40 protein-coding genes, 2 tRNA genes, 1 other RNA gene and 1 pseudogene are annotated in these 51,759 nt (G+C 55.5%); 19 read left to right on the top strand and 25 right to left on the bottom strand.

Annotated features, from left to right (window positions below; genetic code table 11):
* The first annotated feature begins 821 nt into the window (after positions 1–821).
* Positions 822–1,229 (top strand): histone-like nucleoid-structuring protein H-NS, encoded by a 408-nt coding sequence (gene hns, locus V6944_RS19005; RefSeq protein WP_333500090.1) that lies wholly within the window; start codon positions 822–824, stop codon positions 1,227–1,229.
* A 169-nt stretch (positions 1,230–1,398) separates the two neighbouring features.
* On the opposite strand, the gene galU is transcribed toward hns, so the two are convergent.
* The 3 genes from galU to rssA form a co-directional block, all read right to left on the bottom strand.
* Positions 1,399–2,307, bottom strand: a complete 909-nt coding sequence (gene galU, locus V6944_RS19010; protein WP_333500091.1) for a UTP--glucose-1-phosphate uridylyltransferase GalU — start codon at positions 2,305–2,307, stop codon at positions 1,399–1,401.
* A 320-nt stretch (positions 2,308–2,627) separates the two neighbouring features.
* Positions 2,628–3,641 carry a two-component system response regulator RssB gene (gene rssB / locus V6944_RS19015; RefSeq protein ID WP_333500092.1) on the bottom strand — a complete coding sequence of 338 codons (1,014 nt, stop codon included), beginning with the start codon at positions 3,639–3,641 and terminating at the stop codon, positions 2,628–2,630.
* A 91-nt stretch (positions 3,642–3,732) separates the two neighbouring features.
* Positions 3,733–4,644: a patatin-like phospholipase RssA gene (rssA, locus tag V6944_RS19020; protein ID WP_333500093.1), complete on the bottom strand. Its 912-nt coding sequence runs from the start codon at positions 4,642–4,644 to the stop codon at positions 3,733–3,735.
* Positions 4,645–4,755: 111 nt separating this feature from the next.
* Here rssA and V6944_RS19025 point away from each other — a divergent pair, with 111 nt between their 5' ends.
* The 5 genes from V6944_RS19025 to V6944_RS19045 all read left to right on the top strand — a co-directional run bounded on the left by V6944_RS19025 (position 4,756) and on the right by V6944_RS19045 (position 6,747).
* Entirely contained in the window at positions 4,756–5,214 is a 459-nt protein-coding gene (locus V6944_RS19025) for a YchJ family protein (RefSeq protein ID WP_333500094.1), read from the top strand.
* Positions 5,215–5,259: 45 nt separating this feature from the next.
* A complete protein-coding gene (gene purU / locus V6944_RS19030) occupies positions 5,260–6,102 on the top strand; it encodes a formyltetrahydrofolate deformylase (protein WP_185669725.1) in 843 nt (280 codons plus the stop codon).
* Between the two features lie 162 nt (positions 6,103–6,264).
* A tRNA-Tyr gene (locus V6944_RS19035) sits at positions 6,265–6,349 on the top strand.
* 139 nt (positions 6,350–6,488) lie between these two features.
* Positions 6,489–6,573: transfer RNA gene (locus V6944_RS19040), tRNA-Tyr, on the top strand.
* Between the two features lie 46 nt (positions 6,574–6,619).
* Positions 6,620–6,747, top strand: a non-coding RNA gene (locus V6944_RS19045) — RtT sRNA.
* Positions 6,748–6,972: 225 nt separating this feature from the next.
* Here the strand turns inward: V6944_RS19045 and narI are convergent.
* The 5 genes from narI to V6944_RS19070 all read right to left on the bottom strand — a co-directional run bounded on the left by narI (position 6,973) and on the right by V6944_RS19070 (position 15,420).
* Positions 6,973–7,650: a respiratory nitrate reductase subunit gamma gene (gene narI, locus V6944_RS19050; RefSeq protein ID WP_333494859.1), complete on the bottom strand. Its 678-nt coding sequence runs from the start codon at positions 7,648–7,650 to the stop codon at positions 6,973–6,975.
* The gene (gene narJ, locus V6944_RS19055) at positions 7,650–8,360 is read right to left on the bottom strand and encodes a nitrate reductase molybdenum cofactor assembly chaperone (protein WP_333500095.1); all 711 of its coding nucleotides are present in this window, start codon (positions 8,358–8,360) and stop codon (positions 7,650–7,652) included. The genes narI and narJ overlap by 1 nt, the downstream gene beginning before the upstream one ends.
* On the bottom strand, positions 8,357–9,895 hold the full coding sequence (narH, locus tag V6944_RS19060) for a nitrate reductase subunit beta (RefSeq protein ID WP_185669723.1): 1,539 nt from the start codon (positions 9,893–9,895) through the stop codon (positions 8,357–8,359). The genes narJ and narH overlap by 4 nt, the downstream gene beginning before the upstream one ends.
* Positions 9,892–13,635, bottom strand: coding sequence for a nitrate reductase subunit alpha (locus V6944_RS19065; protein WP_333500096.1), 3,744 nt, complete (start codon positions 13,633–13,635; stop codon positions 9,892–9,894). The genes narH and V6944_RS19065 overlap by 4 nt, the downstream gene beginning before the upstream one ends.
* A 393-nt stretch (positions 13,636–14,028) precedes the next feature.
* Positions 14,029–15,420: a NarK family nitrate/nitrite MFS transporter gene (locus V6944_RS19070; RefSeq protein ID WP_333500097.1), complete on the bottom strand. Its 1,392-nt coding sequence runs from the start codon at positions 15,418–15,420 to the stop codon at positions 14,029–14,031.
* 311 nt (positions 15,421–15,731) lie between these two features.
* On the opposite strand from V6944_RS19070, the gene narX reads away from it, so the two are divergent.
* Both narX and narL read left to right on the top strand, forming a co-directional pair.
* The gene (gene narX, locus V6944_RS19075; protein WP_333500098.1) at positions 15,732–17,531 is read left to right on the top strand and encodes a nitrate/nitrite two-component system sensor histidine kinase NarX; all 1,800 of its coding nucleotides are present in this window, start codon (positions 15,732–15,734) and stop codon (positions 17,529–17,531) included.
* A complete protein-coding gene (gene narL, locus V6944_RS19080) occupies positions 17,524–18,174 on the top strand; it encodes a two-component system response regulator NarL (RefSeq protein WP_065356687.1) in 651 nt (216 codons plus the stop codon). Before narX ends, narL begins: the two co-directional genes overlap by 8 nt.
* Positions 18,175–18,183: 9 nt before the next feature.
* Here the strand turns inward: narL and V6944_RS19085 are convergent, their stop codons facing one another.
* The 7 genes from V6944_RS19085 to nasR all read right to left on the bottom strand — a co-directional run bounded on the left by V6944_RS19085 (position 18,184) and on the right by nasR (position 30,735).
* Entirely contained in the window at positions 18,184–19,587 is a 1,404-nt protein-coding gene (locus V6944_RS19085) for a YchO/YchP family invasin (protein WP_333500111.1), read from the bottom strand.
* Positions 19,588–19,701: 114 nt separating this feature from the next.
* Positions 19,702–22,308: a nitrate reductase gene (locus tag V6944_RS19090; protein ID WP_333500099.1), complete on the bottom strand. Its 2,607-nt coding sequence runs from the start codon at positions 22,306–22,308 to the stop codon at positions 19,702–19,704.
* Positions 22,305–26,369, bottom strand: coding sequence for a nitrite reductase large subunit NirB (nirB, locus tag V6944_RS19095; RefSeq protein WP_333500100.1), 4,065 nt, complete (start codon positions 26,367–26,369; stop codon positions 22,305–22,307). Before nirB ends, V6944_RS19090 begins: the two co-directional genes overlap by 4 nt.
* Before the next feature lie 9 nt (positions 26,370–26,378).
* On the bottom strand, positions 26,379–27,167 hold the full coding sequence (locus V6944_RS19100) for an ABC transporter ATP-binding protein (RefSeq protein ID WP_185669716.1): 789 nt from the start codon (positions 27,165–27,167) through the stop codon (positions 26,379–26,381).
* Between the two features lie 9 nt (positions 27,168–27,176).
* A complete protein-coding gene (gene ntrB / locus V6944_RS19105; RefSeq protein ID WP_185669715.1) occupies positions 27,177–28,052 on the bottom strand; it encodes a nitrate ABC transporter permease in 876 nt (291 codons plus the stop codon).
* A 1-nt stretch (position 28,053) separates the two neighbouring features.
* On the bottom strand, positions 28,054–29,310 hold the full coding sequence (locus tag V6944_RS19110; protein ID WP_333500101.1) for a CmpA/NrtA family ABC transporter substrate-binding protein: 1,257 nt from the start codon (positions 29,308–29,310) through the stop codon (positions 28,054–28,056).
* Positions 29,311–29,517: 207 nt separating this feature from the next.
* Entirely contained in the window at positions 29,518–30,735 is a 1,218-nt protein-coding gene (gene nasR, locus V6944_RS19115) for a nitrate regulatory protein NasR (protein ID WP_333500102.1), read from the bottom strand.
* Between the two features lie 70 nt (positions 30,736–30,805).
* Between nasR and V6944_RS19120 the strand changes: the two genes are divergently transcribed.
* Positions 30,806–31,159 carry a DsrE/DsrF/TusD sulfur relay family protein gene (locus tag V6944_RS19120; protein ID WP_185669712.1) on the top strand — a complete coding sequence of 118 codons (354 nt, stop codon included), beginning with the start codon at positions 30,806–30,808 and terminating at the stop codon, positions 31,157–31,159.
* 276 nt (positions 31,160–31,435) lie between these two features.
* Complete coding sequence (locus tag V6944_RS19125; RefSeq protein WP_185669711.1) at positions 31,436–31,681, top strand: DUF1883 domain-containing protein; 246 nt, start codon at positions 31,436–31,438, stop codon at positions 31,679–31,681.
* A 42-nt stretch (positions 31,682–31,723) separates the two neighbouring features.
* On the opposite strand, the gene V6944_RS19130 is transcribed toward V6944_RS19125, so the two are convergent.
* On the bottom strand, positions 31,724–32,386 hold the full coding sequence (locus V6944_RS19130) for a gamma-glutamylcyclotransferase (protein ID WP_333500103.1): 663 nt from the start codon (positions 32,384–32,386) through the stop codon (positions 31,724–31,726).
* A 364-nt stretch (positions 32,387–32,750) separates the two neighbouring features.
* On the opposite strand from V6944_RS19130, the gene chaA reads away from it, so the two are divergent.
* On the top strand, positions 32,751–33,851 hold the full coding sequence (gene chaA / locus V6944_RS19135; protein WP_333500104.1) for a sodium-potassium/proton antiporter ChaA: 1,101 nt from the start codon (positions 32,751–32,753) through the stop codon (positions 33,849–33,851).
* 112 nt (positions 33,852–33,963) lie between these two features.
* Here the strand turns inward: chaA and kdsA are convergent, their stop codons facing one another.
* Genes kdsA through hemA form a run of 6 tightly spaced genes read right to left on the bottom strand, consistent with a single transcriptional unit; the run spans position 33,964 to position 39,298 of the window.
* Positions 33,964–34,818, bottom strand: coding sequence for a 3-deoxy-8-phosphooctulonate synthase (kdsA, locus tag V6944_RS19140; RefSeq protein WP_333494845.1), 855 nt, complete (start codon positions 34,816–34,818; stop codon positions 33,964–33,966).
* Positions 34,819–34,870: 52 nt separating this feature from the next.
* On the bottom strand, positions 34,871–35,680 hold the full coding sequence (gene sirB1 / locus V6944_RS19145) for an invasion regulator SirB1 (RefSeq protein WP_333500105.1): 810 nt from the start codon (positions 35,678–35,680) through the stop codon (positions 34,871–34,873).
* Positions 35,681–35,683: 3 nt separating this feature from the next.
* A complete protein-coding gene (sirB2, locus tag V6944_RS19150; RefSeq protein ID WP_185669707.1) occupies positions 35,684–36,076 on the bottom strand; it encodes an invasion regulator SirB2 in 393 nt (130 codons plus the stop codon).
* Positions 36,073–36,924, bottom strand: a complete 852-nt coding sequence (gene prmC, locus V6944_RS19155) for a peptide chain release factor N(5)-glutamine methyltransferase (protein WP_333500106.1) — start codon at positions 36,922–36,924, stop codon at positions 36,073–36,075. The genes sirB2 and prmC overlap by 4 nt, the downstream gene beginning before the upstream one ends.
* A complete protein-coding gene (gene prfA / locus V6944_RS19160) occupies positions 36,924–38,006 on the bottom strand; it encodes a peptide chain release factor 1 (RefSeq protein WP_185669706.1) in 1,083 nt (360 codons plus the stop codon). The genes prmC and prfA overlap by 1 nt, the downstream gene beginning before the upstream one ends.
* A 35-nt stretch (positions 38,007–38,041) precedes the next feature.
* Positions 38,042–39,298: a glutamyl-tRNA reductase gene (gene hemA, locus V6944_RS19165; RefSeq protein WP_123652483.1), complete on the bottom strand. Its 1,257-nt coding sequence runs from the start codon at positions 39,296–39,298 to the stop codon at positions 38,042–38,044.
* Positions 39,299–39,495: 197 nt separating this feature from the next.
* Between hemA and lolB the strand changes: the two genes are divergently transcribed.
* The 4 genes from lolB (at position 39,496) to dauA (ending at position 43,928) form a co-directional block, all read left to right on the top strand.
* Positions 39,496–40,119 (top strand): lipoprotein insertase outer membrane protein LolB, encoded by a 624-nt coding sequence (lolB, locus tag V6944_RS19170; protein ID WP_333495002.1) that lies wholly within the window; start codon positions 39,496–39,498, stop codon positions 40,117–40,119.
* Positions 40,119–40,967, top strand: coding sequence for a 4-(cytidine 5'-diphospho)-2-C-methyl-D-erythritol kinase (gene ispE, locus V6944_RS19175; protein ID WP_333500112.1), 849 nt, complete (start codon positions 40,119–40,121; stop codon positions 40,965–40,967). Before lolB ends, ispE begins: the two co-directional genes overlap by 1 nt.
* A gap of 206 nt (positions 40,968–41,173) precedes the next feature.
* Positions 41,174–42,121, top strand: a complete 948-nt coding sequence (gene prs, locus V6944_RS19180; RefSeq protein ID WP_003856663.1) for a ribose-phosphate diphosphokinase — start codon at positions 41,174–41,176, stop codon at positions 42,119–42,121.
* A gap of 124 nt (positions 42,122–42,245) precedes the next feature.
* Positions 42,246–43,928 carry a C4-dicarboxylic acid transporter DauA gene (gene dauA / locus V6944_RS19185; RefSeq protein ID WP_333500107.1) on the top strand — a complete coding sequence of 561 codons (1,683 nt, stop codon included), beginning with the start codon at positions 42,246–42,248 and terminating at the stop codon, positions 43,926–43,928.
* 93 nt (positions 43,929–44,021) lie between these two features.
* On the opposite strand, the gene V6944_RS19190 is transcribed toward dauA, so the two are convergent.
* Together V6944_RS19190 and V6944_RS19195 are read right to left on the bottom strand one after the other, a co-directional pair.
* The gene (locus V6944_RS19190) at positions 44,022–45,485 is read right to left on the bottom strand and encodes a pyridoxal phosphate-dependent decarboxylase family protein (protein ID WP_333500108.1); all 1,464 of its coding nucleotides are present in this window, start codon (positions 45,483–45,485) and stop codon (positions 44,022–44,024) included.
* 15 nt (positions 45,486–45,500) lie between these two features.
* Positions 45,501–46,886 carry a diaminobutyrate--2-oxoglutarate transaminase gene (locus tag V6944_RS19195; RefSeq protein WP_072011324.1) on the bottom strand — a complete coding sequence of 462 codons (1,386 nt, stop codon included), beginning with the start codon at positions 46,884–46,886 and terminating at the stop codon, positions 45,501–45,503.
* A 610-nt stretch (positions 46,887–47,496) separates the two neighbouring features.
* Between V6944_RS19195 and lysC the strand changes: the two genes are divergently transcribed.
* Positions 47,497–48,858, top strand: a complete 1,362-nt coding sequence (lysC, locus tag V6944_RS19200; protein WP_333500109.1) for a lysine-sensitive aspartokinase 3 — start codon at positions 47,497–47,499, stop codon at positions 48,856–48,858.
* An 89-nt stretch (positions 48,859–48,947) separates the two neighbouring features.
* On the opposite strand, the gene ychH is transcribed toward lysC, so the two are convergent.
* Positions 48,948–49,232, bottom strand: coding sequence for a stress-induced protein YchH (gene ychH / locus V6944_RS19205; RefSeq protein ID WP_185669702.1), 285 nt, complete (start codon positions 49,230–49,232; stop codon positions 48,948–48,950).
* Positions 49,233–49,511: 279 nt separating this feature from the next.
* Here ychH and pth point away from each other — a divergent pair, with 279 nt between their 5' ends.
* From pth to V6944_RS19220, 3 genes and pseudogenes are all read left to right on the top strand, one after another.
* Positions 49,512–50,096 carry an aminoacyl-tRNA hydrolase gene (gene pth / locus V6944_RS19210; protein WP_106926653.1) on the top strand — a complete coding sequence of 195 codons (585 nt, stop codon included), beginning with the start codon at positions 49,512–49,514 and terminating at the stop codon, positions 50,094–50,096.
* A gap of 160 nt (positions 50,097–50,256) precedes the next feature.
* A complete protein-coding gene (gene ychF / locus V6944_RS19215; RefSeq protein WP_035891582.1) occupies positions 50,257–51,351 on the top strand; it encodes a redox-regulated ATPase YchF in 1,095 nt (364 codons plus the stop codon).
* 181 nt (positions 51,352–51,532) lie between these two features.
* Positions 51,533–51,718: pseudogene (locus V6944_RS19220) on the top strand (Arm DNA-binding domain-containing protein); the annotation flags it as partial.
* Positions 51,719–51,759: the final 41 nt, after the last annotated feature.

The raw sequence follows: 51,759 nt of genomic DNA on the forward strand, positions 1-51,759 counted from the left end.
ATGTATACCTCAACATAGGGATTAACACGGCATGCGGGCACACGCAGAGTCTACAGAAAATATTAAACAATAGCTCAACGACCGTATCCTATAATGACGCAGACTCAGCCCGTAACATCATCATTCGACAGAACTATTTAACGGTTTACCTCACGCGTTCGGGTAGGTTAATCGCCGTGTAGTAAAAATAGCTAGCCGGATTAATAGTTGAAAACATTAATGAGTCCAACAGAGAAAATGTGATCCACCACAATTTGTGTAGCGAAGTCCTTGCCATTGTTATCTGCAAATTAAACGTAACCTTCCTAAAAATAACATCGTCATAACTATGGGCATAAAGACATGCCTCCGGATGCTGCACGCCCTCGTTACCGTTTACCGCTATTGAACTTACTTACCGTGCGTATACAATTTATCGCGGCTTGCTATCAGTCAAATAGATGAAAGAAGGTTAATGGATGTGGCGACAGAAAGCCTGGAGAGCACAAAGCGCCAACGGTATCCCCCCTTTTGCCGCGATAAAACCGTGTTCGGAAAAGGATGCATTCCAGCTAATACATAAGGTTGATATTTATCCATACGGAGTATATTTATGTAGGTAAACCGTCCTCTATCCCGCGTGTTATCGCGTGTTGCCTACTAACAATAAGCGCAGCGCGGAAGTGGGCGTCCGTCAGCAATTTAACTTATACATATTAAATATCGCACCAAATAACAGGTTATTTTGAATTCCTTACATTCTTCCCTATTGCACAACTGATTTTATCGCTCTATTATTACCTCAACAAACCACCCCACAATATAAGTTTGAGATTACTACAATGAGCGAAGCACTTAAAATTTTGAACAACATCCGTACTCTTCGTGCGCAGGCAAGAGAATGCACCCTTGAAACGCTTGAAGAAATGCTGGAAAAATTAGAAGTTGTTGTTAACGAACGTCGTGAAGAAGAAAACGCGGCCGCTGCTGAAGTTGAAGAGCGCACTCGTAAACTGCAACAATATCGCGAAATGCTGATTGCTGACGGTATTGACCCGAACGAACTGCTGAATAGCATGGCTGCTGCTAAAGTTGGCACTAAAGCTAAACGCGCTGCTCGTCCGGCCAAATATAGCTACGTTGACGAAAACGGCGAAACCAAAACCTGGACTGGCCAGGGCCGTACTCCAGCAGTTATCAAAAAAGCAATGGATGAGCAGGGTAAATCCCTGGACGATTTCCTGATCTAAGGTTAATCAATCCTGCTTCGTAAAAATCCCGCTACGGTGGGATTTTTTATGCCTGAAAAACACGGAGGGGTGATAACACGTCAGTGTAACAAAGCTCACTTTTTATCCATTTGTGTTATTTAGCGATAAAAAAAACCGGGTTTCCCCGGCTTTAGCAACATTCGTTAAATTACTTTGCAACGCCCAACGTGTCTTGCAGCCAGGCGGTGAAATCTTCACCCAGCGTATTGTGGCGAATACCATATTCGACAAACGCCTGCATATAACCCAGTTTATTCCCGCAGTCGTGGCTCTTACCTTTCATGTGATACGCTTCAACCGTTTCTTTTTCGATCAGCATATCAATAGCGTCGGTTAACTGAATTTCATCACCGGCACCTGGAGGGGTTTTCGCCAACAGCGGCCAGATTTCAGCGCTCAGGACATAACGGCCCACAACGGCCAGGTTAGATGGTGCAACGTCCGCTTTTGGTTTCTCAACCACGCCAACCATCGGTACGCTGTCGCCTGGGTTCAGGGTAGCCCCTTTACAGTCGACCACACCGTACGCGGTAACGTCAGCTACTGGCTCAACCATGATCTGGCTGGCACCCGTTTCATCGAAACGAGCAATCATATCAGCAAGGTTGTCACGGCTCAGATCGGATTCATATTCATCCAGAATGACGTCTGGCAAGATGACCGCTACAGGCTCATCACCCACGACAGGATGCGCGCACAGTACCGCATGCCCCAGGCCTTTCGCCAAGCCCTGACGCACCTGCATGATAGTCACGTGCGGTGGACAGATGGACTGCACCTCTTCCAGAAGCTGACGTTTTACGCGCTTCTCCAGCATAGCTTCAAGCTCAAAGCTGGTGTCAAAGTGGTTTTCAATAGAATTCTTGGAAGAATGGGTCACCAGTACAATTTCAGTGATACCAGCTGCAATACACTCGTTCACAACATACTGAATTAAAGGCTTATCCACCAACGGCAACATTTCTTTAGGAATTGCTTTCGTTGCTGGCAACATCCTTGTACCTAATCCCGCCACCGGAATTACAGCCTTTCTTACTTTCGAATTTAGGGCAGCCATTCAAATCTCCTGAACTGTTCAAACTTTGAACTTGCTCGTTAATTAATAACGCATTGAGTATATCATCACAGCCACATGAGGCTGCTCCGAAAAGGATGCGTTAACCTCGAATTAAGATAAATACTCGAAGCGTTGAGCTGTAGGAGGGAACGCCGCTCATAAACTCAGGTTACAGATTGAAACACTGTCACAAAAGATAATGAGGCTGACCAACGCACCTGCACGCTGAAGCGTGACGAGTATATCCACATCAATTTGCCAGATAGTATCACTACGGCAGATAAGCTGTTAAAGCTATCCCTGTAAAAAAATGCGTTTGCTCATTCCGCAGACAACATTAAACGTAAACGGCCGCCATTTCCCCAAATCTGGCACTGCCATGAGGTACAGCGCTGACTTATTTGATTGAGATAGGCCGTTCCTAACGTTCCCAGAGGAACGCCGTTGCTTATTTGTATTTGATGCTCACCGGTATTTAAGGTTCCATTCAAACCGGCGGACACGAGGATAAGATTTTTTAATCCGCTATGGTAATAGCCGACCAATAGTGGGAACTGGCCTGGAAGATTTGCCTGGCGCAGAAGTTGATTGACCTGCTTTAACAAACTGCCCAATTCAGGGAGTCGTTGCCCCTGGTGGGAAAGCTGCTCCTGAAGCAGACCATTAAAAAGCACGCGAAGTAATAACGCCGCCAATACGCCATTATCACCTGCCCGGGTGACATCCAGACAATAAAATGCCAAATCGTGTTCCGATAGTGGCGCAATATCCAGAACCAACCCCGGCGCATCCACCGCCATTAATTGGCGATAATTTATACGACACTGCGAAATAACCTGCTGCACTGGCGGCTGAAGCTCCTGTAGGAGCTTCGCGGCAGCCGCAGGATTGTTAACCAGCGCATCCCAGTCTTCAAATAACCGCTCTTCTTCTTCAACCCGGGAATTAAACATATTGGGATAAAGACAGGCCAGTACCGTTTCCCGCAGCCGGTTAAGATCTTTCACCGGCTTTAATAAGACATCCTGCACGCCAAGGCGCAGCGCTTTAGCAATATCAGCCATATTTTCAGTGGCGGAGATAATCAGGATAGGAATCTGTTCTCCGGCGTTGCGTACGTGCTCCACCAGCTGCAGTCCGTTCATGCGGGGCATCGCGAGATCGCAGATCATCAGATCAGGTTTTTGCAGCGCCATCTGTGCCAGAGCGTCGACGCCGTCCTGCGCCACTCGCGTTTTCGCACCCAGTGACGAAAGCCATGAATCCATAAGTGAGCGGAAAACGGGTTCGTCTTCGACTATTAAAATCTGTTTTCCCGCCAACGGCTGCGTCATGATATCTCCCCTGCCCGACGATAATTAAATAGTGGCATGCTATTGTGATAATCGCCTGTCAGAATTTGCTGAAGTAGTCGAAAAAAATGCCTTAAGTCGAACTCTGCACCAAAGGCAAAAGCTCATCTGTCTTTTTTTCAACCGCTTGTTGACCCGCGGCTATTGCAGATGAGGCTCGATGAAAATCCAGTGTCGAGATCTGGGGGCAAAACGGCTGTAATAAAATATCCGGCGGGTCACCTGCCATGCGGTTTCGCTTAAGCCTGTTTTCCAGGACCTGGATTGAGGTCGTCATGATTTCCATCGCCGTCGGCGTTACCACCGAACGACGCGCAGCGGCACGGCCGAGCCGGACACGCAGTCGCTCATGCCATGATAGCTCATCTGCTGATTCATTCATCTCTTCATCGGGCTGAATATTAACGGACAGGAGATCCTGCTGCATAAGGTGTGCGTCATGTTGCAAATCGACCGCTATCACAATATCTGCCCCTAGCGCACGGGTCAGCGAAACAGGAACCGGATTAACCACCGCGCCGTCAACCAGCCAGTAGCCGTTGTGTAGTACTGGTGCCATCAATCCAGGGATACTGCATGAGGCGCGCACCGCCATATGCAGGTCGCCTTCGGTAAACCACAATTCACGCCCGGTACTCAGATTAGTTGCTACCGCCGCAAAGCGCCTCTCACATTGTTCAATCACTTCATTCGGCATAATCTGCCGATACTGATTAAACACCCGTTCGCCACGTAAAAGCCCGCCGCGCCGCCAGGAGAGATCCATCAGACGCAGTACGTCCCAGTAGCTGAATGAACAGACCCACTCTTCCAGTTGAGTCAGCCGGTTGCTGGCATACGCCGCCCCGACCAGTGAACCGATGGAACACCCCGCGACAATATCAATCTCGATGCCCATCTTCTGTAGCGCTTTAATGACCCCAATATGTGACCAGCCTCGCGCAGCTCCTGAGCCTAATGCCAAGCCAATTTTAATTTTTCTCATTGCGAGCGATGAACATCCTCTTGCTGATAGCGTGGCATCAAAGCCAGCGCTCGGTTAACATAGTGCTATCGGGCGTTAAAACGCCGTTAATTATCGATTCAGGAGTTGTCTTTGTCTGAACTGTGCCCTTGTGGCAGCGCTCTCGAGTATAGCTTATGTTGCCAGCGTTATCTGTCCGGTAACGAATGTGCTGCCGAGCCGTCACTGCTGATGCGCTCGCGCTACACTGCCTTTGTTAAGCGGGATGCTGATTACCTGGTGAAAACCTGGCATCCCTCCTGCCAGGCTGGAACCTTCCGCGACGACATCCAGAACGGATTTGGTCAGACCGAATGGTTGGGGCTGACCGTCTTCGCGACCGAGCCAGGCCGTACACCTGATGAAGGTTTTGTCAGCTTCGTGGCCCGTTTTCATGAAAATAACAAGAATGGCGCCATCATTGAGCGTTCACGATTCTTAAAAGAAAACGGCCAGTGGTACTATATTGATGGCACCCGTCCATTAATTGGCAGAAATGATCCCTGCCCTTGTGGTTCAGGTAAAAAATTTAAAAAATGCTGCGGGCAATAAGCCCGGAACAGCTTCGCAAACATCATCAACAGGATTTACCCGGCAATGCATTCCATTCAACGTAAAGTTCTTCGCACCATCTGCCCTGACCAAAAAGGGCTTATCGCGCGCATCACCAACATCTGCTACAAGCACGAGTTGAATATCGTGCAGAACAACGAATTCGTCGATCACCGCACCGGACGCTTCTTTATGCGTACCGAGCTGGAAGGGATCTTCAACGATTCCACCCTGCTGGCAGACTTAGACAGCGCGCTGCCGGAAGGCTCCGTTCGCGAATTAAATCCAGCCGGTCGCCGTCGCATCGTGATTCTGGTGACCAAAGAGGCCCACTGCCTTGGCGATCTGCTGATGAAGGCCAACTATGGCGGCCTGGACGTCGATATCGCCGCCGTGATCGGCAACCACGACACGCTGCGTTCGCTGGTTGAGCGTTTCGGTATTCCCTTCGAGCTGGTCAGCCACGAAGGGCTGGCGCGTGAAGAGCACGATAAACTGATGGCGGATGCCATTGAAGCGCACCAGCCGGACTACGTGGTGCTGGCGAAATATATGCGCGTGCTGACGCCTGAATTCGTTTCTCGCTTCCCAAACAAGATTATCAACATCCACCACTCGTTCCTGCCGGCGTTTATCGGCGCGCGTCCGTACCATCAGGCCTACGAGCGCGGCGTGAAGATTGTTGGTGCTACGGCGCACTACGTGAACGATAATCTGGACGAAGGTCCAATCATTATGCAGGACGTGATTCACGTCGATCACACCTACACGGCGGAAGATATGATGCGTGCCGGTCGCGACGTGGAGAAAAACGTTCTCAGCCGTGCGCTGTACCAGGTATTAGCGCAGCGCGTCTTCGTTTACGGCAACCGAACGATTATTCTTTAATCGCTAGCGAAATGAATTGATTAGCTTTAATCCGTTACGGACAAAAAGCACGCAAACAGTTCATTTTCGGTAAACGAATGCTTTACAGCGGCGCGTCATTTGGTATGATGCGCCCCGCTTCCCCAGAAGGAAGCAGGCCAGTAAAACCAAGCTTTACCCCGTGGTGGGGTTCCCGAGCGGCCAAAGGGAGCAGACTGTAAATCTGCCGTCATCGACTTCGAAGGTTCGAATCCTTCCCCCACCACCATTATTTACTACAGCGATGTAGTTACCTCGGTGAGCAATGCAGATGTTTGCACTTATCGGGGAAGGGTGAGGAGCGAAGCGACGAATAATCCTTCCCCCACCACCATCTTCAAGCTTTACCTACAATTTGAATTGCCCCTGGTGGGGTTCCCGAGCGGCCAAAGGGAGCAGACTGTAAATCTGCCGTCATCGACTTCGAAGGTTCGAATCCTTCCCCCACCACCATCACTTCCTGATAGCATCCCACTAAATCAAAACACTGAAATTCTATATTCTACCCATGCGGGGAAGGATGAGAAGCTTCGACTAAGGTTCGATTCGAGCGCCAGCGAGAAAGCGTTGCCGCAGGCAACGACCCGAAGGGCGAGGTGCAGCCGAGTCATCCTTCCCCCACCACCATCTTCTCTAGTACCTCATCTAATATTAAAATCCCTCTTAGTTATCTCTTCTAATTTTCTGAACCTATTTTTCTCTCTGCCATATATATCCCGGCGGCGCTGCGCTTGGCCGGGCTACAAGAACATCAACGCATTTGTAGCCCGGCCAGCGCAGCGCCGCCGGGGAAACAGGCCGCACAAACAAAAAACCCCGCCGAAGCGGGGTTTAGAGCATCATAGAACCGTATTAATGACGCGCACGAACAATCTGATACTTGCGGGTCAGATACTCGACCGGCACGCTCCAGATGTGTACCAGGCGCGAGAATGGGAACAGCAGGAACAGCGTCATCCCCAGCACCAGGTGCATACGGTAGATAAACGCTACGCCGTCCAGATGGGCGGAAGCGCCACCGTGGAAGGTCACTACGGACTGAGCCCAACCCACCAGTTTCATCATCTCGCTACCGTCCATATGCTGCGCAGAGAACGGAATCGTCAGCAGGCCCAGCGCACACTGGATAACCAGAACGGACAGCACCAGAATATCAGCCCCCGTCGTTGTGGCACGCACGCGTGGGCTGAACAGACGACGTTTAAGCAGCAGCACGCCGCCGACCAGACACATCAAGCCTGCCGCACCACCGCCAAACATCGCCATCTTCTGTTTCACTTCCAGCGGCAGCCACGCTTCATACATCCAGTGCGGAGTCAGCATCCCCAGGAAGTGACCGGCAAATACACCCAAAATCCCGATATGGAACAGGTTCGATGCCAGGTTCATCCCTTTGCGATCCAGCATCTGGCTGGAAGCGGCACGCCAGGTGTACTGACCGTAGTCATAGCGCAGCCAACTGCCAATCAGGAAGACAGAACCCGCGATGTACGGATAAATGTCAAAGAAGAACATATTCAGGAAGTGCATTATTGTTGTCCTCCGTTAGAGATATTCAAATATTGCGGGGCCACGGCTCCGGCAAAACGACGCTGGTGATGGCTAATTTCTGAATCACCGCAGCCCTGGTCGGCAAAGAATTTCACCTGCTCTTCTTCCCACACCGCATCCAGCGCCTGTGGCGTATCATCACGGGCTTCGTCCGCAATTTTTTCCGCCACTTTCGTTTCATCCACCGCGCTGTTAGCCAGCTTCAGCAGTTGTTCAAACAGCACCGCGTAACGGCTCTCACGCTGCTGCAGGCGCGCGCAGAGCAGCGCCATAATCGGCGCAATGTCCTGCAAGCCGCCAATCGCTTCGCTCTCTGGCAGCTGCGCCAGATATTCCAGATACAGCGGCAGGTGGTCCGGCAACTCACGGCTGTCGAGGAGCAGACCATGCTGCTCGTACTGATTCAGCAGATCGACCATCGCCTGCCCACGGTCACGGGATTCGCCGTGAACATGTTCGAACAACAGCAGCGACGTCGCGCGACCACGGTCAAACAGTTCACTGTAGGCAGCCTGAGCATCCAGCAGATCCTGCGCGGTTAAATCGCGCAGGAAGATGCCCAGGGCCTGAGCATCTGCGGGTTCCAGTTTTTCTGATTCAGACAGAACGTCAAAGAGTTCGCCTTGATGCTGCCATAAGGCAGCATCCGGGTACTCAAGGAGACGTGAAATCACCACGAGTTCAATCATGCGTGCGGCTCCGTTTTGCTGCTCACGTCCACAGAATCGATACGGCGGCTGTTGAACAGGTTGAACTTGGTGTCAGAACCGTGACAGCCATCGCCGAAGCTAAAGCCACAACCGTTTTTCTCTGGGAACGCTTCGCGTGCTTGTTCACGGTGACTGCTTGGCACCACAAAGCGATCTTCGTAGTTAGCAATCGCCAGATAGCGGTACATTTCCTGCGCCTGTGCTTCGGTCAGACCCACCTCTTCCAGCGCACGGGTATCGATAACGCCATCGACGGTTTCCGTACGTTTGAAGTGACGCATCGCCAGCATACGTTTCAGCGCCAGCACCACCGGCTGAGTGTCACCTGCGGTCAGCAGGTTCGCCAGGTACTGAACCGGGATACGCAGACTTTCGACGTCCGGCAGGATGCCGTTGCTGCCCAGTTCACCCGCATCGGCTGCGGACTGAATTGGTGACAGCGGCGGCACGTACCAGACCATCGGCAGCGTACGGTATTCAGGGTGCAACGGCAGCGCCAGTTTCCAGTCCATCGCCATTTTATAAACCGGCGATTTCTGGGCTGCGTCAATCACGCTCAGCGGAATACCGTCTTTCTGCGCTTGCTCAATCACTTTCGGATCGTTCGGATCGAGGAACACGTCCAGCTGACGCTGATACAGATCTTTCTCGTTCTCGGTGCTCGCAGCAGTTTCAATCGCATCCGCGTCATACAACAGCACGCCGAGGTAACGAATACGGCCTACACAGGTTTCTGAACACACAGTCGGCTGACCTGCTTCAATACGCGGGTAGCAGAAGATACATTTTTCAGACTTGCCGCTCTTCCAGTTGAAGTAGATTTTTTTGTACGGGCAGCCGGTGATACACATACGCCAGCCGCGGCACTTGTCCTGGTCAATCAGTACGATGCCATCCTCTTCACGCTTGTAAATCGCACCGCTCGGGCAGGTAGCAACACATGCCGGGTTAAGGCAGTGCTCACACAGACGCGGCAGGTACATCATGAAGGTGTTTTCAAACTGGCCGTACATCGCCTTCTGCATGTTGTCGAAGTTTTTGTCTTTCGACAGCTTCTCGAACTCACCGCCGAGGTCGTCTTCCCAGTTCGGACCCTTGGTGATTTTGTCCATGCGTTTGCCGGTAATCAGCGAGCGTGGACGGGCAATCGGCTGCGCCTTGCTATCGGCCGGTGCGTTGTGCAGCGTCTGGTAGTCAAAATCAAACGGCTCGTAGTAATCATCCAGACCCGGCAGATGCGGGTTAGCGAAGATCTTACCCAGCAGCAGCGCTTTGTTACCCATGCGCGGCACTAGCTTGCCGTTGATTTTACGGATCCAACCGCCTTTGTATTTCTCCTGGTCTTCCCAGTCGGTCGGGAAACCGGTACCCGGCTTGGTTTCAACGTTGTTGAACCATGCGTACTCGGTCCCTTCACGGCTGGTCCAGACGTTTTTACAGGTCACTGAGCAGGTATGACAGCCGATGCATTTATCGAGATTCAGCACCATGCCGACTTGTGAACGAATTTTCATTTTACGCTCTCCTGTACCTGGTCATTGCCTTCGCCGTCCAACCAGTCAATGTTCTTCATCTTACGTACCACCACAAACTCATCACGGTTCGAACCCACGGTACCGTAGTAGTTAAAGCTATAAGCCAGGTGCGCATAGCCGCCGATCATATGGGTCGGTTTTGGCGTGATGCGGGTCACTGAGTTATGGATACCACCGCGTTGACCGGTAATTTCAGAACCTGGCAGGTTAACAATACGTTCCTGCGCGTGGTACATCATGGTCATCCCAGCCGGTACACGCTGACTCACAACTGCACGTGCGGTCAGCGCACCGTTGTTGTTGAAGACTTCAATCCAGTCGTTATCTTCGATACCGATCTCTTTGGCATCTTCTTCGCTCATCCACACCACCGGACCACCACGACCTAAGGTCAGCATCAGCAGGTTGTCGCTGTAGGTTGAGTGAATACCCCATTTCTGGTGCGGAGTCAGGAAGTTCAGCGCCTTCTCTGGGTTACCGTTTGATTTCTTACCCATCACCTCTTTCACCGAACGGGTGTCGATAGGTGGGCGGTAAACCAGCAGGCTTTCACCGAAGTCACGCATCCACTGGTGGTCCTGATACAAGGACTGACGACCAGACAGCGTACGCCATGGAATCAGCTCGTGAACGTTGGTATAGCCAGCGTTGTAAGAGACGTGTTCGTCTTCCAGACCGGACCAGGTTGGGCTGGAGATAATCTTGCGCGGCTGCGCCTGAATATCACGGAAGCGAATTTTTTCGTCTTCTTTGTTGAGCGCCAGATGCGTGTGGTCACGACCGGTAAACTCGCTCAGCGCTGCCCAGGCCTTCACCGCCACCTGACCGTTGGTTTCCGGCGCCAGGGTGAGGATCATTTCGGCAGCATCAATCGCCGTATCCAGCATCGGCTGGCCTTTCGCCGGGCCTTCTGCCTTGGTGTAGTTGAGCTTACGCAGCAGATCCATTTCGCTCTGGGTGTTCCAGGCAATCCCTTTACCGCCGTTACCGATTTTTTCCATCAATGGCCCGATGGAGGTAAAGCGCTCGTAGGTTGCCGGATAATCACGTTGAACCGGGATAATGTGCGGTGCGGTTTTACCTGGGATCAGGTCACATTCGCCTTTTTTCCAGTCCTTCACGTCTAACGGCTGTGCGAGTTCGGCCGCAGAGTCGTGCTGGATTGGCAGCGTAACAATGTCCGTTTCCTGGCCGAGGTGACCCACGCAAACTTCAGAGAATTTCTTCGCGATGCCTTTGTAGATTTCCCAGTCGCTTTTCGACTCCCATGCCGGGTCGACAGCAGCAGACAGCGGGTGAATAAACGGATGCATATCCGAGGTATTCATGTCGTCTTTTTCATACCATGTTGCCGTTGGCAGCACGATATCGGAATACAGACAGGTGCTCGACAGACGGAAGTCCAGCGTCACCACCAGATCCAATTTACCGTCGAGACCGTTGTCCTGCCATTCCACTTCTTCAGGTTTCAGACCGCCCTGCTTGCCCAGATCCATCCCCTGAATACCGTGTTCGGTACCCAGCAGGTATTTCAGCATGTATTCATGACCTTTACCGGAAGAGCCCAGCAGGTTAGAACGCCAGATGAACAGGTTACGTGGGTGGTTTTTACCGTTTTCTGGCTGTTCAGCCGCAAAACGAATAGTGCCTTCTTTCAGCGCTTTAACGGTGTAATCAACCGGATCCATCCCGGCTTTCTTCGCATCATCAACAATACGCAGTGGGTTTGTGCCTAACTGCGGTGCAGACGGCAGCCAGCCCATACGTTCTGCGCGGACGTTAAAGTCCAGCAGATGACCGGTGTAGCGAGATTTATCCGCCATCGGTGACAGCAGTTCCTGCGCGGTCACCGACTCATAACGCCATTGGCTGGAGTGATTATAGAAGTAGGAAGTACTGTTCATGTGACGCGCTGGACGCTGCCAGTCAAGGCCGAACGCCAGTGGCTGCCAACCGGTCTGCGGACGCAGTTTTTCCTGGCCGACATAGTGGGCCCAACCGCCGCCGCTCTGACCGATACAACCGCAGAACACCAGCATATTGATAAGACCACGATAGTTCATATCGAGGTGATACCAGTGGTTAAGACCGGCACCGACGATGATCATTGAACGACCGTGCGTTTTATCGGCGTTATCGGCAAACTCACGCGCAATACGAATAATCTGCGCACGTGGAACACCGGTAATTTTCTCAGCCCACGCCGGGGTATATGCCTTGATATCATCGTAGCTGGTTGCACAGTTTTCATCGTTCAGACCACGATCCAGGCCGTAGTTAGCCATGTTCAGGTCGTAAACGGTGGTCACCAGCGCGGTAGTGCCGTCGGCAAGTTGCAGACGTTTCACCGGCAGTTTGTGCAGCAGGATATTTTCAAGCTCGACGCTGGTGAAGTGCTCAGTGCCTTCACCGCCAAAGTACGGGAAGCCCACCTGAGCAATCTCATCGTGGCTACCCAGAAGGCTCAGTTGCAGTTCGGTTTCATCACCGGATTTACCGTCACGTTGCTCAAGGTTCCATTTACCTTTTTCGCCCCAACGGAAACCGATAGAACCATTCGGTGCCACCATCTCGCCATCGGTATTGATGGCAACGGTTTTCCACTCTGGGTTATTTTCCTGGCCCAAAGCGTCAACCAGGTCAGCAGCACGCAGCATACGACCCGCAGCGTAATAACCTTCGCGCTCTTCCAGCATGACCAGCATCGGGAAGTCGGTGTAGCGGCGAACGTAGTCGGTGAAGTATTGGCTCGGTTTGTCGAGGTGGAATTCACGCAGCATCACGTGGCCCATGGCCAGCGCCATGGCTGCATCGGTACCCTGTTTCGGTGCTAACCACAGGTCGCACAGCTTAGCGATTTCAGCGTAGTCCGGGGTGATAGCAACGGTTTTGGTGCCTTTATAGCGAACTTCGGTGAAGAAATGCGCGTCCGGGGTACGGGTCTGCGGAACGTTGGAACCCCAGGCGAGGATGTAGCTGGAGTTATACCAGTCAGCGGATTCCGGTACGTCGGTCTGTTCGCCCCAGGTCTGCGGAGAGGCAGGCGGCAGGTCGCAATACCAGTCGTAGAAGCTCAGGCAGGTACCGCCAATCAGGGAGAGATAACGTGCACCGGACGCGTAGGAGACCATCGACATCGCCGGAATCGGCGAGAAGCCTGCTACACGGTCTGGGCCGTAGGTTTTCACGGTGTAAACGTTGGACGCCGCAATCAGTTCGTTCACTTCCTGCCAGGAGGAGCGAACGAAGCCGCCGCGACCACGCGCTTGTTTGAAGCTTTTTGCTTTGTCGGCATCTTCAATAATGGATGCCCAGGCATTAACCGGATCGCTGTGCAGTTTTTTCGCCTCACGCCACATTTTCATCAGGCGTTTGCGCATCAGCGGATATTTCAGACGGTTGGCGCTATAGAGGTACCAGGAATAGCTCGCCCCGCGCGGACAGCCGCGAGGTTCGTGGTTTGGCAGATCAGGACGGGTGCGCGGATAGTCAGTCTGCTGGGTTTCCCAGGTGACCAGACCGTTTTTGACATAAATTTTCCAGCTGCAGGAGCCAGTGCAGTTTACGCCGTGCGTAGAACGAACAACTTTGTCATGCTGCCAGCGCTGGCGGTATCCATCTTCCCAATCCCGGTTGGTATCTAGAATCTGTCCGTGCCCATCGGCAAATGTTTCACCCTTCTGTTTAAAGTAGCGAAACCGGTCCAGGAATTTACTCATCGGGTCTCTCCTGTTTGGAGCCTCACGGCTCTCTGATAAATCGACATTGCTGAATTTGCAGCGAAGTTAACGCGCTGAAAGATGAAGGGAATTGATAACGATCAAGGCGGCACTGCTTAACAAACGCTGCAAAAAAGCCACATACCACCAAGGTGGTATACATTCTTATTTTTTATAACGTTGATAATTAAAGATTTTTTATAAAAAGTGCATATTTCAATATGTAAAATTTAGCCCTGCCGGTATTAAGGGGTAGAGCCATTCCTGCTGGACGTTTTGCCACCCGAGCACGATGCCAACAGAACGTAAAACAGCAAAAGTATGTTGTAACTAAGTGGCGATAAAATAAAGGCGCGAAACCTCGCGCCTTTATTGCAGAAATAACGTCAGTCGTTATTTTTTCGCTTTACGACCGTATACCACCCAGGTCACCACGACGCAGATGATATAGAACACGAGGAATACTTTCATCGCGCCCGCCGGTGAGCCGGTTAAATCCAGCGAAGTCCCGAACGCTTTCGGAATAAAGAAGCCGCCAATAGCGCCAATCGCTGAGATAAAGCCCAGCGCTGCCGCCGTATCGGTAGCCGCTTCACGCATTGCTTTCTCGTCGGAACCGCCCTCAGCTTTCACGCGATCCATCGTCAGCTTACGGAAGATAACGGAAATCATCTGGAAGGTGGAACCGCTACCCAGCCCGGCCGTCAGGAACAGCGCCAGGAAGACTACGTAGAAGGCAATGAAGCTACCGCCTTCACCGTTGGTTGGCAGGGTCATGAACAGCAGCGCACTGAATACCGCCATCAGGATAAAGTTAATCAGCGTCACGCGCGTCCCGCCCAGACGGTCGGAAATAGCCCCGCCGGCAGAACGTGCCAGCGCGCCGATAAACGGACCGAAGAAGGCATAATGCAGGATCTGAATTTCCGGGAACTGGGTTTTCGACAGCATCGCAAAACCGGCGGAGAAGCCGATAAACGAACCGAAGGTGGCCAGATACAGCAGGCTCATGATCCACAGGTGACCACGTTTCAGTACCGGCAGCTGCTCTTTCAGCGACGCCTTAGACGTAGCCAGTTCGTTCATGCCAAACCAGGCTGCTACGGTGAAGATGGCCAGGAACGGTACCCAGATCCACGCCGCGTTTGCCAGAAACAGCTCGCTGCCGTCCGGCTGCGTGACGCCATGGCTACCAAATACGGCGAAGATGGAGAGAGAAACCGCCAGTGGAGCCACCAGCTGCATCACGCTCACGCCCATATTGCCGAGGCCGCCGTTCAGGCCGAGCGCGCCGCCCTGCTTCGCTTTCGGGAAGAAGAAGCTGATGTTCGCCATGCTGGACGCGAAGTTTGCACCCGCGAAGCCGCACAGCAGAGAAATAATGATGAAGGTGCTAAACGGCGTGGAGGTGTCCTGAACGGCAAAGCCCAGCCATAAGCAAGGAATGATAAGGATCCCGGTGCTGAACGCAGTCCAGCGACGGCCACCCACCAGCGGTACCATAAAGGAATACGGTACGCGCAGCAGTGCGCCAGAAACGGAAGGTAGAGCGGTCAGCATAAACAGCTGATCGGTTGTAAACTGGAAGCCCACTTTTGGTAAATTGACAGCAACTGCGCTGAACAGCATCCATACGCAGAAAGCCAGCAGTAAACATGGAACGGAAATCCACAGGTTCCGGCTTGCAACGCGATGGCCGCGTTCTTGCCAGAACGCCGGATCTTCCGGTCGCCAGTCGGTAATGACAGCGCCGGTTGCCCTTTCCGGGGCAGTGGAGTGACTCATAGACACCTCTGATTATTAATATCAACCCTTGCCACATTAGGGTTTACACCGCGCGGTAAGTTGATATAAATCAAAGGAAAAGTTGACATTATCTTGTTTAAAAAAACATCATCACCCTTTATGGGTAGGTTTTTATCGATAAAAAAACCTGTTTTATCACGTGGCTGTTACGCTTGTACCCCTCTACCCCAGACACCTCAGCTATTATGGAAATAAAGGAGTAACTCTTTAGGGGTATGGGTATACTCCAGGCGATAGTCGAAAATAACGCCACTCGCCGGAGAGTCTTCCGTCAGGAGCCGTATCGCACCATGTTTAGACGTTTTTTTACACCACTCACGCTGGTGAATCAACTGGCCCTCATCGTACTGCTGTCCACCCTCATCGGCGTGGCGAGTATGATGATTTCCGCACGCCTGGTGAACGGCGTCCAGGGTAGCGCGCATGCCATTAACCAGGCGGGTTCGCTGCGTATGCAAAGCTACCGTCTACTGGCCGCGATCCCGGTGGATAAGAACGACGAACCGCTGTTCGCTGAGATGCAAAAAACCGTCTTCAGCCCGGAACTGCAGCTCGCCGCCGAGCGCGATGGTCAGGTAACTCAGCTTCACGAGCTTCAGCAGTACTGGCTGAAACATCTGGCGCCGGATATTAGTCAGGCGAAAAACCCGGACGATATCGCCGCCGATCTCACCGGTTTTGTTAACCGCATTGACCAACTGGTCACCGTCTTTGACCATACCACCGAGCAGCGTATCTCTCACGTGGTGTGGATGCACCGGCTGCTGGCCTTTTTCATGGCGGTACTGCTGATCTTTACCGTCTTCTGGCTGCGCACACGGCTGCTGCACCCGTGGCGACAGCTGCTGCGCATGGCCGAAGCCATCAGCCACCGCGATTTTACCCATCGCGCGCAAATCAACGGCCGCAACGAAATGGCCACCCTCGGCATGTCGCTGAATAATATGTCCGCCGAGCTCGCGGAAAGCTACGCCTCGCTGGAGCGTCGCGTGCAGGAGAAAACCGCCGGGCTGGAGCAGAAAAACGCCATTCTCTCCTTCCTGTGGCAGGCTAATCGCCGCCTGCACTCCAATGCACCGCTGTGCGAGCGTATCTCTCCGGTGCTGAACGGCCTTCAGGAACTCACCCCACTGCGGGAAATTGAAGTCCGGGTTTACGATACCGAAGATGAAGATAACCATCAGGAATTTAGCTGTCATTCCGGCTGGGAGTGCGATGACAGAGGCTGTTACCTCTGCCCACGCGATGTCGATACCGCAGCCCATGACGGCATCACGCTGAAATGGCGGCTGACCGACCCGCGTAACCAGTACGGCATCCTGCTGGCGACGCTACCGCACGGACGTGAACTGAGCCACGATCAGCAACAGCTGGTTGATACCCTGCTCGAGCAAATCACCTCGACGCTGGCGCTGGACAAGCAGTTGGAGCGCCAGCAGCAGCTAATTGTAATGGAAGAACGTTCAACGATTGCCCGTGAGCTTCACGACTCCATCGCCCAGTCGCTCTCCTGTATGAAGATGCAGGTTAGCTGTCTGCAGATGATGCAAAAAGAGCAGTCATCCCCGGAAAGCCGCGAGCTGTTGAGCCAGGTGCGTAATGAACTCAACACCTCATGGGCGCAGCTGCGCGAACTGCTGACCACCTTCCGCCTGAAGCTGACCGAGTCTGGCCTGCGCCCCGCACTGGAAGCCAGCTGTCAGGAGTACAGCAGCCATTTCGGCTTCCCGGTACAGCTCGACTATCAGCTGCCGCCGCGCTACGTACCATCGCATCAGGCAATTCACCTGCTCCAGATTGCCCGCGAAGCCTTAAGCAACGCGCTTAAGCACTCGCAGGCGACAGAAGTGAAAGTCAGCGTTACCCAACAAAACAACCAGGTCAAACTGGTGGTGGCCGACAACGGTTGTGGCGTCCCGCTGCACGCCGAACGCAGCAACCATTATGGCCTTATTATTATGCGTGACCGCGCACAAAGCCTGCGTGGCGATTGCCAGGTTCGTCGTCGTGAAAGCGGCGGCACCGAAGTCGTGGTTACGTTTGTCCCCGAACAATCGCTTTCTACTCCCCAAGGAGATACCCATGAGTAATCAGGAACGGGCTACTATCCTGTTAATTGACGATCATCCTATGCTGCGTACCGGCGTCAAACAGCTGGTCAGTATGGCATCAGATATTCAGGTCGTAGGCGAGGCCAGCAACGGTGAACAAGGTATTGAACTGGCAGAAGCGCTCGATCCCGATCTGATCCTGCTCGATCTCAATATGCCCGGCATGAACGGTCTGGAAACCCTCGACAAGCTGCGTGAGAAATCCCTCTCCGGCCGCGTGGTGGTGTTCAGCGTGTCCAACCACGAAGAAGACGTGGTCACCGCCCTCAAACGCGGCGCCGATGGCTATCTGTTGAAAGATATGGAGCCGGAAGATCTGCTGAAAGCCCTGCAACAGGCAGCCGCCGGTGAGATGGTATTAAGCGAAGCGTTAACGCCGGTGCTGGCTGCCAGCCTGCGCGCCAACCGCGCGACCTCTGACCGCGATATCAACCAGCTAACCCCGCGCGAGCGCGATATTCTCAAGCTGATTGCCCAGGGTCTGCCAAACAAGATGATTGCCCGCCGTCTGGACATCACGGAAAGCACCGTGAAGGTTCACGTGAAGCACATGCTGAAGAAAATGAAGCTGAAATCCCGCGTCGAAGCCGCCGTGTGGGTGCACCAGGAACGTATTTTCTGAGTATCGCCGTTACGGCGCCATGTCCAACCAGCTATTGCCCTGCGGGGCAAAGCTGACGACAGGCTCGGTCAACGCCAGCGTTATCTCATTCGAGGTGACGCGCTGCCCCTTACCATCTTCCACCACCACCGACAGATGCCAGATATTACTGGCCCCCTCCGTCGGATCCCAGGCCGGCATGATAATGCTCCAGCCATCGGTGCTATTGCCCGCGGCTGGCGGCGTCAGGCTTAACGCTTCGGTATCGCCCTGCCAACTGATTGATTTGATCCCATACTCGTCGTGAACCTGAATTTTCAGCGCCACCGTCTCGTAGCCCGTGAGATCCCACGGCGGGGTGGCGAGATAGACGCTCAGGCTTTTGCGCTGACGGAGCGCCATTACCGGCTGGTTGTTACGCTCCGGTGCATCGTAGCGGCTGCCGCGTAGCGTTCGGGTCTGCGCCACTTCATCGGCGGCAAGCTGCTTCTTCAGCGGCACGCCAAAGCGATAGTTGACCTTCATGCCGAGGTTATTCTGATTCACCCCGCTCTCGCCCTGCTTGTGCTGGGCACTGAAGGTGAATAACGGCACCGGGGTGTAATTCAGGCCCAGTGAGACCGCGACCGGGTTACGGTAGCCCGTGCCGCTACGAAACAGATCGACGCTATCGCCGAAATACTGCTCGACGCTGAGGCTGGTGTTGATGTGATTGTAAGCCGGGATCCACGCCTGTGCGGTCAGGTCATAGCCGCGCGCCATGCGCTGTTGCAGCGTGGTGCCGCTGTTTCGCCAACCGTGCAGTGGATAGTAGTAGTTCGCCGAAAAACGCAGGTTCTCGCCCCACGCTTCCGCGCCAAGCCCGCCGCGATTGAGATGGGCATCCAGCAGACTGTCATAAAAAGTGTTGTAGCCAAGTAGCCACTGCCCGGCGACCCAGCGCTGCCCCAGCCCTAGATTGCCCACCAGCCCTTCGTCATGCTGCGTCAGGCCAAGCTGGCTCCAGGTGAGATACTGCACGTTGTCCTGTAGCGGCACAAACCAGCTTCCGTGGCTGCCGGTCATTTTGCCCTGATCGTCCACCAGCAGCTGAATATTGGTATTGCCCCAGGGAGATAGCCAGCTTTCGAGCTGCTGGTTCATCTGGCCGTTAACCTTTTCCTGCAGCTGCGTCATGGCAAATAGCCGCGCCTGCTCGCCGGTATCCAACCCGTTGTCGGTCATGCTGGCTTCGCCGAAGGCCTTCACCATCTCGGCAAAGTGTTTCTCTGCGTCATGATTTTCCGGGGCGATACTCAGATCCGGCAGGCTATCGGCCTGATTATCGAAGGGATGTTCCGCCTCTTCGACAAACGAGGTCAGCGCATGCGCGCTACCGCTGGTCAGTACCAACAACACCAAAAATGACGAGTAAAAACGCAAAGACAAAACCACAACCTCATAGCCAGCTTCAATGGAGGCTGAAAAATTCAGCCCCAAAGTCATTAGTCTAGCGCCTTTGCGGACAGGGTTCAGCCCTGGTGGCCTCTTATAAGAATTGCCTGAAGGTCATAAAATCGTCACCTTCATTGCCGTGCTGGCGAGCAGCGCCTTCAGTTCCGGTATGCAGGATCCGCAGTTGGTGCCGCATTTCAGCCGTTCACCCAGCTCGCCCGCCGTGCGGCAGCCCTGTTTTTCAATCGCTTCGAGGATGGTTTTTTCGCCAACGCTGAAACAGCTGCAAACAATTTTCCCCACCGCCGGGCGCGCCAGATCCTGGCCGCTCAGCAGCGCATGACGTGCCGCCAGCGTCTGCGGCGCCTCGTTAAACGCCCGACATACGAATGCATCGTCCACTTCCGGTAGCGCAGCACCGCTCCAGAAGCCGAGCATCAAGCGTTCATCCTGCCACGCCAGCAGATGCCAGATCTCACCAGCGTTGGCGAGTTGCACCTGCCAGCCCTGCTGCTGGCACCAGGCCAGCATCTCGTGTTGTACCAGACGATCGCCGCAGAGGGTTATGTGGCGCAGTCCCGGCGCGGCTTTACGCCACCAGTGTAGATGCCCCGGCAGCGGCACGTCGCTGCGGGAGTAGAGTTCCCCCTGCCACAACGGCTGCCACGGCGCGATGCGCACGGCGGTCTGCTTACTTTCCGGCTGCCCGGAGTGCGGGTCGACCACCGAGGCCACCAGACTGTTCACCTTCCCCTGGCGGGCAAAGCAGTCATTCCAGTGCATCGGCGTAAACAGCGAGCCACGGCGCTGACTCTCCGTCACCACCACTTTCGCCACCATCACGCCGTGTGGCGAACTGATACGCGCTAAACCGCCGGGCAACAGCGCAAAGTGCGCAGCATCCTGCGGCGAGACTTCCACTATCGGTTGCGCGATATGCTGCATCAGGCGCGGCACGCTACCGGTGCGGGTCATGGTGTGCCACTGGTCGCGGATCCGCCCGCTGTTGAGGATCAGCGGATAGAGCGGCTGCGTCTGCGCCTGCATACCACGCGGCGTGACCGGCACCATCCGCAGCCGCCCGTCGCTACGCCAGCCACGATACAGATCCAACGTGACGTTGTGACGGCTGACCGGCCAGCGCACCGGCGCAAGTTCATCCCATGCCTCACGGCTTAATTCAGCAAGCCCGCTGATATCAAACGCCCGCTGGCCGTTATTTTCAAAGCCGGAGAGCGCGGCGTGTTCACTAAAAACCTCATGCGGATGCTGCCAGGCAAACGCCGCGCCGAATCCCAGACGCTCAGCGACGCGGGCAATTATCCACCAGTCGGCCCGCGCCTCGCCGGGGGCCGACAGAAACGCCCGTTGGCGCGAAATACGCCGCTCAGAGTTGGTCACGGTGCCATTTTTCTCCCCCCAGCCCAGCGCCGGGAAGCGAATATGCGCATAGCGCGAGGTTTCCGTCTGCGCGGCAATTTCAGAGACAATCACCAGCGGACAGCGCTTCAGCGCCTGGCTTACTGCATGGCTGTCCGGCAGTGACACCGCCGGATTGGTGCCCATGATCCACACCGCTTTCACCTCGCCGCGCCCAATCGCCGCAAACAGATCCACCGCCATCAGCCCCGGCGTTTGCGCCAACCGCTCGGTGCCCCAGAAACGGGCCACCCTCGCGAGGTCAGCGGGTTCGAAGTTCATATGCGCCGCTAGCATCGTTGCCAGCCCGCCCACTTCGCGACCGCCCATCGCATTCGGCTGCCCGGTCAGCGAAAAGGGGCCGCAGCCTTCACGGCCAAATTTGCCGCTGGCAAGGTGGACGTTAATGATAGCGTTGCATTTGTCGCTGCCGCTGGAAGATTGGTTAATGCCCATGGTGTAGAGCGTGATGGCCCTCGGGGCGGCAATAAAGTCCTGATAAAACGCAGCGACCTCCGCTGGCGGCAGCCCGCAAAATGCCGCCACACGTTCGATGTCCCAGGATTGCGCCGCCTCCAGCGCGGCGGGCGCATCGGTAAAATCATCCACGCCTCCGCCGCGTTTGACGATGGCGTTCAGCAGCCCGACAAACAGCCCGGCATCCGTGCCGGGGGCAATCGCCAGATGGCGGTCGGCAATATCGCAGGTGGCTGTACGACGTGGGTCGATGACCACCACCTTCATCTGCGGGTTTTGCTGCTTCGCCTGCACCAGTCGCTGATAGAGCACCGGGTGCGCCCAGGCCGCGTTGGAACCGACCAGCACCACCAGGTCGCTGCGCTCTACGTCCTCATAGCTGCACGGCACCACATCAGCACCCCACGCGCGTTTATAGCCAGTGACCGCTGACGACATACACAGCCGCGAGTTGGTATCGATATTCGCCGCGCCGATAAAGCCTTTCATCAGCTTATTGGCGGCGTAATAGTCTTCGGTCAATAGCTGACCGGAGGCATAAAACGCCACCGCCTTCGGGCCGTGCTCGGCGATAATCGCCCGGAGCCGTTCACCGGCCGCATCCAGCGCCTGCTCCCAACTGACCTCATGGCCGTCCACCGACGGTTGCAGCAAGCGCCCCTCCAGACCGGTGGTTTCGCCGAGCGCAGAGCCCTTCACGCACAGGCGACCAAAGTTTGCCGGATGGGCCTCATCGCCCCGCACGCTGACCGCACCGTCAATCACCGTGGCCAGCACCCCGCAGCCAACGCCGCAGTAAGGGCACGTTGTTCGGGTTTCTGTCATGAAGCCTCCGCGCGCATCACCAGTTCCTGGCTACTGACCCACACTTTGCCGTCTTCAACCTTAACCGGCCAGGCGCGCACCACCGGCTCACCGCTGTCAGGATGGCGGCCATCGCGCAGACGAATACGCTGCTTGTAGAGCGGTGAAATGACAATCGGTTCGCCGCTGGCATCACCCAGCAACCCGCGTGACAGGACGTTAGCCTGGCTGCCGGGCTCCTGATTATCCAGCGCATAGACGTGGCCGTTGAGGCGGAACAGCGCAATCTGCATTTCACCCAACCGCGCGCCAATCCCGGCCTGCGCGGGGATCTCTTCCAGCGTACAGACCGCCTGCCACGGGCGACGGCTGCCCGCCAGCACCGGCGTCACGGTGACCGGTGCCAACTGCGGCTGCCCGCGCACGGTTTCGCGCTGTACCGCTTCATCCGGCATATCACTGTTAACAAACGAACGGAACAACGTCAGCCTCTGCGGATCGTTCAGGGTGGTTTGCCATTCGCACTGGTAACTGTCGATAACGCGTGCCATCTCCTGCTCCAGCTCTTCGCCAATGCCCAAAGAATCGTCGAGGATCACACTGCGTAGGTATTCCAGCCCACCTTCCAGATTATCCATCCAGGTGCTGGTGCGCTGCAGACGGTCGGCGGTACGGATATAGAACATCAAAAAACGGTCGATGGTGCGCAGCAGCGTGGCGTCGTCGAGGTCGCTGGCAAACAGATCCGCATGACGCGGCTTCATCCCGCCGTTGCCGCACAGATAGAGGTTCCAGCCCTTGTCGGTAGCAATCACCCCCACGTCTTTGCCCTGCGCTTCCGCGCACTCTCGGGTACAGCCGGAGACCGCCATTTTAATCTTGTGCGGCGCGCGCAGCCCTTTGTAGCGATGCTCCAGGGTTACCGCCAGTCCGGTGGAATCCTGCACCCCGTAACGGCACCAGGTTGACCCCACGCAGGACTTCACCGTGCGCAGCGACTTGCCGTAGGCATGTCCAGTCTCAAAACCGGCCTCCACCAGCGCTTGCCAGATAGCGGGAAGCTGCTCCAGCCGCGCGCCAAACAGGTCGATGCGCTGGCCGCCGGTAATTTTGCTGTAGAGAGCATAACGTTTGGCTATCTGCCCGATGGCAATCAATCCGTCCGGCGTGACTTCACCGGCCGGCATGCGTGGCACCACGGAATAGGTGCCGTCTTTCTGGATATTGGCAAAATAGCGGTCGTTGGTGTCCTGCAGTGGCAAATGTGCGGGCTTCAGCAGGTATTCATTCCAACAGGAAGCCAGCACTGACCCCACCAGCGGTTTGCAGATTTCGCAGCCGTCACCGTGACCGTAGCGGGCAATCAACTGTTCAAAGGTGTGAATGCGGTTCACGCGCACCAGGTGATAGATCTCCTGACGCGAATACGGGAAGTGTTCGCAGATGTCCTTTTTCACCTCCACACCCTGCTGCGCCAGCTGATACTCCATCACCTGTTTGACCAGCGCGCTACAACCGCCGCAGCCGGTAGCCGCTTTGGTGCAGCTTTTTATTGCCCCCATCTCGGTAGCGCCGTTGCTCACCGCGTGGCAGATATCGCCTTTGCTGACGTTGTGACAGGAGCAGATTTGCGCGCTGTCCGGCAGTGCCGCCACGCCGAGCGCTTTTGGCGCGCTGCCTTCCAGCGCAGGCAGGATCAGCGATTCCGGGTGCGGCGGCAGCGCGATATCGTTGAGCATCATTTGCAGCAGCGTGGCGTAGTCGCTGGCATCCCCCACCAGCACGCCGCCGAGCAGCGTTTTGCCGTCGGCGCTGACGACAATCTTCTTATAAATTTGCTCCGGGCCGTGAACCCATTGATAGCTCTGGCTTCCGGCGGTGCGCCCGTGCGCGTCGCCAAAAGAGGCCACATCGACGCCGAGCAGCTTGAGCTTGGTGCTCATATCCGCCCCGGTAAATTCACTCGTTTCACCCGCCAGCGCCCCAGCGGCCACCCGCGCCATCTGATAGCCAGGGGCCACCAGACCATAGATTTTGTTATCCCACAGCGCGCATTCACCAATGGCAAAGATATCGCTATCGGAAGTGCGGCACTGGTTATCAATGGCGATACCGCCGCGCTCACCCAGGCGGATGCCGCTGCTGCGCGCCAACGCATCCTGCGGGCGAATACCCGCCGAGAACACCACCATATCGGTAGTCAGACATTCACCGTCGGCAAACTGCAGCGTAAGCCCTTCGTCCGTCTGGCGAATTTCCGTGGTGGCTTTGCTGGTGTGTACGCTCACGCCCAGTTCAGTAATTTTCTCCCGCAGCATGGCGGCACCGCCGTTATCCAGCTGCACTGCCATCAGATTCGGCGCGAACTCCACCACGTGGGTCTCCAGCCCCAGCTGACGCAGCGCGTTTGCCGCCTCCAGTCCCAGCAGGCCGCCGCCAATCACCACGCCACGGCTCGCCGTTTTGGCACAGGCGGCAATCGCATCGAGATCGTCCAGCGTACGGTAGACAAAGCAGCCGGGCAGCGTGTTGCCGGGGATGGGCGGCACGAACGGGTATGAGCCAGTGGCGAGCACCAGCTTATCCCAGTGCAGTTCATGCCCCTCGGCATCGCGGATAATCCGGGCTTCGCGGTCAATTTCCGCTACCGGCTGCGACAAGCGCAGCTCAATACCGTTATCAGCAAAGAAATCACCTGCCACCATTGACAGCGACTGCGCGCTGCGACCGGCAAAATATTCCGACAGATGCACCCGGTCATAGGCGGCATAGCGCTCTTCGCCCAGTACCACAATCTGATACTGTTCGTGCAACTGGTGGCTGACACACTGCTCAAGAAAATGGTGGCCGACCATCCCGTGCCCGACGACCGCTAATGTTGGTTTTGTCATGGTTTGCGTTCCTGCAGCCGACGGCTGCGTGGTAAAGGGGGCGAAAATCCAGCTCGCCTGTGCGGGCTGGGCGGTATGCAATAAATCGGTAAAGGCGGCGGCGCTGGTGCAGTCGCCAAGCAGCAGCACGCCGGCCAACTGGCCGTTAGCCACCAGCAGCCGCCGATAGTGCCCGGTCTGCGGGTCATAGGAGGACCACTGGCTATCCCCGTCGATGGGCTGAACCCGCCCGGCGCTGAACAGGTCGATGCCGGTCACCTTCAGGCGAGTGCCGCGATCCTGCCAGTGGAAATCGGCCCGCGGGTTGCCGCAAAGCCTTGCTGCCAGCACGTCCGCCTGTTGCATGCAGGGCGCGACAAGGCCGAAGGTTTGTCCGTCAATCTCGCAGCATTCCCCGATGGCGCTGACGCCGGGGATACCCGTTTCCAGCTGGCGGTTAACCACAATGCCGCGCTGGCAGGGAATACCGGCCCGCTGCGCCAGCGCGATATTGGGGCGTACACCGGTTGCCATCACCACGCGGGTTGCCGGAATGGCGCGCCCGGTGTTTAACACCACCGCGTTTGGCGTAATCCGCGCGATACCGGCGCTCAGTTCGCAGTCGATGCCACGTTCGGCTAAGCGCTGGGTCAATAGCTCGCCCGCCATCTCGTCTAGCTGCTGTTCCATCAATCGCCCACTGCGATGGATTAAAGTGACATTGTCACCTCTCAGGCGCAGCGCGGCGGCGGCTTCTACCCCCAGCACCCCACCGCCAATCACCACCGCATCGCCCGGCGTCGCGAGAATGGCTTCCACGTCTGCCAGGGTGCGAAAGGCAAAAACGTGCGGCAGGTCTATGCCCGGCAGCGGCGGCAGGAAGGCCTGCGAACCGCAGGTAAACACCAGTTCATCCCACTCCAGTTCACGCTGGGTGGTGGTCACCCGGCGCGCCTGTACGTCAACCACCTGCACCGTTTCACCGAGGCACTGCGTGATGTGATGGTCGCGGTACCACTGCGCCGGCTGCAGCAGCGTCTGGCTAAAATCCTTTTCCCCACCCAGCACCGGAGAGAGCTGAATGCGGCTGTAGGCCGGAAGCGGCTCGTCGCCGATAAGGGTTATCGCAAACGCTCCCGGCGCGCTCGTGACCAGCATTTCCGCTAGCCGGGTCGCCGCCATCCCGTTGCCGATCATCACCAGTCGCCGCATAGGAGCCCCTTACGCCGCTTTCGGCTGTTTTTCGTAAAGGAAGTGGAGGATCTGCTGACGCAGGTGGTGATAGCGGCTGTCATCCGCCAGCTGGACACGGTTACGCGGGCGCGGCAAATTCACCTCCAGCACTTCACCCACCGTGGCCGCCGGGCCGTTGGTCATCATCATCACCCGGTCAGAGAGCAGTACCGCTTCGTCAACGTCGTGGGTAATCAGCACGATGGTGGTGTTCAGCGACTGTTGAATTTGCATGACTGAGTCCTGCAGATGGGCACGGGTGAGCGCATCCAGCGCGCCAAACGGTTCGTCCATCAGCAGCACCTTTGGTTTCATTGCCAGCGCTCGCGCGATACCCACGCGCTGCTTCATGCCGCCGGAGATTTCACCCGGACGCTTATGCATGGCGTGGCCCATCTGGACGCGGTCGAGGTTGTGCGCAATCCACTCCCGACGCTCTGCTTTGTTCATGGTCTGGCGAAACACCTGGTCGACCGCCAGCGCCACGTTGTCAAAACAGGTCAGCCACGGCAGCAGCGAATGGTTCTGGAACACCACCGCCCGCTCCGGCCCCGGACCGGCAATTTCACGGTTATCACACAGCAGCCCGCCTTCGGTCGGCAGCGTAATGCCAGCAATCAGATTAAGCAGCGTCGATTTGCCGCAGCCCGAGTGCCCAATCAGACTGACGGTCTCCCCTTCGTGAATATCAAAAGAGACGTTCTGCAAGGCCAGAAATTCGCCGCTGGCGGTATGAAAACGCTGGCTCACGGCCTGGACCTGAATTAATGGTTTCATGATGTGCTCCTATTTCTCTTGCCAGCTAAAACGACGCGCAATCAGCATCAGCCCCTGCTCCAGCAGCAGCCCCACCACGCCGATAATGACGATGGCGATAAGGATGTTTTCGACGTTGAGGTTGTTCCACTCGTTCCAGATCCAAAAACCAATGCCCAGCCCACCGGTCAGCATCTCTGCGGCGACAATCACCAGCCAGGCGATACCAATCGACAGCCGCACCCCGGTGAGCACCGACGGCAGCACCGCCGGGAAGAGGATTTTGCGCATCACCGTCCATTCCGAGAGGTTCAGCACCCGCGCCACGTTGAGATAGTCCTGCGGAATGCGTCGCACCCCTTCAGCGGTGTTAATCACCATCGGCCAGATAGAACAGATGAAAATCGTCCAGCTAGAGGCAGGTTCCGCTTTCTGGAACAGCAGCAGGCCAATTGGCAACCAGGCCAGCGGACTGACCGGACGCAGCAGCGCGATCAGCGGGGTGAACATCCGCGAGGCAAAGGTAAAGCGGCCTATCAGGAACCCGAGCGGAATACCCACCAGCGCCGCGAGGCCAAAGCCCACCGCCACACGCTGTAAAGAGGCCAGCACGTTCCAGCCCACGCCGACGTCGTTAGGGCCATTGTTGTAGAACGGGTCAGAAAAGAGGGTTATCGCCGAGTCGAGGGTACTGAGCGGCGTGGGAAAGCCTTTGCTGTTGACGGCAGCCAGCTGCCAGACCAGCACCAACAGACCCAGCCCCAGCACCGCGGGAATCGTGCGCTCTGCAAGTTCACGAAGATGGCGGCGCAGCGCAGGCGGTCTACGGCGAACCTGTACCGGCGGCATGGCGATCACTTCGCCAGCAGGTGCTGGCGCGTCGATAGGTTTAGTTTTGGTATTCATCTCATGCCCCTATACGTTGAATGGCGAAACTGCGGGCGTATCCAGCCGGGTCAGCCCCGGTCCAGACGGAGCCGTCGATTAACTTACTGCTGCGCAGGGTTTGCGTGGGGACGGCAATACCGCCAACCGCCTGCGCCGCCTCTTTCCAGACATCAATACGGTTAATGCGCTGGGCGACGGCCAGGTAGTCCGGATCGCTTTTCAGCAACCCCCAGCGGCGGAACTGGGTTAAGAACCACATGCCGTCCGAGAGCCACGGGTAGCTCACCTCGCCCTGTTCGAAGAAGCGCATCGGGTGCGCATCCTGCCAGCGGCGGCCGATTCCGTTGTCGTACTCCCCCAGCATTCGCCCGGTGAGGTACTGTTCTTTGGTGTTGAGCCAGCCGCGATGAGAGAGGATTTGCGCGGTTTCGCGTTTGTTATCGTCAGAGGCGTCAATCCAGCGGGCGGCATCCATCAGCGCGGCCACCAGCGCACGGCTAGTGTTTGGGTTTTGCTCCACCCAGTCACGGCGCGCACCGAGCACTTTTTCCGGGTGCTCCGGCCAGATATCCTGACTGGTGGCAGCGGTAAAACCGATGCGATCGTTAATGGCGCGGGCGTTCCACGGCTCGCCGACGCAGAAGCCCACCATGTTGCCGATGCGCATGTTCATCACCATCTGCGGTGGCGGCACCACTACCGTGCGCACATCGTCAAATGGGTTGATCCCGCCACTCGCCAGCCAGTAATAGAGCCACATGGCGTGGGTGCCGGTCGGGAAGGTATGGGCGAAGGTATAGGTGCCCGGCGCACTTTGCCCGACCAGCGCTTTCAGCGTGCTCAGGTTGGTGACGCCCTTTTCCTGCAGATCGCTCGACAGCGTGATCCCCTGACCGTTGCGGTTGAGGGTCATCAGGTTCGCCATCGGCTGCGGTTTCGCCGCCACGCCCAGTTCCAGTCCATACAACAGGCCGTAAAGCACATGCGCGGCGTCCAGTTCGCCGTTGACCAACTTATCGCGCACCGCCGCCCAGCTGGCTTCTTTACTCGGTACCAGCGTAATGCCGTACTTTTTGTCGAAGCCCTTCAGTGAGGCAATCGCCAGCGGCGCACAGTCGGTCAGCGGAATAAAGCCCACCTTAACCGTCTGCAGTTCCGGCTTATCGGAACCTGCCGCCCACACCGCCTGACTCATACCGGGCAGCAGCATTGCGCCGCCCAGTACTGCGCCCGCCTGCAACAGACGTCGCCGTGATAGTGAAACCGTCTCTCCCATACTCGCTCCCGAATGCAAAAAAAAAGCGCCCGGCAATGCTTACGCATTGCAGGACGCCTTTATCCTCGTGGTGTGCAGGCCGCCATTGGCCCACCACCGACTATTTACTTTCTGACTACTCTAATGCAATTCAGATGCCAGCTTTTGCAGCGCGAAATCCGGGGAAAATGTGCGCTCGATCGCTGTTTTTGCACCGGCGAAAGGCATTCATGCCCGTTCATTGTGCAACGGCGATGCCGGTTCGTTTTGCCAGAGCGCCTTCACCGCCAGCAGCGCACGGGCAATTTCCACCATGCGCTGGTTCTTATCCATCGCCATTTTGCGCAGGCAGTGCCAGGCCTGTTCCTCGTTCATCTGTCGATGGGTCATCAGCACGCTTTTGGCTTTATCAATCAACCGACGCTCCTCCAGCGTATCCTTGAGCGAGGCCAACTGGCTGGAGAGCTGCTCCAGCTCCCGCGCCTGCTGGCGCACCAGCGGCAGAAGCTGGCGGTCGAGATGCAACATCAGGTTATCGCTGGCCGGATCGTCACCCGCCGGATCCAGCGCCTGCCGCTCTTCATCATCGAGCAGCAGGTCATCCACCGCCGCCATCAGTTCACCAATCAATGCTTCTTCCAGCCCGCGCATCTGCTCCAGACGCTGGGTTTGCAGCTGGAACCAACGCAGCGCGCTGGCGCCGTCGTCCGCCGGGGGCTGACGAGTACAGGCAAGACGCCGTAATTGTTCAATGGCGATACTTGCCTGACATTCGGTATAAAACAGCATCTTGAGCGGGCTGGTCGCCAGCGATAAAAAGCTGTCAAAACAGGGCTGCTGACCGTCGATACGATCCACCAGGCGTTGGCGCAACTCGCTGCTAAAGCAGCCCAGCGCAAACCCCTGCGCCCCCAGCGCGCGCTCCTGCCCCACCAGCTCTTTGCCCTGCATAAAGCTATACAGCGCCACCAGACTCCCGGCGAGCGTCGGGTCATCGATACTGTCGTTAAGCTGCGGGATGATATTCAGCAGATGGCGGATAGTACGGTTGAACTGGCTGGTTGCCGTTTCCGCCGAGACCTGCAGGCTGGCAACGCTCTCTCTCAGCGACGGTAGCTGTTCCAGCGACCAGACGGCGCGGGCGATGCGCTGGCATAGCCCGCTGGCGGAAGGTAAGTACTGGGGCTGGAGATGGGCCAGCAGTAGGCGAATCTGTTCATCCACCAGCGCAGCGCTGGCGCGACGTTCGGCGGCGTACAATCGCCCCTGCGAACATAACCAGATGTTGGATGCCCCGCGTTCACACTGTAACATATGCACCACGTGGCTTAGCTGGCTGACCAGTTGCCCTTGCTGCGCCAGCTGCCGGAGCTGTGCTTTCTGCACCTGACGCGCGTAACGAAACCACTCGATAGCGCCGGGTGTATCATCTTCACGGTTTATCATGCGCTCTCCCGTTAGAGGATTTTCTTACCATCCTAACGTCTAGCAATAACCGTGCCTTAAAGGAGTTCTGATGCAACGTATCGTCATTATCGCCAACGGTGCTGCCTACGGCAGCGAATCCCTGTTCAATAGCCTGCGTTTAGCCATCGCCCTGCGCGAGCAGCAGGACGATCTGCAGCTACAGCTTTTTCTGATGTCTGATGCCGTGACGGCGGGCCTGCGCGGGCAGAAACCGGCCGAGGGCTACAACATTCAGCAGATGCTGGAAATTCTGACCGCTCAGGGCGTGCCGGTGAAACTGTGTAAGACCTGCACCGACGGGCGCGGCATCACTAGCCTGCCACTGATTGACGGCGTCGAGATTGGCACGCTGGTCGAACTGGCCCAGTGGACGCTGGCGGCCGACAAAGTGCTGACCTTCTGATTGGGCATCGCCAACGCCCTCATCAGCGTAGCCCGCTAAAACCATAGCCATTTAAAGGATATTATTTCACCTCTGCGACATTCCTCACCTCTTTGTCACGACAGCTGAATGGATTCAGGGATATTGTCATTTTTGTTGAAGTGTTACGGCATTTTTTGATCAAAATCAGCATCGGTGAGGTCAGGGTTTGGTGTTATGCGATGAGTGATTTGTGAACAACATCACAGGCAGGATTAACGCGTAGGGAGTGCGTAGACTCATTTGCAGCGGGGTATTTTGGCGATGGTAAAAGCAAGTTTGACGTTATTTGGCGGGGATACGGTAGTGGTGCGTTGTTCAGAACGTTGCCATATTCATTTAATGAGCACGCAGAAGAGCACCAGCAGCAGCGGTTCCGATATTTTAAGCGTGCAGAACGAAGAGAAAGCGTATCTGACCGTGCCTTACAGTGGAACCTGGAATGTGCTGATCGACAGCCACAGCCAGTCTCTTGAGCACTCCATCAGCTACGTTGCCGCCTGATGATTCACCCCGGAAGCACGCACTTCCGGGGTTTTTATTGACTTACTTCCCAGCCACCAGATGCCGCACGTTGCTGATCAGCTCGTTCAGGCCATCGTCCGGCATTCCCAGCTTCTGTAACTCCTGCTCCAGCGAGAAGAGATACTGCGCATTGGTTCCCAATGGTCCACTGGCACGGGCAATCAGTGGCGCAATCAACTGCACACTGGTATCCGACTCATACAGCGGGTGGCGCGGGTCCATAATAAACACCAGCGCGTTGACCGTCCGACCATCATCGAGCGCCAGCTTGCACCAGGTTGGCAGGTAGCAGCCGGTGATCATCTCGCGCTTCCACAGCAGCGACAGCTCGTTTTCAATTTCATCATCTGGCAAGCGGTAGGCCACACCGGTGGTGCGCCCGCCCTCTTTCAGCGCCAGCATACGCCCTGGCTGACAGGCGCTGCCGCGTCCCGCCGTCAGGCGCAAACAGAATGCACGATGCCAGCCCACCAGCGTACCGGTTACCGACTCGCTAAAATTCAGCGCCGGGTTCCACATCAGGGAGCCGTAGCCGAAAATCCATACGGGTCCATTATCTGGCCGACAGGCCAGCGTCGCCGCCAGCGACGCTGCACGTTGTTCAGCAGACCAAAGCAGAGATTCCTCAATGGCGCCAAACGCCGTTGTACAATCCGCCTTCATTAAGAAATCACGCGTTAACACTTTAAACCTCCACCGCCACTTCTCTTCCCTGCTTCACATGCGTTCTTACGGGAACGGATGGCGACCTCCGGAGCTGTCTTTGATGAAATATTATCCAGCTTTATGGTTCAGGATGCAATTTGTCTCCCATTGCGCTCCGCTGTTCAAGCCGGTTTTACCGATAAGTAAAATAGGAAAACCAGCGCATTAATACGCTGTTATTTAAAAAATATTTAGTCAGTATTTTATATTATAGCCATCTATTAGAAAAAATGGCGTTATGGGTAAACTTTAGTAAAAGATCGCAATCCAGGTGGAAAAATTTGTTAATTTACGCAGCTGATTTTTTCTATAATTATAAATACCTGCAGATATGGAGACAAACATGACCCACGTACAAGAGGCGGTGAAAACTCGCCATAAGGAGACGTCGCTCATTTTCCCGCTGGTGGCGCTGGCAATTCTGGCCTTCTGGGGAAGCAGCCAGTCATTGCCAGTGGTTATCGCCATCAATGCCCTGGCGCTAGTGGGTATTCTGAGCAGCGCCTTTAGCGTTGTTCGCCACGCGGACGTACTCGCACACCGTTTAGGCGAGCCCTACGGCTCTCTGATTTTAAGCCTTTCGGTGGTTATTCTTGAGGTGAGCTTAATCTCAGCCCTGATGGCGACGGGCGATGCCGCGCCGACGCTGATGCGCGATACGCTCTACTCCATCATTATGATTGTGACCGGCGGTTTAGTCGGCTTCTCGTTATTGCTCGGTGGCCGCAAGTTTGCCACACAATATATGAACCTGTTTGGTATTAAGCAGTATTTAATTGCCCTATTCCCACTGGCTATTATCGTGCTGGTATTCCCGACCTCACTGCCGGGCGCCAACTTTACCATTGGCCAGTCGCTGCTGGTGGCCCTCATTTCTGCCGCCATGTACGGCGTATTTTTGCTTATTCAAACCAAAACGCACCAGAGCCTGTTTGTCTACGAGCATGAAGATGACAGCGACGACGACGACCCGCACCACGGTAAACCGTCGGCGCACAGCAGCCTGTGGCATGCGGTATGGCTGATTGTTCACCTGATTGCGGTGATTGCCGTCACCAAAATGAACGCCAACCCGCTGGAGACGCTGCTGACCAGCATGAATGCGCCGGTCGCCTTTACCGGCTTCCTGGTGGCGCTGCTGATTCTCTCCCCTGAAGGGCTGGGGGCATTGAAGGCGGTGCTGAACAATCAGGTACAGCGTGCGATGAACCTGTTCTTTGGCTCGGTGCTGGCGACTATCTCACTGACCGTGCCGGTGGTGACGCTGATTGCCTATATGACCGGGAATGAGCTGATGTTTGGTCTTGGCGTGCCGGAGATGATTGTGATGGTCGCCTCGCTGGTGCTGTGCCACATTTCGTTCTCAACCGGGCGTACCAACGTGCTGAACGGCGCGGCGCATCTGGCGCTGTTTGCAGCGTATCTGATGACGATTTTTGCCTGAGTGCCTTTCCCCCGGCGGCGCTTCGCTTGGCCGGGCTACAGGCCATTTACCATCAGGCAACCGTAACAAAAAAGCCGACCCTGAGGTCGGCTTTTTTATTCATCAGCCAAACTTATTTGCTGGTATCCAGCTCGTCGAAGCCTTTCACCAGGTCATCGATAGCTTTCATTTGCTTCAGGAATGGTTCCAGCTTGTCCAGCGGCAGCGCGGACGGGCCGTCGCAGCGTGCGTTTTCCGGATCCGGATGCGCTTCAATGAACAGGCCAGCAATACCTACTGCCATACCCGCGCGCGCCAGCTCGGTAACCTGAGCACGACGACCACCGCTTGCTGCGCCAAACGGGTCGCGGCACTGCAGGGAATGGGTCACGTCGAAGATAACCGGGGAGTTGTTGGACGCTTTTTTCATCACACCAAAGCCCAGCATATCCACAACCAGGTTGTCGTAACCGAAGTTAGAGCCACGGTCGCACAGGATAATCTTGTCGTTACCGCCTTCAATAAACTTGTCGACGATGTTACCCATCTGGCCAGGGCTCACGAACTGTGGTTTCTTAACGTTGATGACCGCGCCGGTTTTCGCCATCGCTTCCACCAGATCGGTCTGGCGAGCGAGGAACGCAGGCAGTTGGATCACGTCAACCACGTCAGCAACCGGCTGCGCCTGGCTTGCTTCGTGAACGTCAGTGATGATTTTCACGCCGAAGGTCTGCTTCAGCTCCTGGAAAATCTTCATCCCCTCTTCCAGGCCTGGACCACGGTAAGAGTGAATGGATGAACGGTTGGCTTTATCAAATGAAGCTTTAAATACGTAAGGGATGCCCAGCTTCTGAGTCACGGTCACGTAGTGTTCGCAGATACGCATCGCCAGATCACGAGACTCCAGCACGTTCATGCCGCCGAAGAGAACAAACGGCAGGTCGTTTGCTACCTTGATATCACCAATGCTAACCACTTTTTCTTTCATAAGATCGCCTTGTTAGGGAATTTTGCGCGATTATAACCGCGTTTGCCGCTAATTAGTGAAGAGTAATTTGCTTATGCGAGATGGTATTAATCTGCGCGCGGATCATTTCGCTAATCGGGTCTTCCGGACATTGCTCAACGAAATAATTCAAATCATTCAGCGCGATATGCTCACATTCAAGCTGTGCATAGATGAGCCCGCGATCGCGAATTTCGTACGGGTCTTCCGGATTAAACTGCAGCAGCGTCTGGCTGGCGCCCAGCGCCAGTTCCATCTGCCGCTCTTCCATCAGCGCCGACTTCAGCGTATCGAGCAGTTTGCGGATCACTTCCGCATTATCCGCTTCATCGAGGTCTTCATTGAACAGCTCAGCCATCGGACCGATGTTGCCTTTCAGCCAGACTTCCAGCGTGTGCTCATCCAACGTGTCGCCGTTAAACGGGTTAATCAGCCACATCTCGGCATCGTCAACGTCAGCGCGCAACAACAGCTGGGTTGGGAAGATAACGGGCACGACCGGAATATCGAGGCTATCGGCAATCCACAGCATGATAGCCCCCAGCGCCACCGCGCTGCCGCGACGGTTTTTCAGTACCTGATCCAGCCACAGCGCGTCGGACAGACGGTATTTGCCGGAGGAATCGCTGAAATTCCACTCATGATAGAAGAGCTCGATCAGGCGCTCCATCTGGCGCATCAGCGTCCAGGATGGGCTAATCTCTTCACGCGCGAGCGCCACCAGGCACTCGAGCTGTTCACGCACCACCTGCGACGGGAAATCATCACGAATGAATTCGGAAATCAGGATCATACCGTCGCAGAGCGGCGCTTTATTAAATTCAAAATCAGCCAGTGACTTCATACCCTACCCTAGCAGCGGAACTTTAGTGATGGCGAGTTTAACGATGATGCACAACACCACCAGCGCCAGCAGAAACGCGACAAAACCGCTCTGCTGACTGCGTGGGCGACGACGGCCCAACGCGACAAACCCTAAAATAATGTAAATGATAACGCCAAACAGCTTCTCAGTCAGCCACGTCCCTTCTTCGGTAAACGGGAAATAGCGCGTCATCACCATCAGCGCCACACCACTGAGCAGCAGAACGCTGTCAACGGTGTGCGGCAGTATGCGCACCCAGCGCGCATCAAACAGTGCACTCTTGTGGTGTTTCCACCAGAAACGTAGTGCGAAAAAGCTCACCGAGACGATAGCCGAGGCGATGTGTAAATAGAGCACCCACAAAAACAGGCTCATGCATGTGCCTCCATGTTCCCGGGCCATTGCGCCAGCGTCAGACGATCGTTATCGCCGTAGTCGCGGCAGGTTTGCGCCTGACAGTATCCGGCGTTGTCGAACAGTGCGCGCACGGCGGCACCCTGTTTCCAGCCATGTTCCAGCAGCATGAAGCCGCCGGGCTCCAGCCACTCGCTGCCTTGGGTGATGATATGTGCAAGGTCAGCCAGACCATGGTCACCGGCCACCAGTGCGGTTTTCGGCTCAAAACGCACGTCACCCTGCGCCAGATGTTCATCCTGCTCGTCGATATACGGCGGGTTGCTGACTATCATCGCAAAACGCTGCGCGTCCAGCGCGCTGAACCAGTCGCTTTGCATAATGGTGATATTGGTGATACTCAGGTGCTCGGCGTTACGTTGGGCAAGCGCGACGGCGTCGGCGATATAATCCACGGCGGTGAACTGGCAGTCCGGACGCTCGCTCGCCAGCGCCAGCGCAACCGCGCCAGTACCGGTGCCGAGATCCAGAATATGACAAGGCGTGGACGGCAGACGTGCCAGCGCCTGTTCGACCAGACACTCAGTGTCCGGGCGCGGAATAAGCGTAGCAGGAGAGACAAACAGCGGCAGCGACCAGAATTCGCGCGTTCCCACCAGATGGGCCACCGGCTCGCCGTTCACGCGGCGCGCCAGCAGCAGCGCCAACGTCTCAGCCTGCGCCGCGTCCAGTTCGGTTTCATCAAACGCGAGGATATAGGTACGCGCTTTTCCGGTCACATGCCCCAGCAGGATTTCCGCGTCACGGCGAGGGCTTTCACCACCCTGTAGCGCCGTCACGGCCTGCTGCAGCCATTGTCGATAGGTCATCATTCCTGCTCGGAGAGCGCCGCCAACTGGTCGGCCTGGTATTCCTGAACGATAGGTTCGATCAGCATATCCAGCTTGCCTTCCATGGTTTCATCCAGACGGTAGAGCGTCAGGTTAATACGGTGGTCGGTCACGCGGCCCTGCGGGAAGTTATAGGTACGGTTACGGTCGCTGCGGTCGCCGCTGCCCAGCAGGTTACGACGCTCAGAGGCTTCCGCCTGCTGACGACGGGCAATTTCCGCCGCGCGGATACGCGAACCCAGCACCGACATCGCTTTGGCTTTGTTTTTATGCTGAGAACGTTCGTCCTGACACTCCACCACGATACCGGTTGGCAAGTGGGTAATACGGATAGCGGAGTCGGTGGTGTTAACGTGCTGACCGCCCGCGCCCGAGGAGCGGAAGGTATCAATACGCAGGTCCGCCGGGTTGATATCCGGTAATTCGGCTTCCGGTACCTCTGGCAGCACGGCTACGGTACAGGCGGAGGTGTGGATACGCCCCTGGGATTCGGTGGCCGGCACGCGCTGCACGCGGTGACCGCCAGACTCAAATTTCAGACGGCCATAAACGCCTTCGCCGCTGATTTTGGCAATCACTTCTTTAAAGCCACCATGCTCGCCTTCGTTGGCGCTCATGATCTCCACGCGCCAGCGGCGTGATTCGGCGTAGCGGCTGTACATGCGGAACAGATCGCCAGCAAACAGCGCCGCTTCGTCACCGCCGGTACCGGCGCGCACTTCGAGGAAGGCATTACGTTCATCGTCCGGATCGCGAGGCAGCAGAAGCACCTGCAGCTGTTGCTCCAGTTCTTCTTCTTTGGCTTTGGCTTCCTGCAGCTCTTCCTGCGCCATTTCGCGCATTTCCGGGTCGTCGAGCATCATCTGGGCGGTTTCAATATCGTCCTGAACCTGACGCCAGTCGGTATAGCAGCGGGCTACGTCGCCCAGCTGTGCGTATTCGCGGGACAGCGCGCGGAAACGGTCCTGATCGGCAATAGTTGCTGCGTCTCCGAGCAGCGCCTGAACTTCTTCATGGCGCTCGTAGAGAGCTTCCAGTTTAGCAACAATAGAAGGCTTCATTGGCGTAAATGCACCTTGTTATAAATAGAGTTGTGCTACTCCAGCCCGAGGCTGTTGCGCAGAATATGCAGGCGTTCATCATCCCCGTCACGGGCGGCCTGCTGAAGAGATTTGGTTGGCGCGTGGATCAGGCGGTTGGTTAATTTCCGCGCCAGATCCTGCATGATGACCTGCGGGTCGCCGCCCTGTTCAAGAGCCGCGATCGCTTTAGCGGTGAGCTCTTCACGCGCCGTTTCAGCCTGGGAACGATAATCACGGATGATTTCGCTGGCGCTTTGCGCGCGGAGCCAGGCCATAAACTCACTGGTTTCCTGCTCAACGATGGTTTCAGCCTGAACCGCGGCGGCTTTGCGCTGCGCGAGGTTATTCTGAATGATGTTTTGCAGGTCATCGACGCTGTAGAGATAGGCGTTGGCGAGTTTCCCCACCTCCGGCTCAACGTCGCGCGGTACGGCAATATCCACCAGCAGCATCGGCTGGTTACGACGCGCTTTCAGCGCGCGCTCCACCATCCCTTTACCAATAATCGGCAGCGGGCTGGCGGTAGAACTGATAATGATATCGGCCTCTTTCAGCCGCTCATCCACGTCGCTCAACGCGATCACTTCGGCCCCGACCTCATCGGCCAGCACCTGTGCACGTTCGCGAGTACGGTTGGCAATCACCATTTTTTTCACATGATGCTCGCGCAGATGGCGCGCCACCAGTTCGATGGTTTCACCGGCGCCGACCAGCAGCACCGTCACCGAAGAGAGTGATTCGAAAATCTGCCGCGCCAGGGTACAGGCCGCAAACGCCACCGACACCGCGCTGGCGCCGATATCCGTTTCCGTGCGTACACGCTTGGCAACAGAGAAGGATTTCTGGAACATGCGTTCCAGCTCGCTGACGTGCAGATGGCCGCGGCTGGAGTCAGCAAACGCTTTTTTAACCTGCCCTAAGATTTGCGGCTCGCCCAGCACCAGCGAGTCCAGCCCGCTGGCAACGCGCATCAGATGACTGACGGCGTCATTATCCTGGTGCCAATAAAGGCTCTGGCGTAGCTCTTCTTCATTCAGGCCGTGGTAATCGCACAGCCAGCGGATAATCGCTTCATGCTGATTATCCTGCTCCTCTACGCTGAGGTAGAGCTCGGTGCGGTTACAGGTCGACAGTACCACGCCTCCTTGCACCATTGGCTGAGCCAGCAGGCTCTCCAGCGCCTGGTCGAGCGTATCTGGCGAAAACGTTACACGTTCTCGCAGCGCTACCGGGGCTGTTTTGTGATTAATGCCAAGAGCTAAAAGGGTCATTGTGCGGGAGTAGTACCAGCGTTGATAAGGTTAGTCTGAGCGCATCATACAGGATGCGCGAGATCAATAAAAGGGACGCCCCCCTTTTGGAGTAATAGGCAGGCCAGGTTAATTTTATGATTTAAGACAACTTGAGCGTAGACGCTGCCCGCAGGCGACGCTAGCATTAAGCGTTATCACTGCAACGCACTTCAAGGATTGTCATGTCTGATTTCCGCCTGATTCGCCTGCTGCCGCTGGCAGCCCTGGTCCTTACCGCTTGTACCACCACTGCGCCAACCGGCCCGGGTAAAAGCCCAACCGCCCCGCAGTGGAAGCAGCACCAGCAGGACGTTCTTCACTTAAGCCAGTATCAGACCCGCGGTGCGTTTGCGTATCTGTCTGACCAGCAAAAGGTTTATGCCCGCTTCTTCTGGCAGCAAACCGGCCAGGACAACTATCGCCTGCTGCTGACCAACCCGCTTGGCAGCACCGAGCTTGAGCTGATTGGCAAACCGGGTTCCGCCCAGTTGACCGATAACAAAGGCCAGCACTATACCGCCGCTGACGGTGAAGAGATGATTGGCAAGCTGACCGGGATGCCGATTCCGCTCAACAGCCTGCGTCAGTGGATCCTCGGCCTGCCGGGCGACGCCACCGACTATAAACTTGACGACCAATATCGTCTGAGTGAACTCAACTACACCCAGAACGGCAAAACCTGGAAAGTGGTGTACGGTGGTTACGACAACAAAACCCAGCCAGCGCTGCCGTCCAACATGGAGCTGACCGAAGGCTCCCAGCGCATCAAGCTGAAGATGGATAACTGGATCGTTAAATGATGACCCGTTGGCCCTCTCCGGCAAAGTTGAACCTATTTTTATACATCACCGGGCAGCGCGCTGACGGCTATCACACGCTGCAGACGCTGTTTCAGTTTCTCGACTACGGCGACACGCTGACCATTGTGCCGCGCCAGGATGGGCAACTGCGACTGCTCACCCCCGTGGACGGCGTGCCGAACGAAGAGAACCTGATTATTCGCGCCGCGCGCCTGCTGATGAAAACTGCCGCCGACAGCCAGCGGCTGGCGGACGGCTGCGGCGCAGACATCAGCATTGAGAAACGCTTGCCGATGGGCGGTGGACTGGGCGGCGGCTCCTCTAACGCGGCGACCGTGCTGGTCGCGCTTAACCATCTGTGGCAATGCGGGCTCTCGGAAGATGAGCTGGCGACCATTGGATTGACGCTCGGTGCCGATGTGCCGGTGTTCGTTCGTGGTCATGCGGCGTTTGCTGAAGGGGTTGGCGAGGTGCTAACGCCGGTAGAGGTTGCGGAAAAATGGTACCTGGTGGCCCACCCGGGCGTCAGCATTCCGACCCCGGTTATCTTCCGCGATCCGGAGCTGCCACGAAACACCCCTGTCAGGTCAATAGAAACGTTATTAAATTGTGAATTCGGCAATGATTGCGAGGTTATCGCAAGAAAACGTTTTCGCGAGGTTGATGATGTGCTTTCCTGGCTGTTAGAATACGCGCCGTCGCGCCTGACTGGAACAGGAGCCTGTGTCTTTGCTGAATTCGACACGGAACTCGCTGCCCGCCAGGTGCTTGAGCAAGCCCCGGAATGGTTGCAAGGCTTTGTGGCGAAAGGTGTAAACCTCTCTCCATTGAAGCAAGCCCTGCTCTGAATCATTCGGTTTCCGTCAGTCATGCTGACGAAAGAAGAATGGTGATGAGTGACCCTGCCGGGCAAACTGAGCTCTGGTGACAACGTCACCCTGTTCCAGACGTTGCATCGCGCTCTTTAATACACCGCCTGGATGAAATCGCGCCTGGCCCGCACAGTTTTTGGCCCGTTTCATCCACCACTGGACGCATGCCTGAGGTTCTTCTCGTGCCTGATATGAAGCTTTTTGCTGGTAACGCCACCCCGGAACTAGCACAACGTATTGCCAACCGCCTGTACACTTCTCTCGGCGACGCCGCTGTAGGTCGCTTTAGCGACGGCGAAGTCAGCGTACAAATTAACGAAAACGTACGCGGTGGTGATATTTTCATCATCCAGTCCACTTGTGCCCCAACTAACGACAACCTGATGGAATTAGTCGTTATGGTAGATGCCCTGCGCCGTGCTTCCGCAGGCCGTATCACCGCCGTTATCCCTTACTTCGGTTATGCTCGCCAGGACCGTCGCGTTCGTTCTGCTCGTGTACCTATCACCGCTAAAGTTGTCGCTGACTTCCTGTCAAGCGTTGGCGTTGACCGCGTACTGACCGTAGACCTGCACGCTGAACAGATCCAGGGCTTCTTCGATGTTCCGGTTGATAACGTATTTGGTAGCCCAATCCTGCTCGAAGATATGCTGCAGCTGAACCTGGATAACCCAATCGTGGTTTCCCCAGACATCGGTGGCGTAGTCCGCGCTCGTGCTATTGCTAAACTGCTGAACGATACCGACATGGCTATCATTGACAAACGTCGCCCACGTGCGAACGTTTCCCAGGTTATGCACATCATCGGTGACGTTGCCGGTCGTGACTGCGTACTGGTTGATGACATGATCGATACCGGTGGCACGCTGTGCAAAGCAGCTGAAGCGCTGAAAGAACGTGGTGCAAAACGCGTATTTGCTTACGCAACCCACCCGATCTTCTCCGGCAATGCGGTGAACAATCTGCGTAACTCCGTCATCGACGAAGTGGTTGTCTGCGATACCATCCCATTAAGTGATGAGATCAAAGCGCTGCCAAACGTTCGTACCCTGACCCTGTCCGGGATGCTGGCCGAAGCGATTCGTCGTATCAGCAACGAAGAATCCATCTCTGCCATGTTCGAACACTAATCGGATTTGGTAAAAAAACCCGCTGCGGCGGGTTTTTTTGTCTGTGTAGTTAATTTGTATGATTTATGCCAACTTCAGCTATCATTCATATGGTAGATGATGCGCTCATGGATGAAACACGACTGTGAATAAATTACTCTCCCCTCACGTTATGCCTTTCCGCGCGCTGATTGACGCCTGCTGGAAAGAGAAATATACCTCCGCGCGGTTTATGCGCGACCTGATTGCCGGTATCACCGTCGGGATTATCGCGATTCCGCTGGCGATGGCGCTGGCAATTGGCAGCGGCGTGGCACCGCAGTACGGCCTGTACACCTCCGCTGTCGCGGGGATTGTTATCGCCCTGACCGGTGGCTCGCGCTTTAGCGTCTCCGGGCCGACGGCAGCCTTCGTGGTTATTCTCTACCCTGTCTCACAGCAGTTTGGCCTGGCGGGCCTACTGGTGGCGACCCTGATGTCTGGGATATTCCTGATCCTCTTTGGCCTGGCCCGCTTTGGCCGCCTGATCGAATATATTCCACTATCGGTGACGCTGGGCTTCACCTCGGGGATTGGTATTACCATCGGGACCATGCAGATTAAAGACTTCCTTGGTCTGCAGATGACACACGTTCCGGAACACTATTTACAGAAGGTGGGCGCGCTGGTGATGGCGCTGCCGACCATTAACGTTGGCGATGCGGCCATTGGCATCGTCACCCTCGGCACACTGATCCTCTGGCCTCGCCTCGGCCTGCGTCTGCCGGGCCACCTGCCCGCGCTGATTGCCGGCTGCGTGGTGATGCTGATTGTGAACCTGCTCGGCGGCCACGTCGCCACCATCGGTTCCCAGTTCCACTACATCCTGGCTGACGGCTCTCAGGGCAACGGTATCCCGCAACTGCTGCCGCAGTTTGTGCTGCCATGGGACATGCCGGGCTCAACCTTTACCTTAAGCTGGGCCTCCATTCATGCTCTGCTGCCAGCGGCGTTTTCTATGGCGATGCTGGGGGCGATTGAATCCCTGCTGTGCGCGGTGGTACTCGACGGCATGACCGGCACCAAGCACAAAGCGAACAGCGAGCTGGTCGGTCAGGGCCTCGGTAATATCATCGCGCCATTCTTTGGCGGCATTACCGCCACCGCGGCCATTGCGCGCTCGGCGGCGAACGTTCGTGCGGGCGCTACCTCACCGGTTTCAGCGGTGATCCACGCCATTCTGGTGATTCTGGCGCTGCTGATTCTGGCTCCGGTGCTCTCCTGGCTTCCGCTGTCGGCGATGGCCGCCCTGCTGCTGATGGTAGCGTGGAACATGAGCGAAGCGCACAAGGTGGTGTACCTGCTGCGCAAAGCGCCGAAAGACGACATTATCGTGATGCTGATCTGCATGTCGCTGACCGTGCTGTTTGATATGGTTATCGCCATCAGCGTTGGGATAGTGTTGGCCTCGCTGCTGTTTATGCGCCGCATTGCGCGCATGACGCGTCTTTCCGCTGTAAACGTCACCGTTCCGGATGATGTGCTGGTGCTGCGCGTGATTGGCCCGCTGTTCTTTGCCGCCGCCGAAGGTCTGTTTAGCGACCTTGAGACGCGTATTGAGGGCAAACGTATCGTGGTGCTGAAATGGGATGCCGTACCGGTGCTGGACGCCGGTGGCCTGGATGCCTTCCAGCGCTTCGTGAAAAAGCTGCCTGAAGGCTGCGAGCTGCGCGTCTCTAACCTGGAGTTCCAGCCGCTTCGCACCATGGCGCGCGCGGGTATTCAGCCGATTCCGGGTCGCCTTACCTTCTTCCCAAACAAGGATGCTGCACTAGCAGACATCATCTAACCGTCTCCCGGCGGCGCTTCGCTTGGCCGGGCTACAAATGATAGGCAAAAAAAATGGCTCCCGAGGGAGCCATTTTTATCGCAACGTGAATGCTTACGCTTTCAGCAGTTGCTCTGCGGTGTCTTTCACGCTTGCCAGCAGAACTTTAACGTCTTCCAGGCAAACCGTTGGGTTCAACAGCGTCAGCTTCAGGCAGGTTACGCCATCAGCTTCGGTCACGCCCACGTTAGCGCTACCGGAAGCCAGCAGAACGTCACCGATACGTTGGTTCAGCAGGGCCACAAACGCGCTGTCGTGGTTTTCCGGACGGAAACGGAACAGCACGCTTGCCAGCTGCGGTTCCATGACCAGTTCCAGATGCGGCTGGGTTTTCACAAACTCAGCAACATCGCGCGCCAGCGTAACGCCGTTATCAATGATTTCGGCATACTGCTTTTTGCCCAGCGCTTCAAGGCCCATCCACAGCTTCAGCGCATCGAAACGACGCGTGGTCTGCAGAGACTTGGACACCAGGTTTGGCACGCCGTGCTCTTCGTCGAAATCAGAGTTCAGGTACGCCGCCTGATAACGCATCAGTTCATAATGACGCGCATCTTTCAGCAGGAACGCCCCGCAGCTGATGGTCTGGAAGAACTGCTTGTGGAAGTCCAGAGTGACGGAGTCAGCCTGCTCAAGTCCATTAAGGAAATGACGATACTTCTCAGACAGCAGTAACGCCCCGCCCCATGCTGCATCGACGTGAACCCAGATCTGCTCTGCGGCGGCCAGCGCGGTAATTTCCGTTAACGGGTCAATCGCGCCCGCATCGGTGGTACCCGCGGTAGCCACAATCGCCATCACCTGTTCGCCGTTGGCTTTCGCCTGCGCCAGCTTCTCTTTCAGGTCGTTGATGTCCATGCGAGAGAAAGCATCAGTTTTCACCAGCGTGACGGACTGATAGCCATGGCCCATCAGCGCCATGTTTTTCTGCACAGAGAAGTGCGCGTTCTCAGAACAGAACACTTTCATCTTGCGCAGGTCGCCGGTAATACCGTCTTGCTGTACAGAGTGCCCCTGACGCGCATAGAACGCATCACGCGCCAGCATCAGGCCCATCAGATTGCTCTGGGTGCCGCCGCTGGTGAACACGCCTGCATCGCCTGCCGGGAAGCCAACCTGGTCACGCAGCCATTCGATCAGTTTGATCTCAATAATGGTGGCGGACGGGCTCTGATCCCAGGAGTCCATGCTCTGGTTGGTGGCGTTAATCAGCACTTCCGCCGCCTGGCTAATGACCAGACTTGGGCAGTGCAGGTGCGCCACGCACTGTGCATGGTGAACGGACAGACTGTCTTTCAGAAAGTATTCAACCGCACGCTCAATGGCGGCCTGGTTGCCCAGGCCTTGAGACGTAAAGTTCAGGTTGATACGTTCACGCAGCTGTTCAACGGTTTTGCCCTGATACATCTCAGGCTGTTTTAACCATTCAACGACCGCTTTTGTACTCTGCTCGATAGCGTCCTGATAGGCAGCAATACTCTGCGCCGAGCCGGACAGAATCGGGTTTACGTCAGACATTCGATCCTACTCCGTTTAAACCGGCTTCACGCCAGCGGCATTCAGGGCGTTTTCAAATTTATCGAGGAAGATTTCCAGCTCATCGTTGGTGATCAGCAGGGATGGCAGCAGGCGCAGTACGCAACCGTTACGACCACCACGTTCCAGGATCAGACCCGCCTGGAAGCATTTCTTCTGCAGCAGCGCAGACAGCTCGCCGTCGGCCGGGAAGCAGCCCATGTGATCCGGCGCTTCGTTAGGCTTAACGATTTCCAGACCGATCATCAGACCCAGACCGCGAACGTGACCGATAACCGGGTAACGTTTCTGCAGCTCAGCCAGTTTGCCTTTCAGCCACTCGCCCTGGGCGGCAACTTTATCGGCAATCTTGTCGTCTTTGAGGATTTTCAGCGTGGTCAGGCCGGTCGCCATCGCCAGCTGGTTGCCGCGGAAGGTACCGGTGTGGTGGCCTGGTGCCCATGCGTCAAACTGCTTTTTAATACCCAGAACCGCCAGTGGCAGACCGCCACCAACCGCTTTAGACATCACGATGATGTCTGGCTCGATACCAGCGTGTTCGAAGGCGAACAGTTTACCGGTACGTGCGAAACCAGCCTGAACCTCATCGAGGATCAGCATGATGCCGTGTTCCTGAGTCACTTTACGGATGCGCTGCAGCCACTCGACCGGAGCCGGGTTCACGCCGCCTTCACCCTGAACGGCTTCAAGAATTACCGCTGCAGGTTTACGCACGCCGCTTTCAACGTCGTTGATCAGGTTTTCGAAGTAGTAGGTCAGCGCTTTCACGCCCGCTTCGCCACCGATACCCAGCGGGCAGCGGTACTCGTGCGGATATGGCATGAACTGCACTTCCGGCATCATGTTGCTGACGGCTTCTTTCGGTGACAGGTTACCGGTCACGGACAGCGCGCCGTGAGTCATACCGTGGTAACCGCCGGAGAAGCTGATGACGCCAGAACGACCGGTCGCTTTTTTCGCCAGTTTGATAGCCGCTTCTACAGCATCCGCGCCGGATGGGCCGGTGAACTGCAGGCAATATTCTTTACCCTCGCCCGGTAACAGGGAGAGTAAATAAGATGAAAATTCATCTTTTAATGGGGTCGTGAGATCAAGCGTATGTAACGGTAAGCCACTCGTGATGACACTTTGAATGCTTTGAAGTACATCAGGATGATTATGACCAAGTGCCAGGGTGCCGGCACCCGCCAGACAGTCAAGGTATTGATTATTTTCAACATCAGTGATCCAGACGCCTTGTGCCTTGGCGATAGCCAGCGGCAGCTTACGTGGATAGCTTCTGACGTTAGATTCAAACTCAGCTTGTCTTGCTAAAAAGGTATCATTGCTCTGTGGTAATGAATTAGCACGTAAAGTATCAATACGGACTTTATCCGTCATCATATCACTCCTACAACCAGGTGTAGATTAACGCCTGATTGAATAAATGGTTATAAGGATTACCTGTAAAAAATCGCGGCTAATATATGTTGTTTTAGCTAAGGACTCAATCATTTATTTTACGCGCTTTTTAGATGCCATTTTTCACTTTAAAATCAAAAGGTAACAACATAAAACCTACAACACCTCAATACCAAATTGTTACCATTTATTTTTAAAAGCTTCAGAGAAATACAAAGCTTGCGATGTAATGATAGCCACCCAATTGTTAAGGTTTTATTATTTTTTTACGTGTCTTTACCGTAAATAAGGTTGAGGATTTCGAATAAAACGGGATTTTTCATTTATTTACTGGGAGATAAATAAAAAAGTCGATCCCCAGGATTAAATCACTTACTATGGCGCGCTTATTTGCACCCCTGTAAATATAGACTAATGCGCAGCACCCGGTAGCGTGTGACGGGCAGAACACGTTATCGACAACAGGATTACTCCTGGGTTGTCATCCAGAAATGTTCGCGGGCGGACATTTCGTAAGGAGAAGGAACCTTCCCTTATGCCGAGAATGAAAATTTTCTAGCCATCTATTATGGCGCCCTGATATGAGAGTGTTATGACCCGCATTTACCCACAATTCATCGTTGCCAAGTTTGGCGGCACCAGCGTTGCTGACTTTGATGCGATGAACCGCAGCGCCAGCATTGTGCTTGCCGATCAAAATGTTCGTTTAGTTGTCCTGTCGGCTTCCGCAGGTGTCACCAACCTACTGGTTGAGCTTTCTGAAGGTCTGGAAAGTCATCAGCAGTTAGATAAGCTTGAGACCCTCCGGACCATTCAATACAACATTATCTCCCGTCTGAAGCAGCCTTCTGTCATCAGCAAAGAAATCGATAATCTCCTCGATAATATTAGCCGTCTGGCGCAAACGGCGATGGTTTCGCCGTCTGACGCATTGAGCGATGAGCTAGTGAGTCACGGGGAATTGATGTCCAGCCTGCTGTTTACGGAAGTGATGCGTGAACGCGGCGTTGAAACCAGCTGGTTTGATGCCCGTAGCGTGATTCGCACCGACTCCACGCACGGCTGCGCTGAACCTCAGGTTAGCGCCGTCGCTGAGTTGGCGGAAACGCATTTGCGTCCGCGTATCGAACAAGAAATCATGATTACCCAGGGTTTTATCGGCCGTGACGCTAACGGTCGCACCACCACGCTGGGTCGTGGCGGCAGCGACTACACGGCTTCCCTGCTGGGCGAAGCGCTGCACGCAGGCCGCGTTGATATCTGGACCGATGTCGCCGGTATCTACACCACCGATCCTCGTATCGCGCCAAACGCGAAACGCATCGACAGCATTTCGTTCTCTGAAGCGAGCGATATGGCAGGCTACGGCGCGAAAGTGCTGCATCCGGCGACGCTGCTGCCAGCGATGCGTAAGAACATTCCGGTGTTTGTGGGCTCCAGTAAAGACACGGCCGCAGGCGGTACGCTGGTATGCTGCACAACGGAGAACCCGCCGCGCTATCGTGCGGTTGCGGTACGCCGCAAGCAGACGCTGCTGCGCCTGCACCGTCTCAACGATCAGCCATCTAACCGTTTTTTAGCGCAGATCTTCACGCTACTGGCTCAGCACAACGTGGCAACGGATCTGGTGACGACATCAGAATCGACCATCGCGCTGGCGCTGGACTCGTCAAATGCGACGTCAGGTGACGATCACACGCTGACCACTGCGCTGTTTACGGCCCTCTCCTCCCACTGCCGTGTGGAAGTAGAAACCGGGTTGGCGCTGGTCACGTTAGTAGGTAATCAACTGACCAAAGAGCTGGGCGTGTGTAACGACGTCTTCTCTCGTCTGGAAGAACATGCGGTGCGGATGATCTGTCACGGCGCGTCTCATAACAACCTTTGCTTCCTGCTGCCAGGCGATGCGGCCGACAGCGCCGTCAAGGCGTTGCACCATCGACTGTTCGAGTAAATTCGACCGTCCTGAAAGCACAAAGTCCCGGCTTTCGGCCAGGACTTTGGAAGTTGTCTGTATGGCTCCCACGGGAGCCATTGTCATATTTAGCTGTGACGGTGAGAGGTATTATCGTTGCGGCGACAGCGTTTGTCGTAGTGGCGTACCCACCAGTATCTGTCGCTCACCTGCTCGTGCCCACCGACACGCGCGCCAACCAGCCAGAGAAGTGCGCCTACAAAGATGCTTAACACCGCACCATGTGCAAAAAACTGAGGTAGGTTAAGCTGCGGCATCTGGTTTAAAATAGAATAACCAACGCCGCCGATCATGACGACCAGACCTAACCCCATGAGCACATTACCGAGTAACGAAGCGTTTTTGCGTTTCATAGTGTCACCTCCGTAGATTGGCTTTGGGTTTAGGGATATATCCCTATTCCTAGTGTGTAAAGTATAGACAACACCGCCAGGGATAAGTGCGCTGGTGATCACAAATAAGAACATCTCATCAACAAATCTTTACATTTAAGTGACTGAAATACTTTTCAATCAGCATTATTCCGGTTGTGAACTATTCAAGTTTTGCCGCTCAGGGCGCTTATTTTTGTCAAGCGGGCCCTCTCGACGTAAACTAGCCGCCGGAAAGATTGCCCACTCAGGAATAACAACGTGACGATTAAACTGATTGTCGGCCTGGCAAACCCCGGCGCAGAGTACGCGGGAACGCGTCATAACGCGGGTGCCTGGTACGTCGATTTGCTGGCAGAGCGTTTTCGCGCGCCGCTGCGTGAAGAGAGTAAGTTTTTTGGCTACACCTCCCGTATTAATTTAGCCGGAGAAGATGTTCGCCTACTGGTGCCGACCACCTTTATGAACCTCAGCGGTAAAGCCGTTGCGGCGCTGGCAACCTTCTATCGCATTAATCCAGATGAAATTCTGGTGGCGCATGACGAGCTGGATCTCCCGCCGGGCGTGGCGAAGTTCAAGCTGGGCGGCGGCCACGGTGGTCACAACGGTCTGAAGGACATCATCAGTAAACTGGGTAATAACCCTAATTTTCACCGCTTACGCATCGGAATTGGTCATCCGGGCGATAAAAGCAAAGTTGTTGGCTTTGTATTAGGTAAGCCGCAGGCGGCCGAACAGAAGCTGATTGACGATGCCGTAGACGAAGCGGCGCGCTGTACCGAGATCTGGCTGAAAGACGGGCTGACTAAAGCGACTAACCGCCTGCACGCCTTTAAAGCACAATAAGTATTCACCAGTACGCTAAAGTATTCAGGTTGCCGCCATCGCAGCAGGATGAAGTACGGTTTTTTTCCTGTATGACGTGTATAATAGGCGGAGTTATTAACTTTTCTACAATCTGTTTTCTATAACAGGTTGAATATCAAAAGATTAAGGTGATTTAAACATGGGATTCAAATGCGGTATCGTTGGTTTGCCAAACGTAGGCAAATCCACCCTGTTCAACGCGCTCACCAAAGCGGGTATTGAAGCGGCGAACTTCCCGTTCTGTACTATCGAGCCGAACACAGGCGTTGTTCCGATGCCCGATCCGCGTCTGGACCAGCTGGCGGAAATCGTTAAACCTCAGCGCATCCTGCCAACTACCATGGAATTCGTTGATATCGCGGGGCTGGTAAAAGGCGCTTCCAAAGGTGAAGGCCTGGGTAACCAGTTCCTGACCAACATCCGCGAAACCGAAGCTATCGGTCACGTTGTGCGTTGCTTCGAGAACGACAATATCATCCACGTGAACAATAAAGTGGACCCGGCTGACGATATCGACGTTATCAACACCGAGCTTGCGCTGTCTGACCTCGACACCTGCGAACGTGCCCTGCACCGCGTGCAGAAAAAAGCCAAAGGCGGCGACAAAGACGCTAAAGCTGAGCAGGCTGCGCTGGAAAAATGTCTGCCACAGCTGGAAAACGCGGGCATGCTGCGCGCGCTGAAAACGCTGACCGAAGAAGACAAAGCGGCCATCAAATACCTGAGCTTCCTGACCCTGAAGCCAACCATGTATATCGCTAACGTCAACGAAGACGGTTTTGAAAACAACCCGTACCTCGACAAAGTGCGCGAAATTGCAGCGGCTGAAGGTTCTGTTGTGGTTGCCGTATGTGCCGCCGTTGAAGCCGATATCGCTGAACTCGACGACGCTGACCGTGAAGAATTCATGGCTGAAATGGGCCTGGAAGAGCCTGGTCTGAACCGCGTTATCCGCGCCGGTTACGAACTGCTGAACCTGCAGACCTACTTCACCGCGGGCGTAAAAGAAGTTCGCGCATGGACCATCCCTGTTGGTGCAACTGCGCCGCAGGCTGCGGGTAAAATCCACACCGATTTCGAAAAAGGCTTTATCCGCGCACAAACCATCGCGTTTGAAGACTTCATCACCTACAAAGGTGAGCAAGGCGCGAAAGAAGCGGGCAAGATGCGTGCAGAAGGGAAAGATTACATCGTTAAAGATGGCGATGTGATGAACTTCTTGTTCAACGTCTAAATACGCTTTCTCGTCTCATGAGGTTTCGCTAAATCTCAATAAGACGAAAAAACCGTTGAAAACCACGCGCTTGCGTGGTTTTTTTATTGTCAATGAATCTCATTACATCCTATGTAAACCCAATCAAAAAGGAGTACATAAGTGAGTACAATGTCAGTATAGAAAACATACAGGAGTCAATATACTCACTGACACCCGCAGCCGTACAGCCAAGCCCAAAGAAAAGCGCTATCGGTTTAAGCTAGATGGCAAATCCAGCATGTTTGCTATCGGCGGGTATCCAGCCGTCAAACTTGTCGAAGCCCGCGAAAAGTGCGAACAGGCACGCAGGTTAGGTTCTGAAGGAGTAAACCCTGAATCGCCACGGGTTTAACAGACACCTCAGAGTCATTTAAGATGGCTTAAAGA

The organism is Kluyvera sp. CHPC 1.2972 (assembly GCF_036759925.1).
Lineage (GTDB): Bacteria > Pseudomonadota > Gammaproteobacteria > Enterobacterales > Enterobacteriaceae > Kluyvera.

Excerpts from the sequence above, each read along its gene's own strand:
- sirB1 (WP_333500105.1), bottom strand. The coding sequence starts at position 35,680 with ATGAAGTCACTGGCTGATTTTGAATTTAATAAAGCGCCGCTCTGCGAC.
- V6944_RS19110 (WP_333500101.1), bottom strand. The coding sequence starts at position 29,310 with ATGGGAGAGACGGTTTCACTATCACGGCGACGTCTGTTGCAGGCGGGC.
- nirB (WP_333500100.1), bottom strand. The coding sequence starts at position 26,369 with ATGCGGCGACTGGTGATGATCGGCAACGGGATGGCGGCGACCCGGCTA.
- kdsA (WP_333494845.1), bottom strand. The coding sequence starts at position 34,818 with ATGAAAGAAAAAGTGGTTAGCATTGGTGATATCAAGGTAGCAAACGAC.
- ychH (WP_185669702.1), bottom strand. The coding sequence starts at position 49,232 with ATGAAACGCAAAAACGCTTCGTTACTCGGTAATGTGCTCATGGGGTTA.
- galU (WP_333500091.1), bottom strand. The coding sequence starts at position 2,307 with ATGGCTGCCCTAAATTCGAAAGTAAGAAAGGCTGTAATTCCGGTGGCG.
- narX (WP_333500098.1), top strand. The coding sequence starts at position 15,732 with ATGTTTAGACGTTTTTTTACACCACTCACGCTGGTGAATCAACTGGCC.
- prfA (WP_185669706.1), bottom strand. The coding sequence starts at position 38,006 with ATGAAGCCTTCTATTGTTGCTAAACTGGAAGCTCTCTACGAGCGCCAT.
- ychF (WP_035891582.1), top strand. The coding sequence starts at position 50,257 with ATGGGATTCAAATGCGGTATCGTTGGTTTGCCAAACGTAGGCAAATCC.
- purU (WP_185669725.1), top strand. The coding sequence starts at position 5,260 with ATGCATTCCATTCAACGTAAAGTTCTTCGCACCATCTGCCCTGACCAA.
- V6944_RS19190 (WP_333500108.1), bottom strand. The coding sequence starts at position 45,485 with ATGTCTGACGTAAACCCGATTCTGTCCGGCTCGGCGCAGAGTATTGCT.
- sirB2 (WP_185669707.1), bottom strand. The coding sequence starts at position 36,076 with ATGAGCCTGTTTTTGTGGGTGCTCTATTTACACATCGCCTCGGCTATC.
- V6944_RS19195 (WP_072011324.1), bottom strand. The coding sequence starts at position 46,886 with ATGATGACGGATAAAGTCCGTATTGATACTTTACGTGCTAATTCATTA.
- V6944_RS19100 (WP_185669716.1), bottom strand. The coding sequence starts at position 27,167 with ATGAAACCATTAATTCAGGTCCAGGCCGTGAGCCAGCGTTTTCATACC.
- hemA (WP_123652483.1), bottom strand. The coding sequence starts at position 39,298 with ATGACCCTTTTAGCTCTTGGCATTAATCACAAAACAGCCCCGGTAGCG.
- narJ (WP_333500095.1), bottom strand. The coding sequence starts at position 8,360 with ATGATTGAACTCGTGGTGATTTCACGTCTCCTTGAGTACCCGGATGCT.
- rssA (WP_333500093.1), bottom strand. The coding sequence starts at position 4,644 with ATGAGAAAAATTAAAATTGGCTTGGCATTAGGCTCAGGAGCTGCGCGA.
- ntrB (WP_185669715.1), bottom strand. The coding sequence starts at position 28,052 with ATGAATACCAAAACTAAACCTATCGACGCGCCAGCACCTGCTGGCGAA.
- nasR (WP_333500102.1), bottom strand. The coding sequence starts at position 30,735 with ATGATAAACCGTGAAGATGATACACCCGGCGCTATCGAGTGGTTTCGT.
- chaA (WP_333500104.1), top strand. The coding sequence starts at position 32,751 with ATGACCCACGTACAAGAGGCGGTGAAAACTCGCCATAAGGAGACGTCG.
- V6944_RS19090 (WP_333500099.1), bottom strand. The coding sequence starts at position 22,308 with ATGACAGAAACCCGAACAACGTGCCCTTACTGCGGCGTTGGCTGCGGG.
- ispE (WP_333500112.1), top strand. The coding sequence starts at position 40,119 with ATGACCCGTTGGCCCTCTCCGGCAAAGTTGAACCTATTTTTATACATC.
- narH (WP_185669723.1), bottom strand. The coding sequence starts at position 9,895 with ATGAAAATTCGTTCACAAGTCGGCATGGTGCTGAATCTCGATAAATGC.
- V6944_RS19070 (WP_333500097.1), bottom strand. The coding sequence starts at position 15,420 with ATGAGTCACTCCACTGCCCCGGAAAGGGCAACCGGCGCTGTCATTACC.
- V6944_RS19065 (WP_333500096.1), bottom strand. The coding sequence starts at position 13,635 with ATGAGTAAATTCCTGGACCGGTTTCGCTACTTTAAACAGAAGGGTGAA.
- prmC (WP_333500106.1), bottom strand. The coding sequence starts at position 36,924 with ATGACCTATCGACAATGGCTGCAGCAGGCCGTGACGGCGCTACAGGGT.
- narI (WP_333494859.1), bottom strand. The coding sequence starts at position 7,650 with ATGCACTTCCTGAATATGTTCTTCTTTGACATTTATCCGTACATCGCG.
- lysC (WP_333500109.1), top strand. The coding sequence starts at position 47,497 with ATGACCCGCATTTACCCACAATTCATCGTTGCCAAGTTTGGCGGCACC.
- V6944_RS19120 (WP_185669712.1), top strand. The coding sequence starts at position 30,806 with ATGCAACGTATCGTCATTATCGCCAACGGTGCTGCCTACGGCAGCGAA.
- hns (WP_333500090.1), top strand. The coding sequence starts at position 822 with ATGAGCGAAGCACTTAAAATTTTGAACAACATCCGTACTCTTCGTGCG.
- narL (WP_065356687.1), top strand. The coding sequence starts at position 17,524 with ATGAGTAATCAGGAACGGGCTACTATCCTGTTAATTGACGATCATCCT.
- rssB (WP_333500092.1), bottom strand. The coding sequence starts at position 3,641 with ATGACGCAGCCGTTGGCGGGAAAACAGATTTTAATAGTCGAAGACGAA.